The following is a 56543-nucleotide window of genomic DNA, read 5'->3' on the forward strand; positions in this document are numbered from 1 at the left end:
GACCGATGCGGCCTTCGGGGGTGGACGAGCGGGAAGGCTTGTCCGTCGTGTCTCCTCGGAGACGTCCCAGGTCGGTTCGGAGCAGGTTCGCCTTGGTCGCGACGAAACTCCGGCGCCGGGGATAGATGGATCAGGCCAGCAGGCCTGGGCTGAAATCGCCCAGGCGGTCCGGAAGGGTCGTCAACCTTCCGCCCGTCGGGGGCCTCCATCGGAGCGGGTTAAAAATCCGCGATCCGAAGGCTTCCGGATAACGGCTCCACGCGAAGCGCCTGACTTCGTCGAAACGGTACTTACAACTGCAAACCATCCGGGCGAGGCCCGGGCGCTTCGCACCCTCCCCATCCGCTCAGCGAGAGATCGCGTGAGGCGGCGAAGTCGTGTCTCTGAAGGGACCCTAGGCGAACCGCAGATGGCTCAGGGTGTCGCCGCGCAGGCGGGCGCGGATGCGGCGGCCGAACTTGGTGCTCGAGGTCAGCCGGGCCGCCATGCTCGCGTCGCCGGCCCGCTCGAAGGCCCGGACCGCGGCGGTCCACAGGGCGGTGGTGACAGGATGCGGCGCGACGATCCCGGCCGCCAGGCCCAGGGCGAACAGGGTCCAGGCTTCCACGCGGTCGACCGGAACAGCGAGGGACAGGCGGGTCATGGCGGAAACCTTTCGAAGCTCAGGGAGAAGGGCCGCCGCCCGGGGGAAGACGGCGGCCCTTCTCGGGCCGCGAAACGGCGGCAGGGGATCGCCGTTTCGCTGGACGCACCTTGGCCGAGGACGCCTGATCGATCCAATCGATCGTTTTTCGGAGCGAAATCGGAAATCTCTATGTCTGTGGTTCGCCGCGGTTGCGCGAGGCGGGAGCCGGGGGCTAAGCCTTGCCCATGAGTTCGCCCAACACCGCCATCCTGCCCGACGCCGCCGCCGGCAACTGGGTCGACCGCCACGCGCCGCCGGTCCTGCGGCCTTGGCTGAAGCTGGGCCGGTTCGACCGGCCGGCGGGGATCTGGCTGTTGATGCTGCCGGGCTGGCAGGGCATCGCCCTGGCGGCGGCCGCCAAGGGCCAGTGGCCCAATCCCTGGCTGCTGATCGCCTTCTTCGTCGGGGCGGCCCTGATGCGGGCGGCCGGCTGCGCCTTCAACGACATCGTCGACCGCGACTTCGACGCCCAGGTCAGCCGTACGGCGATGCGCCCGATCCCGGCCGGCCTGATCAGCGTCAAACAGGCCTGGGCCTTCCTGATCGGCTGCTGCCTGGTCAGTTTCGGCATCCTGGTCTGCCTGGGCTGGCTGGCCATCGGCCTGGGCGTGGCCTCGCTGGCCCTGGTCGCGGCCTATCCGTTCATGAAGCGCATCACCTGGTGGCCGCAGGCCTGGCTGGGCCTGACCTTCAACTGGGGCGCCCTGCTAGGCTACGCCGCGGCCGCCCATCGGCTGGACTGGTCGGCGGCGCTGCTCTACGCCTCAGGCCTGTTCTGGACCCTGGGCTACGACACGATCTACGCCATCCAGGACATCGAGGACGACGCCCTGGCCGGGGTGAAGTCGTCGACCCGCCGGCTGGGCGCGCATGTCCAGAAGGGGGTCCTGGCCTTCTACGTCGTCTGTTTCGTGCTGGTGATCGCCGCGGCCTGGGTCGGCGGGCTGGGACCGCTGTTCCTGCCGCTCGCGGCGCTGGTCGCCGTCCACCTGTCGCGTCAGGCGGCCCGGGTGCGGATCGACAACCCCGTCGGGGCCCTGGCCCTGTTCAAGTCCAACGCCCAGGTCGGCTTCGTGCTGTTCCTGGCCCTGGCGGCGGGGATGTGGAAGCCGCCGGGGCTGTAGGGGCGCGACCCCTAGAACGGCCCGTTGCGATAGATCCGCTCCAGGCCGCGTTCCAGTTCGCCCAGCCGGCGGTCATAGGCCCGGTTCAGGCAGGCGCGGTTGGCGCCGCAGCTTCGGCGGTCGTGCAGCCACTGCTGCTGGGCGTCGATCAGCACGCCTCGGCCGCCCATGGCCAGGGTGCGCTTGTTGACCTCGTAGAGCACCGACATCTTCACGTCCTTGTCGTTCAAGGCGGTGTTGGCGCAGATCGCCTTCTCGTCGGGAGCCCGGGCGCGATTGCAGTCGAAGCTGGCCGCCCAAGACAGGGTAGGGACGGCCGCGACGGGCAGGGCCAAGGTCAGGGCGAGGGCGGTCAGAACAAGGCGCATGGCGGTCTCCGAAGCGGCGTGACGTCGGGGCATTCTGTAAGCCGGACGCTGAATGTGGCATGATCGCGCCATGGCCGTCGCGTCCCGCATCAAGCCGCAGGAGCTGTTCACGCCGCAGGAATGGGCGCCGCTGGCGGCGCGCTCGTCGTGGCGAGGCCTGGCGATGGTTGCCCACGCCTGGGCGGTGATCGTCGCGGCCGGGGCGATGTTCGTGCTCTGGCCCAACCCGCTGACCTACGTCCTGGCGGTGATGCTGATCGGGGCCCGCCAGCTGGGCCTGGCCATCCTGATGCACGAGGCCGCCCACGGCGGGCTGCACCCCAACCTCAAGGTCAACGACGGGGTCGGCGAATGGCTGTGCGCCGCGCCGACCGGCGCCTCCCTGGCCAAGTACCGGCCCTATCACCTGACCCACCACAAGTACGCCCAGCAGGCCGAGGACCCGGACCTGGTGCTGTCGGCGCCGTTCCCGACCACCCGCGCCAGCCTGCGCCGCAAGATCGTCCGCGACCTGACCGGCCAGACCTTCTTCAAGCAGCGGTTCGGCCCGCTGCTGGGCAAGCTGAAGGGCGCCAGGGGGCAGGGCCAGCCGAAGGGCGCGATCTTCGGCGGCGAGGTCGCGCGGCAACGGCCGTTCCTGCTGTGGAACCTGGGCCTGCTGGTCGCGCTGAGCGCCCTGGGCCTGTGGTGGGCCTGGCTGGCCCTGTGGATCGTGCCGATGGCGACCTGGTTCCCGCTGGTCACCCGCCTGCGCAACATCGCCGAGCACGCCCTGGTGGCCAAGGACGAGCCCGATCCGTTCCGCCACGCCCGCACCACCCACGCCAACTGGCTCGAGCGGGCCCTGATCGCGCCCTACCACGTCAACTTCCACGCCGAGCATCACCTGTTCATGCACATGCCGTGCTGGAACCTGCCCAAGGCCCATCGGCTGCTGGCGGCCAAGGGGCGGACGGAGGGCATGCTGACCGCGCCGGGCTATCTGTCGGTGCTGAAGGCGGCGTCCAGCCGGGTTCCGGCTTAGGCCTCGCGTCCGGGTCCGGCGGGTGCTCTAAGGCACCATGATCGAAGCCTCCCTCGTCGGCCGCCGCGCCTTCATCCTCGAGAACACCCGGCTTCAAGCGCCGCCGCACACGCCGGAACTGCGGCTGCACCTGGCCGACGAGATCACCCCGATCTGGACGCTGACCGAGGAGGCCCTGGCCGAGATCGGCCTGCCGCCGCCGTTCTGGGCCTTCGCCTGGGCCGGCGGCCAGGCGCTGGCTCGTTACATCCTCGACAATCCGGCGATCGTTTCGGGAAAACGCGTCCTGGACTTCGCATCCGGCTCGGGGCTGGTGGCGATCGCGGCGATGAAGGCCGGGGCGGCCAGCGTGCTGGCGGCCGACATCGACGTGTTCTGCGAGGCGGCGATCGGGTTGAACGCCGACGCCAACAGGGTGGAGGTGGCCTTCACCGAAACGAACCTGCTGGACGCCCCGCCGCCGGCGGTTGACGTGCTGCTGGCCGGCGACATCTGCTACGAGCGGCCGATGGCCGAAGCGGTGATGGCCTGGCTGGGCCAGGGCAGGGCGGCGGGGGCCAGCGTGCTGATCGGCGATCCGGGCCGCACCTACTTCCCCAAGGACGGCCTGGCGAAACTGGCCGAATACCAGGTGCCGACCACCCGGGAGCTGGAGGACATGGCCGTCAAGCGCACCAGCGTCTGGACTCTGCCCTGACGGCGGCCTAGAACATAAGAAGAACAACGGAAGGGCCGCGACCATGCGCGAAGACGGCAAGATCGACTATATCGAATGGCCCGCCGGCGACCTGCCGGCCACCAAGGCCTTCTACACCGCCGCCTTCGGCTGGGCCTTCACCGACTACGGTCCCGGCTACGCGGCCTTCGAGGGCCAGGGCGCCGACGGCGGCTTCACCACGCCGCAGGAAGGCGCGACCGACCGGCCGCTGGTGGTGCTGTACGCCCACGACCTCGAGGCCATGCTGGCCAAGGTGACGGCGGCGGGCGGCGTGGTCACCCGGCCGATCTTCGGCTTCCCTGGCGGGCGGCGGTTCCACTTCACCGACCCGTCCGGCAACGAGCTGGCGGTGTGGAGCGAGACTTGAGGTCCGCTCGTCCCGGCGTTTGAAAAGGGGACAGCAAAACCGTCACGAAACCGCGATAGATCCGTCACCGGACGATTACGGGGCGAGCGACGGTGGACCAGGCCAGGACCTGCGGCGACTGCGGGATGTGCTGCAAGCTGATGGGCGTGGCCGCCCTCGCCAAGCCGCCCCATGCCTGGTGCGGCCACTATCGCAAGGGCGCCGGCTGCGGGATCTACGCCGACCGGCCCCAGGCCTGCGCCGACTATGCCTGCTACTGGCTGAACGCGCCCAACCTGGACGACCGCTGGCGGCCGGACCGCGCGCGGTTCGTCCTGCATCGCGAGGACGCGGGCCGGACCCTGGTGGTCGAGGTCGATCCGGCCGCCCCGGACGCCTGGCGCAAGGCCCCGTTCCACGACACCTTCAAGACCTGGGCGGCGCGCGGCGCGGCCCAGGGGCTGACCCTCAACGTCCTGGTCGGCCGGCGCGGCTACACGATCCTCCCCGACCGCGACATCGATCAGGGCTTGGTGCGCGAGATGCCGGCATGAGCGAAGCGATCTCTACCGCCAACCCGTCCAAGTCGTGCGGCGACTGCGGCATGTGCTGCAAGGTCCTGCAGATCAGCGAACTGGACAAGCCGGCCGGCCGGTGGTGCGGCGTGTTCCGCAAGGGCTCGGGCTGCGGCGATTACGAGGCCCGGCCCCAGGCCTGCCGGGGCTTCCACTGCCTGTGGCTGACCTCCGAGAAGCTGGACGCCGCCTGGCGGCCCGACAAGGCCGGCTTCCTGATGTACCCCGACCGCGACGGCAAGCGGCTGAACGTGGTGGTCGACCCGGGCAAGCCGGCGTCCTGGCGGCGCGAGCCCTACTATTCGCGGCTGAAGGCCATGTCGCAGCGGGCCTTGGACGGCTACGAGCTGCTGATCTGCATCGGCGACCGCCGGGTGGTGATGTTCCCCACTGAGGACGTCGACCTGGGCGTGCTGCACCCCGACCACAAGCTGGTCAGCGGCTATGTCGACAAGGATGGGGCCAAGGTCCCGTTCGCCATGGTGCTGAGCGACGCCTGAGGCCTGACGGAACGCCGGGCTTCCGCTAGCCTTCCAATCTTCGGTCGCGTCGGCGTTGGGGGGGGTGATGAGGACGGCGGGTATTCTGGTCGCGGCCGTCGCGGTCCTGGGCGGGCTTTCGGTTCCAGCCCTGGCGGCGGAGGCGCGGGGCGACGCCTGCGCGATCCTGTCGAGCGCCTTCGCCAGAGGGTTCGATACCGGCGGCAGATGGACGGGAGCTGGCCGCGCGAGGTGCGCCCCTCGCGCGCCGGCGGTCCCGACGCCTTCCGCCTGCCGGAAACGCTGGACGCCTATCTCCGCGACACCTCGCTGACCGCCGCGGAGGTCGCTGATCTGAAGCGCCAGGCCGAAAAGCATGTCTTCGCGCCCTATGCGCCCGATTGCCGGACCGGGGGCAAGCCGGCCAGGGTCGTCGAAATGGGCCAGGCGATGACCGCCGAATTCACCCGCCCCCTGCTGTCGTCGGACGGCAAGGTCGCGATCGTGCTGTGGTCCTTGCAATCGAGAGGCCGCTGGGGACACGGCTATTTCTGCGAGGCCCGCAAGGCCGGGAACCGGTGGCGGTCCGTCTGCCGGGAGACCTGGATCGGCTAGGCGCACTAGAACCGCGGCCGGAAATCCCGCGGCGCCCAGGCGAAGTCCCGCCGGGCCGGGGCGTCGTCGAAGGTCAGGTTCTGGGCCATGCGGTCGGCCATGGTCGCCGTCGCGCCCGGATAGAACGGCTTGGCCAGGGTCAGCAGCAGGCGGAACAGCCACGGCGGCAGCGGCAGGATCATCGGCCGGCGGCCCAGGCCCTCGTAGATCCGCTCGGCCATCGTCCGGTAGGTCAGGGTCTCGCCGCCGACCAGGTCGTAAGCCTTGTTCCGGGCGGCGGGGGCCAGGGCGGCGGCGATGGCCCCTGCGGCTAGGTCGTCGGCATGCACCGGCTGGCGCAGGCCCTCGCCCCGGCCCGACAGCGGCAGCGCCTTGAACCGCCGGATCAGCCCGGCCAGGCGGCTGACATTGGCGTCGCGGCCTTCGACATAGATCAAGGTCGGCCGCAGGATCGTCCAGGCCACGCCGTGCTCGACGCAGAACGCCTCGACCTTGGCCTCGGACTCGGCCAGCGACCGGGCCACGGCCCGCTCCGACGGCTCGGCCGAGTCCAGCTTGGTGAAGCGGCTGGTCGAGGAGAACGCCACCAGCCGGGTCATGCCGCGCGCCTTCAGGGCCGGCAGGGCCGCGGGCAGCAGCCAGAGCGGCGACAGCGACAGCACCGTGGCGATCGGCGGCAGCTCCTCGGCCAGGTCCGGGTCGGCCAGGTCGCCGTCCACCCAGCAGACGTCGTCGGTCGGCGGGCGGCGGCTCAGCGAGATCGGCGCGATCCCCAGGGCGTTCAGCCGCGCCAGCATGAACCCGCCGATCAGGCTGGTGGCGCCCAGCATCAGGACGGGCGAGGCCAGGCCCGACGGGGATTGGACCGAAGGGGAGGGGGTGTTTTCAGCGTCCATCTTCTCCCTATAGTCGCGCCGGAAGCGGCGACCCAGGACTTTGACCATGACCTTCGAGGAAGTGCGCGCCTTCGCCCTCAAACTGCCCGGGGTGACCGACGGAACGGCCTACGGCCATCCGTGCCTGAAGGCGCACGGCAAGTTCCTGACCCGGGTGTGGGACGACGGCGACACCCTGGTCTGTCCCGGCGTGGGCTTCGACGAGCGCGAGCTGCTGATCGAGGCCGAGCCCGAGACCTTCTTCGTCACCGACCACTACAGGAACTATCCCTACGTCCTGGCCCGCCTGTCGCGCATCGACGCCGGCACGGTCGAGCGGTTCATCGAGCGTCGGTGGCGGGCGACCGCGCCGAAGAAGCTGCTCAAGGCCTACGACGCGGAGACGGCATGAAGACCTTCTGGCGGAGCGGCGCGGCGGCGGTCGTCTGGGCGGGCGTGCTCCTGCAGTTCTGGCTGATGGTCCACGGCCGGCCGCCGGCCGAGGCCGCCCATGCGGCCGTCAGGTTCCTGAGCTTCTTCACGGTGCTCAGCAACATCGCGGTCGGGACCCTGTTGGCCGCCCCGGTCCTGGCGGCGAACCGGCCGCTGGGGCGGTGGGCGCAGCGGGCCGGAACGCGGGTGGCGGTCGGCGTCTACATCGCGATCACGGCGGGGATCTATCACGCCCTGCTGGCCGGGCTGTGGCGGCCAACCGGCCTGCAGCTGGGCGCCGACGTCCTGCTGCACACCGTCACCCCGGCCCTGTTCCTGGCCGACTTCCTGGCCTTTCCACCGGGCGAGGCGGCCCGGTGGGGCTCGGCCTGGAAGGCGCTGGTCTTCCCGCTGGCCTATGGCGCCTGGTCGCTGGCCCACGGGGCGGTGACGGGCTTCTATCCCTATCCGTTCCTCGACGTGGGCAAGCGCGGCTACGGCGCGGTGCTGGCGACAATGCTGCTGATGGGCGCCGGCTTCTACGCCTTGACCCTGGCGCTGACCGGCCTGCAGCATCTGCAACGGCGGCTGACGCGAAGGCGCCGAACGCCTATATCGGCCTGAGCGCCTTTCCGGAGACCCGCCATGTCCCATTCCATCCCCGACGTCCGCGCGGGCGACGTGGCCATGCCGGTGATCGGCCTGGGCACCTGGCAGCTGGACGGCGGCGCCGCCCAGTCGATGGTCGAGAAGGCCCTGGAGCTGGGCTACCGCCACATCGACACCGCCCAGGCCTATCGCAACGAGCAGGAGGTCGGGGCGGCCCTGGCGGCGACCGGGGTGCCGCGCGACCAGGTCTTCCTGACCACCAAGGTCTGGGTCGACCAGTTCGCCCAGGGAGACCTGCAGCGGTCGGTCGAGGCCAGCCTCAAGCGCCTGAAGGCGCCGCAGGTCGACCTCCTGCTGCTGCACTGGCCCAAGCCGAAGCCGGCCCTGGCCGAGACGATGGCGGCGCTGAACGACGTCCACGCCCGAGGCCTGGCCCGCGCCATCGGCCTGTCGAACTTCCCGTCCGCCATGATGGCCAGGGCCCAGGCGGCCTCGGACGCGCCGATCGCCACCAACCAGGTCGAGTACCACCCTTACCTGTCGCAGAAGACCCTGATCGCCAAGGCCAAGGCGATGGGCTCGACGATCACCGCCTGGTCGCCCCTGGCCCAGGGCAAGGTGGCGGCCGACCCGGTGCTGGTCGAGATCGGCGAGGCCCATGGCAAGACCCCCGGCCAGGTGACCCTGCGCTGGCAGGTCCAGCAGGGCGTGGCGACCATTCCGAGGACCAGGACCCCGGCGCGGCTGGCCGAGAACTTCGACATCTTCGACTTCGCCCTGTCGGACGCCGAGATGGCCCGGATCTTCGCCCTGGCGCGGCCGGACGGGCGGCTGGGGAACTGGCTGGACGCGGCGTTCGAGTGGGATGCGGACTGACCGCCGCAGATCCCCTCCGACCCTTTGGGCCACCTGCCCCGGAGGGGGAAGATCTACGCCGCGCCAGATGCTCCCCCTCTGGGGGAGCTGTCGCGAAGCGACTGAGGGGGCTACTGCGCCAACCTTCCATCCGTCAGCGCCGCCGGCTCGAACTTGAAGATCACCTCCGGGTCCGGCTTGGGGATTCCCTTCAGCAGCTTCTTCGGGGCCGAGACGTGCAGCAGCCAGCGCAGGATGTTCAGCCGCGCGGCCTTCTTATGGTTGGCGCGGACGCAGATCCACGGGACGGGGGTGGAGTGGGTGCGGATCAGCATCTCGTCGCGGGCGGCCGAATAGTCGTCCCACTTGGCCTGGGCCACGGCGTCCAGGTCGCTGACCTTGAAGGCCTTCAGCGGTTCGTCGCGACGCGCCTTCAGCCGTTTGGCCTGCGTCTCCTGGTCGATGTCGAGCCAGAACTTGGCCAGCTTGACCCCGTTCTCGACCAGCATTAGCTCGAAGGCCGGCACGTCGCGCAGGAACTGCTCCTGCTCGTCGGGCCTGGAAAAGCCCATCACCCGCTCGACCCCGGCCCGGTTGTACCAGGAGCGGTTGAAGACCACGGCCTCGCCGGCGGCCGGCAGGTGGCGGACATAGCGCTGGAAGTACCACTCGCTGCGCTCGCGATCGCTGGGGGTGGGCAGCGACATCACGCGGGTGGCGCGGCGATGGGCGTGCTCGGTCAGGCGGGCGATGGCCCCGTCCTTGCCGGCGGCGTCGCGGCCCTCGAACAGGGTGACGGTCTTCCAGCCTTCCTTGATCGCCTGTTTCTGCAGGCCGATCATCGCCAGCTGCAGGGTACGGAGTTCGGCTTCGTAGTCTTCGAGCTTGCTCATGCGGGCGAGCCTACCCCCGGACGGTTCAGTTGCGCTAGAAGGGCCGCATGATCCGTCTCTTCGTTCCCCATCCGCTGAAGGCCGGCGCCGGCGTCGCGCCCACGATCGACCAGTCGCGCTACCTGACCGCGGTGATGCGGCTGTCGGTCGGCGACGAGATCCTGGTGTTCAACGGCCAGGACGGCGAATGGAGCTGCACCTTGACCGAGGCGGGCAAGCGCGGCTGCCTGTTGAAGGCCGAAGAACAGACGCGCCCCCAGGCGTTCGGGCCGGACCTGGACCTGGTGATCGCCATGGTCAAGCGCGGCCGGGTCGAGACCATCGTCGAGAAGGCCGCCGAGCTGGGCGCGCGCCGGGTGCGCCTGACCCAGACCCGGCGGACCAATGTCGACTTCCTCAAGCTGGGCCGCCTGGACGCCATCGCCATCGAGGCCGCCGAGCAGACCGGTCGCCTGGACGTGCCGGCCGTCGACGATCCGCAGAAGCTGGACAAGATCCTCGATGGCTGGGATCCGGCCCGCAAGCTGGTCTTCTGCGACGAGGGCGGCGACGCCCGGCCGATGATCCAGGCGCTGGCCGACACCTCGGCCCCGGCCGCCATCCTGATCGGCCCCGAAGGCGGCTTCGCCCCGGAGGAGCGCGAGCGCCTGCGGTCGCTGCCGTTCGTGATCCCGGTCTCGCTGGGTCCCCGCATCCTGCGCGCCGACACCGCCGCCATCGCGGCCATGGCCCTGTGGCAGGCCGCCGCCGGCGACTGGCGCTAGCCGACACTCACAAAGATCGCCAGGAGATCCCGATGGTTCGTTCCCGCCGCGAAGCGCTGCTTCTGGGCCTGGCTTCCGCGGGCGGCCTCGCCGCGCCGGCCCAGGCCGCGCCGAAGAAGCCGGCCGGCGGGCCGGCCGCGAAAGCGGCGACCTGGCGCGCCGGCGTCGAGGGTCAAAGGCGGGCCGACCTGGGGAACGGCCTCTACCGCAATCCGGTCCTGTCGGGCGACCGGCCCGATCCCAGCCTCCTCAAGGACGGCGACGACTATTACGCGGTCTTCTCCTCGTTTCTCTACTATCCGGGCGCGGTGGTCTGGCGCTCGCGGGACCTGGTCAATTGGACGCCGGTCGGACCGGCCCTGAAGGCGCCGCTGGGCTCGGTCTGGGCCCTGGACATCGCCAAGCACGACGGGCGCTATTTCATCTACATCCCGGTGCTGGTCGCCGGGACGCCGAAAGGCCTGCCATTCAAGATCTATGTCGTCCACGCCAACAGCATGAGCGGTCCGTGGAGCGAGCCCGTCGACATGGACGTCAACGGCTATATCGACCCCGGTCACGCGGTCGGCGAGGACGGCAAGCGCTATCTGTTCCTCAACGACGGCCATCGGGTGAAGATCACCGACGACGGCCTGCGCCGCGACGGCCCGGTGGAGAAGGTCTATGACGGCTGGCCGATTCCGGACGACTGGGTGATCGAGGCCCCCGCCCCGGAAGGCCCCAAGATCCTGCGCCGCGGCGGCTGGTTCTATCTGTTCTCGGGCCAAGGCGGCACGGCCGGTCCGCCGACCAGCCACATGGTGGTGGTCGCCCGGTCCCGCTCGATCCACGGGCCGTGGGAGAACTGCCCGCACAATCCGATCGTCCGCACCACCAGCATCGACGAGCCCTGGTGGTCGCGCGGCCACGCCACGCCGGTCCTGGGCCCGGCTGGCGACTGGTGGTTCGCCTATCACGGCTACGAGAACGGCTTCCGCACCCTGGGGCGGCAGATGCTGCTTGAGCCGTTCGAATGGACCGCCGACGGCTGGCCCAAGGCCCTGGGCGGCGACCTCTCCCGCGCCCTGCCCAAGCCGAAGGGCGCCCCGTCGGGTGAGCACGGCCTGGCGTTGTCGGACGATTTCCGCGCCGACACCCTGGGGACGAAACTGGCCTTCTACGCGCCGAAAGCCGGCTATCTGGACCGGGTCCGCTTCGGAGCGGACGGCCTGGTCCTGCAAGGTCAGGGCAAGGGTCCCGCCGACTCCTCGCCCCTGACCTTCATCGCCGGCGACCGATCCTACGAGATCACCGTCGACCTCGAGGTCCAGGGCGCCGGCCAGGGCGGCCTGCTGCTGTTCTATAACGACAAGCTGTTCTGCGGCGCAGGGGCCGAGGCCGACAAGCTGCGGGCCTACAAGTTCGGGGTCGAGCAGGAGTATCCGCCGCCCGGCGCGATGCAGGGGCGGCGCCTGACGCTGGGCCTGGTAAATGACGAGAACGTGGTCAGCCTCTACCTGCGCCAGGGCGGCGCGGCCTGGCGGCGGATCGTCTCGTACGAGGTGGCCGGCTACAACCACAACATGGCCGACGGCTTCATGAGCCTGCGCCCGGCGATCTTCGCCTCGGGCGAGGGCCAGGTCGTCTTCCGGTCGCTCTCGTACAGGGCCGTGGAGCGCGGAACCCAGGGCCCGCCGCGGCGGGCATGAGGGCGAACAAGACCTCGTCTGTCGCGAAAGGCTGGGCCGGCCCCTTGAGGTTCGCTAGGAAAAAGCCCAACTGCGCAGCACGACAGTTCGCGGCCTGGTCGGAGGGACGTTCCCTCCCTTCTTGAAGCGTGTTTGGGGAGGGTGGCCGATGGCCGAAACCGTGAGCCAGGAGCGTCCGCTGACGCTGGACGATCTGACCGCCTATTTCGCCCAGGGCTCCAAGCCCAAGGACCAGTTCCGCGTGGGCGCCGAGCACGAGAAGTTCGGCTTCTACCTGAAGGACCACGCGCCGGTCCCCTACGAGGGCGACAGGGGCGTGCACGCCCTGCTGACCGGCCTGCAGCGCTTCGGCTGGAAGCCGGTGATGGAAGGGCCGACGATCATCGGGCTGGAGCGCAACGGCGCCAATGTCAGCCTGGAGCCGGGCGGCCAGTTCGAACTGAGCGGCGCGCCGCTGAAGACCATGCACGACATCTGTGAGGAGACCGGCCAGCACCTGGACGAGGTCAAGACCGTGGCCGACGAACTGGGCCTGGGCTTCCTGGGCCTGGGCTTCTCGCCGCTGTGGAAGCGCGAGGACGTGCCGGTGATGCCCAAAGGGCGCTATGTCATCATGCGCAACTACATGCCCAAGGTCGGCGGCCTGGGCCTGGACATGATGCTGCGCACCTGCACGGTGCAGGCCAATCTCGACTTCTCCAGCGAAGCCGACATGGTCGCCAAGTTCCGCATGAGCCTGGCCCTGCAGCCGATCGCCACGGCCCTGTTCGCCAATTCGCCGTTCACCGAAGGCAAGCCCAACGGCTTCCTGTCGGCCCGCGCCAATGTCTGGACCGACACCGACCCCGACCGCACGGGCCTGCTGGACTTCGTGTTCGAGGACGGCTTCGACTTCGAGCGCTACGCCCGCTACGCCCTGGACGTGCCGATGTACTTCGCCAAGCGCGGCGACAAGTACATCGACCTCGCCGGCCGCAGTTTCCGCGACTTCATCGACGGCGGGATCGACGAACTGCCGGGCGAGCGCGCCACGATCAAGGACTGGGCCGACCACACCACGACCCTGTTCCCGGAAGTGCGGCTGAAGACCTATCTGGAGATGCGCGGCGCCGACGCCGGACCGTGGAGCCGCCTCTGCGCCCTGCCGGCCTTGTGGACCGGCGTGTTCTACGACGACGCGGCCCTGGCCGCGGCCTGGGACCTCTGCAAGGATTGGACGGCGGAGGATCGCGCCGGCCTGCGCCGCGACGTGCCGCGTCTGGGCTTGAAAGCCAAGGTGGCCGGCCGCACGGCCCAGGACGTGGCCCGGGACTTCGTGGCCATCGCCAAGTCGGGCCTGAAATCGCGCGCCCACCTGAACGGCGGCTTCCTGGACGAGACGATCTATCTGGGCGACCTGGAAGAGATCGCCGAGACCGGGATCACCCCGGCCGAACGGCTGCTGGCGCTGTACGACGGCGCGTGGAAGGGCGACATCAACCGCGTGTTCGAGGACTTCGCCTACTGAGGTCCAGGCTGGCTCGCGCCGCTAGAAGATCGCGCGGACCGCGGCGATGATCCCGGCCCAGGCCAGGGCGCTGGCCGCCACCAGCCCCAGCCGTTCCCAGGCGAACCGGCTACGGGCGGGGCGCGACCGCGTCTGGCCGGATGGGGGACGCAAACCGGAATCATAACCGATGTAGGCCACGGCGTTTCTCCCAGGGCGCCTCTCTGAGGGAGGCTTCTAGCTTGAGCGTTGCGGTCATTGCAGCGCTTGGAAGGTTAACGAACGCTTTATGCCTCAGGTTCCGCGAGCGCGGGCTCAGATGGATCCGGTCCCCTCATAGGGCCTGGCCACGGAGCGCGGATCGTCCTCGCGGATGTCGTCGCCTTCCCAGGCCTCGTCGTCGGGCATGGAGACGTTGGCGTCCCAGTGCTCGGCCTGGCTGGCGCCGGAACCGCTGTCGGTGTGCCGGACCACCTCGTCGACGTCGACGGCCCGGGTCTCGGCCGGGGTCAGGCCGGCGCGCTTGAAATCGACGTGCTCGGGATAGAAGGCCAGCCGGCCGGCGATCTGGCCGAGGCCGGGCAGCGGGTCCTCGTAGGACCACACCGCGTTCTCGATGATCCGCGCGTCGCGATGGATCGTGTAATAGGAGGCCCGGCCCTTGTGGGGGCAGTGGGTGACCTTGTCGGTCTTCTGCAGGAAGTCCATGGCCACGTCCGAGCGTGGGAAGTAGCGCACCGGGGCGTAGTCGGCCTCCTTGAGCACCAGAACGTCGTCGCTGTCGGCGATCTCGTGGCCTTCGAAAAGCACCTCCACCCGTCCGTCCTCGCGCGAACAGGTGATGGGATGGTCTTGGGTCGGATTGGTCATGGCGAAATCTCCCGCCCGAGAGGGGCGTCGCCTAGGAAACGCGCGGCGAAGGGGCGGGGCTCCACCGCGGCAAGCCATTGCTTGTGAAACGCAAAGCGCCGTGATCTTCTCCCCGCCAATTGGGGAGGGGAGGGCGAAACCACCTGCTGGTCGCCCCACCGCTTGTACGTTTCAAGGTTCGTGAATGAATATCGTTGTCGCCGCTGGCATCCTGGTCACCCTGGTGACCGGCATACCCGTGCTTATCCAGCTGCTGCGGGGCCATCCGCGCGGGTTGATCATCTGCTTCCTGGCCGAGATGTGGGAGCGTTTCTCCTACTACGGCATGCGCGGGCTGCTGATCTTCTACCTGACCCAGCACTTCTTGTTCGATTCCAAGACGGCCGGCGGCCATTACGGCTCCTACACCTCGCTGGTCTATATCGTGCCCCTGCTGGGCGGCTTCCTGGCCGACCGCTATCTGGGCACTCGCAAGGCCGTGGCCTTCGGGGCGATCCTGCTGGTGGCGGGCCACCTGACCATGGCGGTCGAGGGCCGTCCGGCGACCCAGACTCTGCAGTACGCCGGCCAGACCTACGAATTCCAGGTCAAGGGCCGCGGCGAGGAGCGGACGGCCAGGATCGTCGTTGGCGACAAGCCCTACGAGGTGGCGGCCAACGAGAGGGGCGACTTCGAGATCAAGAATCTGCCGGCGCACTCGGCCCTGCCCGCGGTGCTGCCCAAGGGCCAGTACCAGCTGGGCGTGAAGGACCGCGACCCGCTGTATCTCAACATCTTCTGGCTGGCGCTGTCGCTGATCATCGTCGGCGTGGGCTTCATGAAGGCCAATGTCGCCACCCTGGTGGGGCAGCTCTATCCGCAGGGCGATCCGCGCCGCGATCCGGGCTTCACCCTCTACTACTACGGCATCAACCTGGGCTCGTTCTGGGCGGCCATCCTGTGCGGCCTGCTGGGCGTCAACCTCGGCTGGGCCGCGGGCTTCGGCATGGCGGGTCTGGGCATGCTGGCCGGCTTCGTCGTCTTCGTGCTGGGCAAGCCCTGGCTTCTGGGCAAGGGCGAACCGCCGGAGCTGGGCAAGCTGAAGGCCCCGGTGCTGGGTCCGGTCAATCGCGAAGGCCTGATCTACGCCGCCTCGCTGGGCGTGGTCGGGCTGATCTTCTTCCTGGTGCAGTACACTCCGGTGGTCAGCGCCACTCTGGTGGCCGGCATGTTCGGCTCGCTGGGCTACATCCTGTGGTTCGCCTTCGTGAAGTGCCAGAAGGTCGAGCGCGAGCGGCTTCTGCTGGCCACGGTCCTGGTGCTGGGCGCGGTGGTGTTCTGGACCCTGTTCGAACAGGCCGGCTCGTCGCTGAACCTGTTCGCGGCCACCAACGTCAACCTCGTCCTGCTGTCGCATCCGGTGAAGTGGTTCGGCGGCGCGATCGTGCTGGGCTCGCCGGAGCAACTGGCCGCCGCTGGCTGGAGCACGGCCGGCAAGCTGTGGGTCAACACCGCGTTCAACGCGGCCCAGACCCAGGCGATCAACGCCGGCTGGATCCTGATCTTCGCCCCGGTGTTCGCCGCCCTCTGGACGGTGCTGGGCCGGCGGGGCCGCAATCCGGGACCGATGGTCAAGTTCGGCCTGTCGCTGGTCCAGGTCGGCGCCGGCTTCCTCATCCTGCTGGTCGGCGCCCAGTTCGCCGACGGCGCGTTCCGCATGCCGCTGGTCTTCCTGGTCCTGATGTACATGCTGCACACCTCGGGCGAGATGTTCATGTCGCCGGTCGGCCTGTCGCAGATGACCAAGCTGTCGCCGTTGTCGATCGTCTCGTTCGTGATGGCGGTCTGGTACATGGCCCTGGCCATGGCCAACCTGTTCGGCGGCTGGATCGCCGGTATCGCCTCGACCGAGACCATCGGCGGCCAGGTGCTGGACCCCGCCGCGGCCATGGCCCAGTCGCTGCTGGTGTTCAAGGTGATCGGCCTGATCTCGATCGGCATCGGCGTGCTGTTCCTGGCCCTGTCGCCGATCCTCAAGAAATGGTCGCACGGCTCAGACGACACCAATCCCGAACCGGCCGCCGAGCCGGCCTCGATCGCCCCCTGACGGAAAAAGGCCCCGGATCGCTCCGGGGCCTTTTTGCTTGACGGACGTCTCAGACCGTCGGCCGCCATCCCTCCGGCGCCAGTTCGAAGCCCTCGAACCGGAAGCCCGGCGCCACGGTGCAGCCGACCAGGGTCCAGGCGCCAAGGCTGACGGCGGTCTGCCACCAGCCGGTCGGCACGATCAGCTGCGGCCGGCAGCCGGCGCGCAGGTCCGGCCCCAGGGTATGGGCGGTCGCGCCGTGGCCGTCGGGCGGCGACAGGGTCAGGCGGATCGGCGCGCCGGCGTACCAGTGCCAGGTCTCGACCGCGTCGATCCGGTGCCAGGCTGACAGCTCCTGCGCCTGCAGCAGGTAGTAGATGGCGGTGGAGGCGGGGCGGCCGTGGGCGTCGACCGCCGTGTCCTCGAAGGTGCGCCTGTACCAGCCGCCCTCCGGGTGCGGGGCCATGTCCAGCAGGCGGATGATCTCGCGGGCGCCCAGGTCGCCGGCGAGGCCGCGCGGGTCGATGCTCATCCTTTGAAGCCGTCCTTGGCGGCGCGAATCTCGCCGAAGGCGTCGGCCGGGGTCAGATGCGGCCGCAGCAGGGGGGCGCGCAAGAACGGATTGGTCGCCTTTTCCAGGCCGATCGTGGTCGGCACGGTGGGCTCGCCCCGCTCGCGGGCGGCGAACACCGCCTCGGCCCGATCCCTGAGCGCCGGGGCGTCGTCCACCGACAGGGCGAAGCGGGCGTTCGCGGCGGTGTATTCGTGGGCGCAGTAGACGGTGGTGTCGTCAGGCAGGGCGGCCAGTTTCGACAGCGAGCCCCACATCTGCTCGGGCGTGCCCTCGAACAATCGGCCGCAACCCAGGGCGAACAGGGTGTCGCCGACGAAGGCGATGCGGTCGGCGGCGTCGTGATAGGCGATGTGGCCCAGGGTGTGGCCGCCGGTGTCGATCACCGCGAGCGGCGTCTCGCCCAGCATCACCGTGTCGCCCTGGCCGACGCTGCGGTCGAGCGGGGCGATGCGGGTCACCTCCGGCGGTCCGACGATCGTCGCCCCGGTCGCCGCCTGGATCGCGGCGTTGCCGCCGGCGTGGTCGGGGTGCCAGTGGGTGTTGAGGATCAGGTCCAGCGTCCAGCCCAGCCTGTCCAGCTGGGCCAGGATCGCGTCGGCGTCGGGCGTGTCGATCGTCGCCGTCGTGCCGGTGGCCTCGTCGCGCACGAGAAAGCCGTAATTGTCCGACAGGCAGGGAAACTGGTGAACGGTCAGCGACATGGTTTCGACTCCGGACAGGGCCAAGTCCTTTTAGGGGGCGGGGACGTGACGCCAGGGACCCGCCCGCCTACATAGATGAAGCGATCGATCGGGAGACTCAATGCGCCGCGACGTGCTCGATCTCAGAGCCTTCTACGCCAGTCCGCTCGGGCGCGCGGCCCGCGAGATGCTGGGCCGCAAGGTCGAGGAGGCGTGGGGCGACGCGCGCGGGCTGGACGTGATGGGCCTGGGCTACGCCACGCCGTTTCTCGACCAGGCCCGCCCTCAGGCCCGTCGTGTGATCGCGGCCATGCCCGCCGCCCAGGGCGTCGAGGTCTGGCCCAGCGGCGGGGCCAACGCCGCGACCCTGGTCGAGGAGACGGCCCTGCCGTTCCCCAACGCCATGTTCGACCGCATCCTGGCCGTTCATGCCCTGGAGGAGGCCGACGATCCGGCCGCGGTCCTGCGCGAGCTCTGGCGGGTCATGGCGCCGTCCGGCCGCCTGATCGTCGCCGTGGCGTCGCGCGACGGCCTGTGGGCGGGGGCCGAGAGCACGCCCTTCGGTCATGGCCGGCCGTTCAGCCGCCACCAACTGGAGGCCCTGCTGCGCGAGGCGGACCTGGAGCCAGCGGGCTGGACAAGAGCCCTCTACGCCCCGCCCCTGTCGGTGGCCGCGCGCTGGGCCGAGGGGTTCGAGCAGGTCGGGGCCCGCCTGTGGCCACGCTTCGCCGGCCTGATCCTGATGGAGGCCGTCAAGCAGACCTTCGCGGTCAAGCCGCGCGGCAGCCGCGCTCGCGTTCGGGTATTCGCGCCCGGAGTGCTCGCGCCCTCGCCGGGCGGTCCCGCTCCGGTCAGGGCGGCGCCTGTTCGAAAGGCGCCGCGTACTCTAAATGCCGCAAAGCTCTTGGAGCCATCGATTCCCAGGCCTAGCCTGAAGTCATAGAACAAGCCGTCGCCAGCGGGAGCCGCGCCATGAAGATGATCGTCGCCGTTATCAAGCCCAGTCGCCTGGACGCCGTGCTTGAGGCGGTCACCGAGGCGGGCGCCTCGGGCCTGACGGTCACCGAGGTTCGCGGCTACGGCCGACAGAAGGGCAAGACCGAGGTCTATCGCGGCGCGGAGTACGAGGTGAAGCTGCTGCCCAAGGTCAAGCTGGAGATCGCCGTGGCCAACGACGTGGTCGAGCCGGTGGTCGAGGCCCTGCAGCGCACCGCCAACACCGGCAAGATCGGCGACGGCAAGGTGTTCGTCCTGGACCTGGAGCAGGCCCTGCGCATCCGCACCGGCGAACGCGACGCGGCGGCGATCGCGGGGTAGGGTCCTACTTCACGGTCGCCCCCAAGAAGTTGTCATCCCGGAAGCCTCGCAGAGGCAGTCCGGGACCCAGGGCGACCGCACCGCATTGGCCCAGTCCTCTGGATCCCGGCTCTCCGCCGCGCTGCGGCCGGGATGGCAACCCGGATGGGCGACTTGATCGTGAAGGATGCTTTTGCAACCCGTCGGTGGGCCGCACCCTACCCCTCCAGCTCCCGCAGGTCCCGTCCGCGCGTCTCGGTCCCGAACCCGGCGACCAGGATCAGCGCCAGGGCCAGCGGGGCGATGATCATCAGGGCGGCGACCTTCAGCGGCGGCACGGCCGCCAGGATGCCCAACAATTGGGCGATCAGTCCGCCCGACTTGCTGCACGCCGCCACCCAGCCCGTGGCTCGGCCGCGGACCCGCGAGGGAAAGCTCTCGGCCGTGTAGGGCAGCAGGATGGCCAGCAGGCCGTTCGTGCCGATGATCATCAGCGCCACCGGCAGCACCGGGCTGACGCCGGGGCCGATGGTCAGCACGCCGGCCACGCCCAGGGCGCTGACCGCGATCGTCGCCGCCAGCGACCATTTGGTGCTCCAGCGGCTGTAGAGGAAGGCGCAGACGAAGACGGTCGGGAAGGCGATCAGGGCGGACTTGGCCAGCAGCTGGCTGGAGACGCCGACGCTGTGGCCCTCGGCGACCAGCTCGGCCGGCAGCCACAGCAGCAGGCCGAAATTGACCAGGCCCCAGGCCACGGCCGCGATGCTCAGAGCGGCGGTCTTGCCCAGGAAGCGCCGCTCGACCGGCGGCGGGGTCAGGACATGGTGGTGGTCCTCGGGCCGGTCGGCCTTTTCGCGGACCACCGAGCCGAACCGCTTCATCACCGCGTGGGCGGCGTCCAGGCGGCCGATCGCCATCAGGAACTTGGCGGATTCGGGGATCGCGCCGCTGAGGGCGATCAGGATCAGGCCGGTCGGCAGGTTCAGGAACCACATGATCCGCCAGCCGAACTCCGGCTGCAGCCAGGCCGACGAACTGGACGAGGCCAGGTAGCCGCCCACCGCCCCCAGGCCCCCGACCAGCACCAGGGCCCAGCCGCGGTGCTTGGACGGCATGGTCTCGGCCAGCAGGGCGTAGACCACCGGCAGCAGCCCGCCGGCCGCCGCGCCCATCATGAAGCACATGCCGACGTTCCACCAGAAATCGGGCATGGCTCCGCAGATCGAGGTGCCGACGAACATCACCGCCGACAGCAGGATCGACGCCCGCCGCCCGAACACGTCGGCCAGGGCGCCCCAGATGATCGAGCCGGCCACGGTGCCGGTCAGGGCGGCGAACGGCAGCCAGGCGACCATCGCCTTGCTGACCCCGTACTCCTTGATCATGCCGGGCACCACGAAGCCCAGGCTGGCCGGCTTCATGATGTCGATGATCAGGGCCACGACCAGCACCAGCATCAGGCCCCAGTGGGCCAGCGACAGCGGGGCGTCCTCGGGCGGCGTGATCTCGATCGTGTGCTCCAGGTGGTGGTCGACGCCGCGCCGGGGCAGCAGGCCCCAGCCGGCCAGGGCGCAGCCGGGCGGGATCAACAGCATCCCCACGGTCATGCCCAGGTCCATTTTCATGCCGGCCAGCCGGTAGCCGATGTCGGCGCCCATCAGGTACATCGGCACGTGCAGGACCACGCCGGCGGTGACCACCAGGCAGCCCAGCCAGAAGGCCCACAGGCGCTTGCGGTCGGCGAGGACATGATGGGCGGGCGTCTGGGCGGTCATGGGCGTCCAACAAGCATGCGTGAGCGTTCTATCCAAGCGGAGCCATAACATGGGTCCGTGCGTTGACGAATTTCCATGGCACAAGGGGCGATATGGCCGACGACGCATCCGCGCTGACTTCCGCTTCCCTGCTCCGACCGGGCGCCACCTGCTGGCGCGTGGAGCAGGCCGACCGGCTGGCGTTGTTCATCGACAACGACGAGGCGTTCGACGCGCTGAAGTCGATCCTGCTGTCGGCCCGGAAGTCGATCTGGATCCTGGCCTGGGTGTTCGACCCGCTGACGCGTCTCGATCCCGACCGGGTCAGGAAGAGCCGAGACCCCAAGCACGTGGACCGCATCGGCCTGCTGCTGCGCCGGCAGGCCGCGCTGAACCCCGGCCTGGACGTGCGGATCCTGGTCTGGGACATGCCGTTCCCCATCGCCGCCTCGCAGCTGTTCGGACCGCATCGCGGCCAGGTGTTCTTCACCGGATCGCGGGTGAAGTACCATCTCGACAACACCCTGCCGGCCAGCGCCAGCCACCACCAGAAGGTGGTCGTGGTCGATGGCGCGGTGGCCCTGGTCAGCGGCGGCGACATCGGCGTCGATCGCTGGGACACCACCCAGCACCTGGACAACGACCCTCGCCGCCGCCTGCCCACGGGCCATCACTATCCGGCCCGGCACGAGGTGGCGGCCCTGGTCGACGGCAAGGCGGCCGAGGCCCTGGGCGACCTGTTCATCGCCCGATGGGCCCGATCGACGGGCGAGTCGCTTGCGCGCCCGGACAAGCCCGAGGCGGCGCCCTGGCCGGACTATCTGGTCCCCGACCTTCGCAACCTGCCCGTCGGCGTCTGCCGCACGCAGCCGGCCTGGAAGGGCGACCCGGAGATCAACGAGACGATGCTGATGCACCTGGCCAGCATCAAGGCGGCCCGGCGGCTGATCTATCTCGAGAACCAGTACCTGACCTCGCCGATCATCGTCGAAGCCCTAGCCGAGCGCCTGGCCGAGCCGGACGGCCCCGAGGTGGTGACCGTCGGGCCGGCCCACAGCCCCAGCTATTTCGACCAGATGACGATGGACAGCGCCCGCACCTCGGCGATCAACCGCCTGCGCGAGATCGACGTCCACCGCCGCTTCTCGGCCTTCAGCGCCCGCACGCCAAAGGGGGCGGCGATCATCGTCCATTCCAAGGTGGCGATCATGGACGACCGGGTGCTGCGGCTGGGCTCGGCCAACCTCAACAACCGCTCGATCGGGCTGGACACCGAGTGCGACATCGCCTTCGAGGGTACCGACGAGACCAGCCGCGCCGCGATCCGCGCCTTCCTGGGCCGGCTGATCGGTCACTTCCTCGACCACGAGACCGGCTACGTGCTGGAGACCTACGACCGCCTGGGCGGTCTGGCGGCGACGATCAACGCACTGGATCGCAAGGACGGCCAGCCGCGCCGCCTGGCGCCGGCGCCGATCAGGCCGCTGACGGGCGTCCAGCAGTTCATCGCCGACTGGAGCCTGGGCGACGCCATCTCGCCCACCGACGCCTGGCGGCCCTGGGGCCGCCGCAAGCGCCTCAAGCGCGAGCTGCGCCGCCTGACGGACGAAGATCAAAGCCCGGCGCTGCCGGACCACCTGCAGGACTGAATCCTTCTCCGCTCAAAACCGGAGAACGCGCGCGGCGTCAGGCGCCTGTGATCTCCAGGTCGATCACCAGCGGCAGGTGGTCCGAGGCGGTCCGCGCCAGAGCGCCGTAGGGCGAGCGCACCCCTACCGTCTCCAGGCCCTTGGTCAGGAAGACGTGGTCGATGCGCATGAACGGGAAGTGGGACGGGAAGGTCGCGGTCGGGGTCCGCCGCCATGACGCGGTCGGCGCCTGGGCGTCGCGCAGGGCGGCCTTCAGCAGGCGATAGGTCGCCGAATAGGGCGTGGCGTTGAAGTCGCCCAGCAGGATGCCCGGGGCCTTCCAGGCTTCGTGGGTGACCCAGCCCTCGCCCAGCAGCGCGGCGGCCTGGCGCTTCTGCTCCTGGGGCACCAGGCCCAGGTGGGTGTTGATGATCTGCACCGGCGTCCCGCCGACCTCGACGGTGATCCAGATGGCGCCGCGCGGCTCCAGGCCAGGAATGCGAGGATACAGCGGCAGGCCGTCGGCCTTGACCTTCTTTTCGGGCAGGGCGGTCAGGATGGCGTCGCCGTAGAGCTCCTCCTCCACCGCCATGGCCGGATGGAAATGCGAGCGCATCTTCAGCAGTTCGGCCAGGCGATGGGCCTGGTCCACGCCCCTGGTGCGGGCCCGGCGGACGTCCAGTTCCTGAAGCGCCACCACGTCGGCGTTCTCCGCAGCGATGACCTCGGCCACACGCTCGACGTCGAGCTTGCGATCCGTGCCCACGCAGCGGTGGACATTGTAGGTCATGAGACGAAGCTTCATCCGTCGAAGAGATCGCCTGAGGGAGCTGGAGGTTCCGCCATGGCGGGCGGGGGATTGCGGCTGAGCAGGAACAGGCAGCTTTCGGCGCGCCAGTTCTCGATGGCCTTGGTCGGGTCGATCTGCCGGGCCGGGCCGTTCCCCGCGAAGGCGGCGCAGGCGTCGATGCGCACGCCCAGGTCTTCGGTTAGGGCCAGGAAGTCGGCCAGGGTGCACAGGTGGATGTTGGGCGTCGCCCACCAGGGCAGGGGCAGGGCCTCGGTCTCGGGCATGCGGCCCCGGTGCAGCAGCGACCAGCGCACGCGCCAATGGCCGAAGTTCGGGAACGACACCACGGCCCGGTCAGCGATCCGCAGCAGCTCGTCCAGCACGTGCCGCGGCCGCCGCGTGGCCTGCAGGGTCTGGGACAGCACCGCATAATCGAAGGTGCGGTCGGGGAAGTGGTCGAGGTCCTGGTCGGCGTCGCCCTGCACCACCGACAGGCCGCGCGACATGCAGGCGGCCACCCCGGCGGCGCTGATCTCCAGCCCCCGGCCGTCGACCTGCTTTTCCCGGGTCAGCAGGTCCAGCAGCACGCCCTCGCCGCAGCCGACGTCCAGCACGCGCGATCCCGGGCGGACGAGGCGCAGGATCTCCTTGAAGTCTTCGCGGATCATCGGGACAGGCCCCGCTCCCGTTCCACCGAGCCGAGGAAGCCCTGCAGCGCCGCGTCCATCACCGGCTCGTCCAGCAGGAAGGCGTCGTGGCCCTTGTCGCTCTCGATCTCGACGAAGGCGGCCCGGCAGCCGGCGGCGGTCAGGGCGCGGACGATGTGGCGGTTCTCGGCAGTCGGGTAGAGCCAGTCGCTGGTGAACGACAGGACGCAGAAGCGCACGTGGCGCGCTCCGGCGAAGGCCTGGGCCAGCACCCCGCCGTGAGCGGCCGCCAGGTCGAAATAGTCCATCGCCCGGGTGATGTAGAGGTAGGAGTTGGCGTCGAAGCGGTCGACGAAGCTGGCCCCCTGGTGGCGCAGATAGCTCTCCACCTGGAAGTCGGCGTCGAAGCCCCACGACAGGCCGTCGCGCTGCAGTTCGCGGCCGAACTTCCGCTGCAGGGCCGGTTCGGACAGATAGGTGATGTGAGCGGCCATCCGCGCCACGGCCAGGCCCTTCTCGGGCCGCGACTTGCCCTCGGCATAGGCGCCCGCCTTCCAGTCGGGATCGGCCATGATCGCCTGGCGGCCCACCTCGTGGAAGGCGATGTTCTGGGCCGAATGGCGCGAGGCCGAGGCGACGATCACCGCGCTGAACAGCTTGTCCGGATAATCGGCCGCCCATTGCTGGACCTGCATGCCCCCCATCGAGCCGCCGACCACGGCCAGCAGGGTGTCCACGCCCAGCGCCTCGACCAGCATCGCCTGGCCGCGCACCATGTCGGCGATGGTGATCACCGGGAAGGTCAGGCCGTAGGCCTTGCCTGTCGCCGGATTGATCGACGCCGGGCCGGTCGAGCCCATGCAGCCGCCGACCACATTGGAGCAGATGATGAAGTGCTTGGCCGGATCGATCGGTCTGCCGGGGCCGACCAGACGGGTCCACCAGCCGGGCTTGCCGCTGATCGGGTGGGTTCCGGCCACGTGCTGGTCGCCGGTCAGGGCGTGGCAGATCAGGATGGCGTTCGTGCCGTCCGCGTTCAGTTCGCCCCAGGTGCGGTAGGCGATCTCCAGGTTTTCCAGCTGGGCGCCGGAGTCGAGCCGCAGGGGCTGATGGGGCGGGAACCGCCAGGTTCCGCCTTCGGTCAGCACAGGTCCGGCGAAGTCGAGTTCAGCCATGCCCGCCTTGGACCGCTTGGCGCCTTCTATGTCAACCGCGCGCTTCCGATGCGCCGCGGTGAAGGCTATGGAGGATCATGGACCGACTGATCCTCATGCGCCACGGTAAGGCCGAGCAACACGCCGCTTCGGGCGGCGATTTCGAGCGCGCCCTGGCGCCGCGCGGCCACAACGACGCGGCCCTGATGGGCAAGGTGCTGGCCAAGGCCGGCCTGTCGCCGGACCTGGCCCTGGTCTCGTCGGCCCGCCGCACCCGCGAGACCTGGGACGCGGCCGCGCCGGCCTTTCCGAAGGCGCGGGCCGCGACCCGCCGCGACCTCTATCACGCCGAAGCCCAGGACGTGCTGGCGGCGATTCGCGAGGAGTCGCCCGACGGCGGAACCGTCATGGTGGTGGGCCACAATCCCGGCCTGCACGAACTGGCTCTGCGCCTGGCCATGGGCGGCCCGGCCGATCCCGCCCGGCTGGCCCAGCTGCGCGGCAAATTCCCCACCGCGACGGTCGCGGTGTTTTCGATCGATCCCGACGGAGCCCCGACCTTGAGCCACCTGTTCTATGCTTCGGAAAACGGCGGGCACGGCGGCGAATGAGCAAGATCTACAAGATCCTTCCGAAGGCCGAGTGGGACGCCGCCCGCGCCGCCGGGACCTTCGCCGGCTCGGCGGTCGACCTGGCCGACGGGTTCATCCATTTCTCCGGCCACGACACCGCCCAGCGGACCGCCGAGCTCTATTTCAAGGACCAGTCCGACCTGATGCTGCTGACCGTCGAGGCCGACGACCTGGGCGAGGCCCTGAAATGGGAGGCCTCGCGCGGCGGGGCCCTGTTTCCACACCTGTTCCGCGATCTGAGGGTGGACGAGGTGGTCGCCGAGCGGGCGCTGGATCTCGACGCCGACGGCGTGCCGGTCCTGGGCGGGCTGACCGCATGAGCCTTCACGACATCGCCGCCCGCGCCCTGCACGTGCTCGACCCCGAGGACGCCCACGGCTGGGCGATCCGCGGCCTGAAGATGGGCCTGGGCCCGCGCCAGTCCGACGTCGACGACCCGATCCTGGCCTGCACCGTCGCCGGCCTGGCGCTGTCCAACTGCGTGGGCCTGGCCGCCGGCTTCGACAAGAACGCCGAGGTCCCGGCCGCCATGTCCCAGGCCGGCTTCGGCTTCGTGGAGTGCGGCACGGTCACCCCTCTGGCCCAGGCCGGCAATCCGCGGCCGCGCCTGTTCCGGTTGACGCAGGACCAGGCGGTGATCAACCGCATGGGCTTCAACAACGAGGGGCTGGAGCCGTTCGCCGCGCGCCTGTCGGCCTTGAAGGCCCGTCGCGGGGCCGGCGGTCGCCAGCCCGTCGTCGGAGCCAATATCGGGGCCAACAAGGACGCGACCGACCGCGTCGCCGACTATGTCGCCGGCTTGACGCGGCTGTGGGGCCTATCGGACTATTTCACCGTCAACATCTCGTCGCCCAACACGCCCGGCCTGCGCGCCCTGCAGACCAAGGCGGCGCTGGAGGAGCTGCTGGGCCGCATCGCCGAGGCGCGCGGCCTGCTGAAGGCGGCCGGGACGACGGACTATCCGATCTTCCTGAAGGTCGCGCCCGACCTGGAGGACGGCGAGGTCGAGGCCATCGTCGAGACCGTCGCGGCCAACGGCCTGAACGGGATCATCGTCAGCAACACCACCATCGCCCGTTCCGCCGACCTGGCCTCGCCCCAAAAGGCCGAGAGCGGCGGCCTGTCGGGCAGGCCGCTGCTGGCCGCCTCGACCGCCATGCTGGCCCGCTTCCACGCGGCCAACGGCGGCCGCCTGGCGCTGATCGGGGCCGGCGGGATCGCCAGCGGCGCCGACGCCCTGGCCAAGATCCGCGCCGGGGCCTGCGCCGTGCAGCTCTATTCGGCCCTGGTCTATGGCGGGCCGGGCCTGGTCCAGCGCATCAAGCGCGAGCTGGCCGCCCGGCTGCGCGCCGAGGGCTTCGCCTCGGTGACCGACGCGGTCGGCGCGGGATGACGCCCGACGCCACCCTGGCCTGGCTGCGCCGGTTCGGGCCGCTGGGCGCCTTGCTGATCCTGCTGGTCGCGGCTCTGGCCAGCGGCCTGGCCGGCAAGCTCAATCTCGAGACCCTGCAGGCCCAGGGCCAAGCCCTGCAGGCCTACGCCGCGGCCAATCCGCTGAAGACGGCGGCGATCTATGTCGTGGTCTACGTGGCCACGGTGTCGGTCTCGCTGCCGGGGGCCCTGATCCTGTCCCTGACCGGCGGCTTCCTGTTCGGGCCGATCGGCGGCGGGGCGGCGGCGGTGACCGGCGCGACCGGCGGCTCGACCGTGGTCTATCTCGTCTGCCGCACGGCCTTCGGCGACTTCCTGCGCCGGAAGCCCGGCGCTCTGCTGAGCCGGGTCGAGGAAGGCTTCAAGGCCGACGCCTTCTCCTACCTGCTGACCCTGCGCCTGATCCCGGCCTTCCCGCTGCTGCTGGTCAATGTGGCCTCGGGCCTGATGAACATTCCGGTGCGCACCTATCTGCTGGCCTCGTTCCTAGGGATGATCCCCAGCTCGTTCGTCTATGCCGGGATCGGCGCGGGCCTGGGCCACATCTTCGCCAGCGGCGAGCCGGTGACCATGCACACCCTGTTCTCGCCGCGCATCTATCTGCCGATCGCGGCGATGGGCGGCCTGGCCCTGTTGCCGCCGCTGTGGCGCTATTGGCGACGCCGACGCGTTGCCGAAGCCCCTGACCTGAAGTAACCCAGACAGATGACCGAGCCGGTCACGCCGTCCGTTCCGGAAAATGCCAGGCCAGGGCGTCGCTTCCCGTGGCCCGGAGGCCTGTCGGCGCGGCTGCTGCTGCTGACCGCCCTGTTCGTGGCCATCGCCGGCGCGGTCATCCTGCCGCCCGCCCTGGCCTATTTCGAGGAGCAGTGGCTGCTGGACCGGGTGCGGGCCGCCGAACTGGCCTCGACCATCGCCGACGCCGATCCCGAGCGCCGGGTCACCGACCGGGTGTCGCAGCAGCTGCTCGACCAGGCCGGGGTGGTGATCGTGGCGCTGGAGGTCGACGGCGCCCGTCGCCTGGTCCTGCCCACCGAGCCGCGGGGCCTGAAGATCAAGCCGCCCTATCTGGTCGACCTGCGCCGCCAGAACCCCGGTTCGTGGCTGGCCGCCCCGTTCTTCACTCTCAAGAGCGCGCCGGGCAGCATGGTGCGGGTGATGGCCGAGCCGCGCTTCCGCCAGGAGGCCGAATTCGTCGAGATCGTGCTGCCCGACGCAAAGCTGAAGGCCGATCTGGTGGCCACCCTGGGCCGCCTGGCCGGGGTGACGATCTTCGTGGCGGCCCTGGCGGGGGGGCTGATCTATCTGTCGCTGAACTTCCTGCTGGTGCGGCCGATGCAGCGCATCACCCAGGCCATGGAGCGGTTCCGCGCCAATCCCGAGGATCCGGCCGCCCGGGTGGTGGTCTCGCGTCGCCGCGACGAGATCGGCCGGGCCGAGCGCGAGCTCGACATGATGCAGTCCGACCTGATCACCGCCCTGCAGGCCAAGGCCCGCCTGGCCGCCCTGGGCGAAGCGGTGGCCAAGATCAATCACGACCTGCGCAACATGCTGACCAGCGCCCAGATGGCCTCCGACCGCCTGGCCGCCCTGGGCGATCCCAAGGTGGCCCAGGCCCTGCCGCGGCTGGAACGCGCCCTCGACCGGGCCATCACCCTGGCCAGCGACGTGATGGCCTACGGCAAATCCAAGGAGCCGGCCCCGGCCCTGCGCACCACGCCGCTGCGCGCCGCCCTCGACATGGCCGCCGAGGACGCCGGCCTGCTGCCGTCCGGCGTCGCCCTGGAGACCGTGATCGACGGTCGCGAGCAGGTGGTCGCCGATCCGGATCAGCTGCATCGCATTCTCACCAACCTGCTGCGCAACGCCCGCGAGGCCATCGAGGGGGCGCCCGACCGTGGCGGCAAGGGCCGGGTGTTCGTCGAGCTGCGCCGCGCCGAGGGCATGAGCATCCTGCGGCTGTCCGACGACGGTCCCGGCGTGCCGGAAAAGGCGCGCAACAACCTTTTCCAGCCGTTCGTGGGCTCGGTGCGACGCGGCGGCACCGGCCTGGGCCTGGCCATCGCCCGCGAACTGGCCCAGGGCCATGGCGGCGACCTAGCCCTGGTCGAGACCGGGCCGGGCGGTTCGGTGTTCGATCTGACGCTGGCGGGCGTCCCGGAACCGCTGCCGGAAGCGCCGCCCGAGCCGGCGAAGCCGAAGGCGAAGTCGAAGCCTTAGGTCGGAGGGGGCGTCCCGTCCCAGCCCGATCCTACAGCCCCTTCGCCACCCCTTCGCGTCGGGGATCGGCTCCGCCCTCCAGCACGCCGCCCGGCCGTACGATCACGCCGTGCAGGCCCGAGGTCTCGTTCTGGCCGGTGCGGACCGCCACGCCTCGGGCCTGCAGGGCCGCCGTCATCGCCGGTCCGAACTTCTCGACGTCGGCCGAGAAGCTGTCGCCGCGCGCCACCAGGTTGGGCAGGCTGATCGCCTGCTGCATGGTCAGGCCCCAGTCGAACACCCCGACCATGGCCTTGAGATTGTAGGACAGGATCGCCGAGCCGCCCGGCGAGCCCACGGCGGCCAGGAACTTGCCGTCCTTGTCCAGCACCACGATCGGGACCATCGACGAGCGCGGCCGCTTGCCGCCGGCCACGGCGTTGGCGCCCGGCGCGCCGTCGCCGTCATGCGGATCGAAGTTGAAGTCGGTCAGCTGGTTGTTGAGGAAGAACCCCCCGACCATCCGGCCCGAGCCGAACACGCTTTCGACCGTGGTGGTCATCGACACCACGTTGCCCATCGGATCGACGATGACCATGTGGGTGGTGCCGGCCGGCTCCTGGGTGCTATCGGGGCCGATGACCGGCGCGCCTTTCGGCAGGCCGAAGCTCGGGGCCGGACCGGCGGTCTCGCCGATCAGCTTGGCCCGCTCGGCGACATAGGCCGGGTCCAGCAGGCCTTCGATCGGCACCTTCACGAACGACGGATCGCCGACATAGCGGTCGCGGTCGGCGTACATGACGCGTTCGGCCTGCGCCAGCTGGGTCCAGGCCACGGGATCGGTCGGCCCGCGCTGGGCGATGTCGGTGTGCTCCAGCATCATCAGGGCCTGAAGCACCGACACGCCGCTCGAAGACGGATTGGGCACGCAGACGGTGTAGACCTTCCACGGCCGGCACAGGGCGTCGGCCGAGCGCGGCCTGTAGGCCTTCAGGTCCGCCAGGGTCATGCTGGAGGCCAGGTCGCCTTGGTGCAGGCGGTCGACGATCTTCTGGGCCAGCGGCCCCTCGTAGAGCGCGCTGGGCCCCTTGGCGGCCAGGGCGCGCAGGGTGGCGGCGTAGGCGGGGTTCTTCAGGGTGTCGCCGGCCTGGTAGCGCTGGCCGTTCGGCTTGGTGAAATAGGCGATCACGTCCGGCGCGGCGTTTTGCGGCACGCGGGGGCTGTTGATCATGCCGGCCAGGCGCGGGCTGACGGTGAAGCCGCGGTCGGCCAGGCCCTCGGCGTCTTTGAACAATGTGCCCCAGGCGGCCTTGCCGTGCTCCTTCTGGGCCTGGGCCAGCATGCCCACCGCGCCCGGCACGCCCGTCGAGCGACCCGAAAGGACTGCGGTCACGAAGTTCAGCGGCTTGCCGTCCGGACCCATGAACAGCTGCGGCGTGGCCGCCAAGGGGGCCTTTTCGCGGCCGTCATAGGCGGTGACCTTGCCGGTCCTGGCGTCGTAGAACACCAGGAACGCGCCGCCGCCCAGGCCCGAACTCTGCGGCTCGACCAGGCCCAGCACCGCCTGCACCGCCACCGCTGCGTCCACCGCCGTGCCGCCGTCGCGCAACACCCTCAGGCCGGCCTCCACCGCCAGCGGATTGGCCGCCGCCACCATGCCGCTCGGCTTGTAGGCGGGCGCCGCGGCCGTCGCTTGGACTGGGGCTGGCGGCCCGGCCTCGGCCGAAAGGGGCGCGCAGCCGGCGATCAGAGTGGCGAGCAGGGGGGCGATCAGACGCATGGCGAACTTTCTCGAAGACCCCGGCCACGGAAACGAGGAGCGCGCCGTTGCGATCCCCGCGCGGCCAAGGTCGTTCCCCTCAAGAAGGGAGCGCAGCCTTGCGGGTCAAGGCTTGGGAGGCCTTCTCCACAAACTTCGCGCATTCTGCATCAAAAGGCGCTTGCGTCCCCGGATCGTCCGGGCTATCTCCCCCGCCTCGCCGAAAGGCAGTGCGCGCCCGTAGCTCAGCTGGATAGAGCATCAGACTACGAATCTGAGGGTCGGACGTTCGAATCGTTCCGGGCGCGCCATTTCGGTTTGAAACTGCGAACTTCCAGAATCGCTGTGTTTTCGCCCGTTGAGGCGACCAGGGTTCGAAGCAAGTCAGTTCGATTTCCCATAATCTGGATCTCTTTCGTCGAGAGCACCTCGATGCGCTGAGCCACGGCGCGGACGCCGTCCTCGGCGCGAAGGCGCGCTTCGGCGGCCTGGGCGAAGGTTTGCAGCTTCTCGGGCGTGAGGCTTGGCCCCAGGCGTTCAATGGCCGCCTCGGCCCTGTCAGCGTCCGCACGGGCCTCGTCCCGCATGGAGGCCAGTTCCTTCATGCGATCCTTGAAATCTTGGTCGGCGGTATCGGTCACACCGTCCTCGATCGCCGGGTAAAGCCGCGAGAGCTTGGCGGCGGCGGTGGCCGCCCGTTGACGAAGCTCGGTGATGTGAGCGTGGCGGCGATCGATCCACTCGGCCCGGCGGTCGAGCACGTTCCCCAGCAGCACCTCCAAGCGCTCGCTATGGAGTCCGTTGCGCGCGGCCATCTGCAAGGCCTGGGCGGATGGGCCAGATCACTTCAGGTCCGATCCGGTCCACTTGGCCTCGGGACTGGGCGTTAGGGCGCGCCGCTCAGTTCGGCGACCACGTCATAGGCGTCGCCCCGATAGTAGGATTGGGAGAACTCCGCCGCGCGACCGTCCGACAGGAAACCGCGTCGCTCGATCAGCAGGCCGGCGTCTCGCGGCGACACGGCCAGAGCCTCGGCCTGGCTCTTGGTGAACACGATCGCGCGCAGGCGCTGCAAGGCCCGCACCGGACGATAGCCGGCCTTTTCGAGCGCTTCGTAGAGCGAGTCGCCCACCGCCTCGAGCGAGGGCAGGCAATAGGCTGGAACCGTCGCGTACTCCAACGCCATGGGCGCGTCGTCGGCGTAGCGGACGCGATGAAAGCGGTAGACGGCCGCGCCAGGAGAAAGCCCGAGCGAGAGGGATTCCTCGGGGGTCACGGCGCCGAGCGATCGATTGACCCACACGCTGTGGGGGCGCCGGCCGCGCGAAAGCATGTCTTCGGAAAACGACGACAGTTTCGAAAAGCTTTTCTCGACCCGGCTGGCCACGAAGGTGCCCGCGCCGCGGCGGCGGCTCAGAAGCCCCTCGTCGACCAGGCCGCTTAAGGCCTTGCGCACCGTAATGCGGGACACCGCATACTCCTCGGCCAGCTCCCGTTCGGGCGGAATGGCCGCATCCTGCGACAGGACGCGGCTCTGGATGGCGCTCCTGAGCACGCGCTGCAGTTGCATGTAGAGCGGCAAGGCGTCATCGGCTTCGAGCCGGCCCACGCGGTCTGAGAAGGACATCGGACTACTCGACGATTTCATGAAGATGCGCCCTTTGTCCCGATACGGTCCGGCGGGCGCGCCATGGGCCGGTCGCCAGGCTTGGCGGCCCGCCGCGCCAAGGTCGCCCAGGCGGGGTCGGAGAGTCCGCCAAAAGACCTCCATATGAGGTGGATAGGACCACCTGCGGTCCAGGCTTTATTTCATTAAATTTCCTGAATTTATGTATGAATCGTTTCGACGCGTGTGCTGCCCCCGCGTGACAATCAAGGGTGGCCGCCTTTCGCGATGCCCATAAACCTAAGATATATTTATCTTTTTTCATTACCCCAGGGAGCCTCCAGGAATCGCGGCGTCGGCGGAGCCCGAGCAGTTGGGTGACAATTCTACACGCCGGAAAAAATTTATATATGAAATTTGATTTATTAATTGACGACAAAGCGAGCCCGGCCCTAGGGTCAAATCCGCATCAGGTATCTCAATGGTTCTAGATTGGTATCTAGGGGCCTTCGGGAGCTTCGAGCGGCTGTCGTGGCGACGGTCTGGCGAGGGAGGGGCTTCGGCGCCCCAAGGGGAGGGGACTCAACAAATGAGCCTCAAAGCACATATTCTGCTGACGACCGCTCTGGCGGGCGTGTTCATGGCTGGCGCGGCGTCGGCCCAGACGACCAGCAGCGCGACGACCGTCGACGAAGTCGTCGTCACCGGCATTCGCGAGAGCCTGAAGAAATCCATCCAGCTCAAGCGTGAAACCAACGCCATCGTCGAAGTGATCACGGCCGAGGCCGTCGGCAAGTTCCCCGACACCAACGTCGCCGAGTCGCTGTCGCGTCTCCCCGGCGTCACGGTCGATCACCAGTTCGGCCAAGGCGAGCAGGTTTCCATCGCCGGCACCGAGCCGTCGCTGAACCGCATCTATGTCGATGGCCACGCCATCGCCTCGGCCGACTGGGGCGGCAACCCGTCGGACCGTTCGAGCCGGACCTTCAACTATTCGCTGCTGTCGCCGGACATCATCGGCCGCGCGGAACTCTACAAGACGCCGGAAGCCCGCCTCGACGAAGGCAGCCTGGGCGCCACCGTCATCATCCGCACGCGCAAGCCGCTGGACCTGGATCCCAACACCCTGAGCCTGTCGGGCGGCTACGCCTATAACGACCGCTCGGAAAAGGGCAACGGCAAGCTCTCCGGCCTCTACAGCTGGCGGAACGAGTCGGGCACCTTCGGCATCCTCGGCGCCGTGACCTATGACCGGGAAAACCTCAGCCGGGCCGGCGTGGCCGTCTATGGCTACGGTTCGGGCGGCGATTTCCTCAACAAGGACGCCAACGGCAACATCACCGGCATGAAGTCGGCCAGCGCCACCATCAACGGCGCGGCTCCCACCACGGCCAGCATGGCGGCGCTCAACGCCGCCCGCTATCCGGCTTTCCTGGCTCACGAATACTTCCAACAGGTCCGCAAGCGCGTCGGCCTGTCCGGCGCGATCCAATGGAAGCCGGTCGACAGCGTCGAGCTGACCCTGACCGGCCTTTCGATCCGCGGCCAGTACAACAACCTCAGCCAGTCGGAATTCAGCTACGACGTCCGGGGCGATCGTCTCCAGAACGCCACCGTGGCCGACGGCCTGGTCACGGCCGCCAGCTATGGCGCAGGGACCGGCGGTTCATGGAACGGCGAACTCGACACCAACTACCGCAAGACCCAGGTCAAGAACGACAGCATCAACCTGGCCGGCAAGTGGACGGGCGACCTGTGGACCGTGTCGGGCAACACCGGCTACACCAAGGCCAGCGGCGGCAAGAACCCGGAATACTTGCTGAGCTTCCGCACGCTGCAGGGCTTCTCCTACGGCTTCGACGGCAAGAACACTGTCCTGAACTGGGCCAACCCGGGCACGGACGCGACCCAGTGGGTGGGCACCGCCCCGGCCGAGAACAGCCTGCGGGATGATCCGCGCGTGCTCGCCGCCAACGGCGGGCAACCGTTCAACGGCGCCCAGATCGGCGGCGTCACCTATGCCGAAAAGACCATCGACGAAGAGAAGTACGGCCAGGTCGACTTCACGCGCGACCTGTCGTTCGGTCCGTTCACCAAGCTGCTGTTCGGCGCCAAGTACAGCGACCACGACAACAGCCAGACCACGATGGGCGGCGCGACCTTCACCAATCGCGCCTTCACCCTGGCCGACCTGGGCTCGTTCTCGACGCCGGACGGCCTGTTCGACGGCCTGAACACCACCGGCAACGGCGTACCGTTCGCCACCCTGTCCAAGGAAACGGTGATCAAGACCCTGGCCTCGGTCCCCGGCCAGACGATCAACGTCAACTGGGGCCTGGACACCGGTTCGTTCTTCCAGGTGAACGAGAAGAACACCGCCGCCTACGTCCAGGGCGACTTCAAGGGCGAGAAGTATCGCGGCAATATCGGCGGCCGTCTGGTCAAGACCGAGGACACCTCGACCTTCTACCTCACCGAAACCACGTCGGGGGCGACGACCACCAACCTGACGACGGTCAAGAACAGCAACACCAAGTTCCTGCCCGCCTTCAACTTCGCCTATGACGCCGGTGACACCGTGGTGCTGCGCGCCGCCGCCGCCAAGGTCATCGCCCGGGCTCGCTATTCGGACCTGGCCGGCGCCTTCAGCCGCGACGACGTCCGCCTGACGGCCGGCGGCGGCAACCCCGACCTGAAGCCCTACGAGGCGACCAATTTCGGCCTATCGGCCGAATGGTACTTCGCCCCGGGCGGCCTGTTGTCGGGCGAGGTCTTCTATCGCGACATCACCAACTATGTCGGCAACGAGACGTCGCGGCAGCAACTGGCCGACTCGACCGGCCAGGTCCGGACCTACGACGTCTCCACGCCGGTGAACGGCGGCAAGGCCAAGGTCACGGGCTTCGCGCTCTCCTACCAGGCAGACCTGGGCTACGGCTTCGGCATCCAGTCGAACTACACCTTCACCTCGTCCGAGACCGGCAATGGCCTCGGCATTCCCTTCCTGTCGCGCGACACCATCAACCTGGTGCCGTACTACGAGCATGGCCCCTGGCAGGCTCGCCTCAGCTACAACTACCGTTCCAAGTACTTCAACCGGTTCGGTCGTCTTCAATCGGCTGACTACAGCGACGCCTATACCCAGCTGGACTTCCAGGGCGCTTACAAGTTCAACGACCGCATGACCTTGACCTTGAACGCGTCGAACCTCCTGGACGAAACCTACTTCCAATACAGCTCGGTCAAGAGCGCGCCCACCGCGCTCTACAAGAACGGCCGCGTGGTCTCCCTGAACTTCAGCTACAAGATGTAGCTCTACTTTCTCCCCGACTGGGCTGCCGCCGCGACTGCAAGGCGGCGGCAGCCCTCCTTTTTTGGGGAAAGTGGAAATTCCGACGTCGTCGACGTCGGGAGAACGACTATTTCAGGCGAGTGCGGACCTGGGCGGAAGCCCAGGCTTTTGACTATCGGCCTCCAAGGCCGAAGCGGCGGGAGCGGGGATGAGGAAGATCGGCAAGTTTCTGCGCCTCCTGATCTTCGCCTTGACCCTGGGCGGCCATGCCGCCACCGCCGCCACGCGGCTCGATCTCAACGGCGACTGGCGCTTCCGACCCGACCCGAACGGGGAGGGGATGTCCGCCGGCTGGCGCGCCGCGCCGCCCGAGGGCGCCAGGGCGGTCACCGTGCCCCATACCTGGAATCTGGGCCAGGACCAGGCGTTCGACGGCGTCGGCTGGTACTTCAAGAGCGTCGTCCTGCCCGAAGGCCTGGCGGGCCGGCATGTCGAGCTCAATTTCGGCGGCACGTTCTACAAGAGCCGGGTGTTCGTGAACGGCGTCGAGGCCGGCGGCCACGAGGGCGGCTTCACGGCCTATCACCTGGACGTCAGCAAGCTGGTCCGGCCCGGCGAAAACCGGATCGCGGTGGCCATCGACAACCGGCCGGGCTTCGCCACCATCCCCGGCTACGCCATGCGGCTGCAGGCGTCGGGCAACGTCTGGTATGACTGGTGGCGCAACGGCGGGATCCTGCGCGACGTCTGGCTGAGCGTCGCCGACAAGGGATTGATCCGCCAGCAGACGATCACCCAGAGTTTGTCGGCCGACCGTGCGACCGCGGTGACCCGGGTGCGGGTCGAGAACCTCGACGCGGCGCCGCGCGCCTATCGCCTGACGACTGCGATCGAGGATCCCGACGGCCGCGTCGTGGCCCGCGCCGACCAGACCGTGCGCGTAGCGGCGGGCGGCGCGGCCGAACCGTCGCTGAGCGTCGAGGTCCAGCGGCCCCAGCTGTGGAACGTCGGCGCGGCCAGGCTCTATCGCCTGTCGACGCAGTTGTGCGACGAAGACGGACGGCTGCTCGACGAGCGCACCGACACGGTCGGTTTCCGCAAGATCGAGATCAAGGGCCGCCGGCTCTATGTGAACGGCCAGGCGGTGCGCCTGACCGGCATGACCCGTCACCAGGATTCGCCTTGGGAGGGCCAGGCCGAGAGCGTCGGCACCATCCGCCAGGACTGGAACGACCTGGCGGCGCTGCACGTCACCCTGACCCGGCCGGTGCACTACCCGCAGCCGCAGGCCGTGCTGGACGAAGCCGACCGCCAGGGCGTGCTGCTGATCCCGGAGATCCCGATCTGGCAGATGACCGAGGCGCAACTGGCCGATCCGCGTCTTCTGCCCTTGGCCAAGCGCCAGATTGGCGAGATGATCGCCGAGGCCGGCAACCATCCCAGCGTCCTGGCCTGGAGCGTGATGAACGAGAGCGACGCCTCCAAGCCCGGCGGCCTGGCGTTCTTCCGGGCGATGAAGGCGCACATCAACGCCCTGGATCCCGGCCGCTTCGTGACCTTCGCCGACTCCGACGTGTCGATCGCCCCGTGGAAGCCGGCCCAGGCGCTGCGCGAGGCCGACTTCATCATGGCCAACGCCTATTTCGGCACCTGGAGCGGCGGCGCCGAGTCCGTGGAGCCGTGGCTGGACTTCTTCGACAAGACCTATCCCGACAAGATGCTGGTGATCTCGGAGTTCGGCTGGCCGGGCCCGTTCTCGACCGATCCCAAGGCCGCCGACATCGCGCGGGTCGAGAACCTGCTGGGCCAGATGGCGGCGTTCGAGAAGCGGCCCTTCGTGGGCGGCGCGATCTTCTGGACCTATCAGGACTACCACTCCAACCGGAACCTCTACGCCGGGTCGGTGGACGGTTATGTCGATCACGGCGTCGTCGACGAGAACCGCCAGCGCAAGCCGTCCTACGCGGCCTGGGAGCAGCGCAACCGCGCGATCGACGTCTCGGTGGCCTGGACGGTGGGCGAGGGCGGCCTCAGGGGCTTCACCGCCAAGGTCGCGCCGCGCGCGGCCGGCGCCCTGCCGTCCTATCCGTTGATCGGCCAGCGTGTCCGCTGGAAGGCGCTGGACCAGAACGGAGCGGTGATCGCCGAAAGTCCGGCCACTGAACTTGATCTCTCGGCCCCGGCGGTCGTCACGGGCGGTTGGAACAGGCCGGTCGACGGCATCGTTCGCCTGACCTTCGACGTGTTGACCCCGACCGGCGTCCGCTCGGGCGGGCAGGCGGCGGAATATCGACCCTTCAAGCTGGGCTCGGCGCCGTTCCCGCCCGATCCCGCGCAGCTCTCCAGCAATCCGGCGGTGCGTTGATGTCCAAGACCGATCTGAACAGCCTCGACCGCCGCGCCTTCCTGGCCGTGGCCGCGGCCGGCGCCACGGCGGTCGTCGCCACGCCCGGTTCGGCCGCCGAGCCGACGGTCTCGCCGACCGCGCCGACGGCGGAGATCCTGAGCCCGGAAAAGATCGACCAGGCCTGGCGGCGGGCGGCGGCCAAGTTCGACGCGCCGCGCGCCGCGGTGCTCAAGCGGGCCCGCGTCATGACGGAGCATGGCCCGTTCCGCGCCGACTGGCCGTCGCTGAAGACCTATGAGCCGCCGCTCTGGTATCAGGACGCCAAGTTCGGGATCTTCATCCACTGGGGCGTCTACTCGGTGCCAGCCTTCGGCGGCGAGTGGTACTCGCGGCTGATGTACCAGCAGGGCTCGAAGGAATACGAGCACCACCGGGCGACCTATGGACCGCAGGACCGCTTCGGCTACAAGGACTTCATCCCGCAGTTCACCGCCAAGGCCTACGACCCGGCGGGCTGGGCCAAGCTCTTCAAAGAGGCCGGCGCCCGCTATGTCGTGCCGGTGGCCGAGCACCACGACGGCTATGCTATGTACGACAGCCGCCTGTCGGACTGGACGGCGGTCAAGACCGGGCCCAAGCGCGACCTGATCGGCGCCTTCGCCAAGGCGGCCCGGGCAGAAGGCCTGCATTTCGGCCTCTCCAGCCACCGCGCCGAGCACGACTGGTTCTTCGACGAGGGCCGCAAGATCCCGTCGGACGTCAACGATCCGCGCTATCTGGAGCTCTACGGTCCGGCCCAGCTGCGTCTGTCGGGCAAGGACGACGCCGACCTGTTCGGCGATTTCACCGCCGTCTCCCAGGCCTGGGTCGACGATTGGCTGGCGCGCACCGCCGAGCTGGTCGAGCTCTATGATCCCGAGCTGATCTATTTCGACTGGTGGATCGGCAAGGCCGAGTTCCGCGCCGCCCTGCCAGCCATGCTGGCCCAGTACTACAACACCAAGGCCGCCCAGGGCCGCCAGGGCGTGGTCAACTACAAGCTGGGCTCCATGCCCGTCGGAGCCGGGGTGCTGGACATCGAGCGCGGCCAGGCGCCGGGCATCCAGCCGACCGCGTGGCAGACCTGCACCTCGATCAGCGACAAGGCCTGGGGCTTCATCGAGAACGACACCTACAAGAGCGCCGGCCAGCTGATCCACCTGCTGGTCGACGTGGTCTCAAAGAACGGCAACCTGCTGCTCAATGTCGGGCCGCACGCCGACGGCAGCATCCCGCCGGCCGCCCGCGACACCCTGCTGGCCATGGGCCAGTGGCTGACCCTGAACGGCGAGGCGATCTACGGCTCGCGGCCCTGGCGGGTGTTCGGCGAGGGGCCGACTGAGATCGCCGACGGTTCGTTCCAGGAAACCAAGACCAAGCCCTACACGGCCAAGGACTTCCGCTTCACCACCCGGGAGGGCCGGCTCTACGTCCTGCAGCTGAACGCGCCGGAAGGCGACGAAGCCCTGATCGCTTCGATCAAGCCGACGGACCAGGTCCGCGCCGTCACCGCGCTCAGCACCGGCCGGCCCGTGGCCTTCAGCCAGACGGCCGAGGGGCTGCGGCTGGCGGTCGGCGGACAGCCCGCCGGACACGCCGCCTATGTCTACCGTATCGACCTCGCTTAAGTGAAAGGGCCATCATGCGCCGCATCCTGACCCGCGCGTTTCTCGCCGCCGCTTTCGGTCTCGCCCTTGCGGGCGGGGCCCAGGCCCAAGCCAAGCCCGCCCAGCCCGTCGCGCTGTTCTACCTGATGGAGACGCCCAAATCGACGCGCTCCTTCGAGCAGCACATCGACAAGATCGGCCTGCTGGTCCCCACCTGGTACGGAGTGTCCAAGGACGGCCTGGTCACCGGCGCGCCCAATCCGGGGATCCTGGCCAAGGCCAAGGCGGCCCGCCTGCCGGTGATGCCGATCATCTCGCTGACCGACCGCGCCGGCCTGCACCAGCTGATGCAAAGCGAGCCGGCCAAGAAGGCCATGGCCGACGCCCTGGTCCGCGAGGCGAAGGCCAACGGTTATGTCGGCTTTCACTTCGACTTCGAGAACATCAGCTATCTGGACCGCGACGCCTTCACCCTGATGGCCAAGCAGACCGCCGACGCCCTGCACGCCAACGGCTTCACCATGGGCGTCGCCGTCGTGCCCAACGCGCCCGGCCATCCTGGCAAGGGCGCCTATTCCAAGTGGATGTGGGAGTACTGGCGCGGCGCCTACGACATCGAGGCCCTGGGCAAGATCGCCGACGAGGTCAGCCTGATGACCTACGACCAGCACACCCGCTGGACCCCGCCGGGTCCGGTCGGCGGCATGCCGTGGGTGATGGAGAACCTCGACTACGCGCTGAAGGTCATCCCGCGCGAGAAAATCTCGCTGGGCATCCCGCTCTACGGTTACCGCTGGTTCGCCGACAATCCGGTGCGGGCCGACGGGACCGAGGCGGTCAACATCAACGGCGTCTATTTCGACGGCGACGAGTCCATCCCCATGGCCCGCGAGTACGGCGTCAAGGTCCAGTGGGACGACGTCCAGAAGGAGAGCTGGTACGTGCTCTATCGCGACCAGATGAACGAGTGGGTGTCGATGCCCGACGCCCGCAGCTTCAAGGCCCGCTACGATGTCGTCAAGCAACAGGGCCTGGGCGGGTTCAGCGCCTGGGTGCTGGGGTCCGAGGATCCCGCGATCTGGGACGTCCTGCCCGTCGTCAAGCGCTAAGGATTGCCGATGCGACCCGCTCACCGTTTCGCGACCGCCAGCCTGGCGGCTCTTTCCCTGGCCCTGGCGGCCGGCACGGCCCTGGCCGCCGCGTCGCCGGCGCCGATCATTCCGGTCCCGGCCGAGCTGACCCCCGGCAAGGGCGCGCTGGTCGTCCGCTCGGGGGCGGTGATCTCGGCTCCGGCCGGCGATGTCGCCGCCCTGTCGGCCGCCCGCCTGCTGGCCGGCCAGGTCAAGCAGACCCGGGGCCTGGACCTCGTGGCGCAAGAGGGCGGGGCGGGGGCGATCGTCCTGGTTCGCGACCCGTCGGTGAGCGCGGCCGAGGGCTACGTGCTGACCGTGACGCCGAAGGGCGCGCGCATCGCCGCCAAGGATGACGCTGGCCTGCTGTATGGCGCCATGACCCTGGCCCAACTGCTCAGCCCGGACGCGGCGTTCGGCCGGCCGGTCAAGGTTCCGGCCCTGACCGTCCGCGACCAGCCGCGCTTCGCCTGGCGCGGGATCATGGTCGACGTCGCCCGCCACTTCCAGCCGGCGGAGTCGCTGAAGCCGCTGATCGACGCCATGGCGGCGCACAAGATGAATGTGCTGCACCTGCACCTGACCGACGACCAGGGCTGGCGGGTGGAGATCAAGCGCTATCCGAAGCTGACCGAAATCGGCGCCTGGCGCACCCCGCCGACGGCGGGCGAGGCGCCCTCGGGCCAGCCCTATGGCGGCTTCTACACCCAGGACCAGATCCGCGACCTGGTCGCCTATGCCCGCGAGCGGTCGGTGACCATCGTGCCGGAGATCGACCTGCCGGGCCATGCCCAGGCCGCCGTCGCCGCCTATCCCGAGATCGGCGTGTTCGGCGACCGGCCGCCCGTCGCCGTCGACTGGGGCGTCAACCCGTACCTGTTCAATGTCGACCAGCCCAGCCTGACCTTCATCGAGGGCGTGCTGGACGAGGTGATGGACCTGTTCCCCTCGACCTACATTCATGTCGGCGGCGACGAGGCGATCAAGGACCAGTGGCAAAGCTCGCCCGCCATCCAGGCCCGCATGCGCGAGCTGGGCCTGAAGAACGAGCACGAGATGCAGAGCTGGTTCATTGAGCATCTGGGCCAGTACCTGGCGTCGCACGGTCGCCGGCTGATCGGCTGGGACGAGATCCTCGAAGGCGGCCTGCCGGCCTCGGCCTCGGTGATGTCGTGGCGGGGCGAGCAAGGGGCGATCGACGCCGCCAACGCCGGTCACGACGTCGTGCTGTCACCGGCTCCGATCCTCTATCTGGACAGCCTGCAGAGCGACCGCGCCGACGAGCCGCCGGGCCGGCTGTCGATCATGACCCTGAAGGACGTCTACGGCTACGAGCCGATGCCCAAGGGCATCGCGGCCGACAAGGCCGGCCACGTGCTGGGCGCCCAGGCCAACGCCTGGACCGAATATCTGGTGACGCCCGCCCAGGTGCGCCACGCCATCTTCCCGCGCCTGGACGCCGTCTCGGAAATCACCTGGTCGCCGAAGAACCGGCGCGACTGGACGGGGTTCCTCGACCGCCTGGACGTCCAGCGCCTGCGCTACGCTCGCCAGGGGATCAACGCCGCCGACGGGGCCTTCGCGGTGAATTTCGCCCTGGACGGCGGCCGCGGCGCGACGCTGCGGTCAGGTCAGGCGACCCTGGCCCTGTCGACCCAGTCCGGCTTCGGCCAGATCCGCTACACTCTGGACGGCAAGACGCCGACGGCGCGTTCGCCGCTCTACGCCAAGCCGCTCAAGGTTCCGGTGGGGACCACGGTCCGCGCCGCGGCCTTCGCCGCCGACGGCCGACCGACGGCGGAGCCGCGCGCCTACGACCTCGGCCGGACCGCCCTGCTGACCCGCGGCAACACCGAGCTGACCGCCTGTCCGAAGGGAGCGCTGGGCCTGCGCGTGCCGCTGACCTCCGAGGCCCAGGCCGATGCGCCGGCCTTCAACGTCAACCTGTTCGACACCTGCGCGATGTACCCCGCCGCGCCGCTCGACCTGGCCGGCGGGTTCGAGGTCAAGGTCGTGCGCGTGCCGCGCCACTACGGCCTGGCCGCCGACACCGACAAGGTTCGCTGGCACTACAACGCCACGCGGTTCGGCGAACTGGTGGTCCGCGCGGGCGGCTGCGAGGGGCCGGTGACGGCGACCTTCCCGTTGCCCGATCCGGCTACGGCCGACAACCGGCTGAAGTTCAAGGGCGCCTTGCCGCAGGGCGCGGGCGATTCCGATCTGTGCCTGTTGTTCACCGCGCCGCTGTCCGGGCCCTTCTACGCCGTCGAGGCCCTGACCCTGACGCCCCGTTCCTCCAACTGACCCAGGTTAGGCGAGACGTGACCATGCTTCGATCCGCGCTGTTTTCCGCCTTCGCCCTGGCCGCCATGGGCTCCACCGCCCTGGCCGGACAGGTCGAGACCCGGAGCCTCGACCAGGGCTGGACCTTCCGGCTCGACCCGGCCGACGCCGCGGCCAAGACCCACGCGGCCGAGGCGGCGCAATGGCGTCCGGCCACCGTCCCGGGCACGGTGCAGACCGACCTGCTGGCCGCCGGCCGGATCCCCGATCCGTTCGTCGGGACCAACGAGGCGCAGCTGCAGTGGATTGGCCTGGCCGACTGGCAGTACCAGCGCACCCTGGACGCCGATGCGGCCCTGCTGGCCCGCGACCATGTCGACCTGGTCTTCGACGGGCTGGACACCTTCGCCGAGGTGTTCGTCAACGGCGTCAAGCTGCTGTCGGCCGACAACCAGCACCGCCGCTGGCGCGTGCCGGTCAAGTCGATCCTGAAGCCGGGCGCCAACCTGATCACCATCGACTTCAAGTCGCCGATCAAGAAGCTGCAGCCGGACCTGCTCAAGCAGCCCTACGTGCTGCCCGGCGCCTACGACTCCGCATTCGGCGACGAGCCGCCCGCCAAGCACACCTCCACCTATGTGCGCAAATCGCCCTACCACTATGGCTGGGACTGGGGTCCGCGCTACGTCACCGAAGGCATCTGGCGCGAGGTGCGGCTGGAGGCCTGGGACGAGGCCCGGATCGACGGTTTCCGCATCCGCCAGGACCAGGTGACGGCCGATCACGCCCGGCTGTCCGCCGAGTTCGAGATCGAATCCGACGCGACGCGCACGGTCGAACTGGCCGTCACCCCCACCGCGCCCGACGGCGCCGCCCTGCCGGTGGTCCGCCAGACGGTGACCCTGGCGCCTGGCCTGAACCGCGTTTCCGTGCCCGTGCCGATCGCCGCGCCCAGGCTGTGGTGGCCAGTGGGCTATGGCCGCCAGGATCTCTATCGCTTCGACGCCTCGCTCGCCCTGGACGGGGCGGTCCTGGCCAAGGTCGAGCGCCGCTCGGGCCTGCGCACGGTCGAGCTGCGCCGCGAGGCCGACGCCTGGGGCAAGAGCATGGGCTTCGTGATCAACGGCGTGCCGGTGTTCGCCAAGGGCGCCAACCTGATCCCGTTCGACAGCTTCTCGCCGCGGGTCAGTGACGAAAAGATGCGGGAGATCCTGACCTCGGCCCGCGACGCCAACATGAACATGCTGCGCATGTGGGGCGGGGGCCACTACCAGAGCGACGCCTTCTACGCGATGGCCGACGAACTGGGCCTGATGATCTGGCAGGACTTCATGTTCGGCGGCGCCATTCCGCCCTACGACGTGGCGTTCCGCGAAAACACCCGGGTCGAGGCCGTCGAGCAGGTCAAGCGCCTGGGCGACCATCCCAGCATCGTGCTGTGGAGCGGCAACAACGAGGTGCAGGCCGGCTGGGAGACCTGGGGCGACCGGATCAAGTTCAAGACCTCGATCCCGACCGAGGAACGCGAGCGCATCGTCATCGGCATGACCACCCTGTTCGGTCAGGTGTTGCGCGGCGCGGTCGCCGAGAATGACCCTGACACGCCCTATTGGGCCGGCTCGCCCACCACCGACTATGACGGCGCCGCCGACCAGCTGACAGACGGCGATCGCCACTATTGGGACGTCTGGGGCGGCTCAAAACCGGTCGAGGAGTACCTGCACGTCACCCCGCGCTTCATGTCGGAATACGGTCTGCAGTCGCAGCCGGAGATGCGGACGCTCAGGACGATCGCCAAGCCGCAGGACATGTCGGTCAACTCCACCGTCATGCGGGCCCACCAGAAGTACGCCAAGGGCGAGGGCAACGAGCGGATCCTGTTCTACATCCGCCGCAACTACGGCGAGCCGAAGACCTTCGAGGACTTCGTCTATCTGAGCCAGGTGATGCAGGCCGAGGGCATCGAGCTGGCGGCGCTGCACCACCGGTCCTCGCGACCCCAGACCATGGGCTCGATGTACTGGCAGCTCAACGATGTCTGGCCGGGCGCCTCGTGGTCCAGCGTCGACTATTACGGCCGCTGGAAGGCGCTGCAGTATCACGCCCGCCGCTTCTATGCCCCGGTCGCCCTGGCGGCCGTGCACGACAAGGGCGCGACGACGATCACCCTGCTCTCCGACCGCACCGCCCCCGCGCCGGTCCGCTGGCGGGTGCGGGTGATGGACGTCGACGGCAAGGTGCTGTCCGACAGCACCTCGGATGCGGAGCTCAAGCCTCTGGCGGGGACGCGGGTCGCCGACCTGCCGGACGCGACCTTGTTCAAGGGCGCCGATCCGGCCCGGACCTTCGCGGTGGTGGAGCTGATCGAGGACGGCAAGACGATCTCGCGCAACGTCGTCACACAGGTTCCCGCCAAGGCCATGGCCTTGCCCGATCCGGGTCTCCAGGCCACATGGTCGAAGACGGCGGACGGCTACGCCGTGACCGTCAAGGCCGCCAAGCTGGCCCGGGCGGTCTGGCTGGGCTTCGGCGACCTGGACGCCGCCCTGTCGGACAACGCCTTCGACCTGCCGCCGGGCGAGGCCGTCACCGTCCAGGTGAAATCCAAGGCCTCGCTGGCCCAGCTGAAGCGGGCCCTGACCCTGCGCAGCCTCTACGGCGCCACCAAGCCCGTGACGCCCTAGGAGTCGATGATGGTTCGACCTCACGCCCTGGCCGCGTCGCTGCTGTTGTTCGCCACCGCCGCCCAGGCCGCCGAGACCCCGGCGGCCCTGGTCTCGCGCCTGAGCCTCGAGGAGAAGGCCGCCCAACTGCAGAGCGCCGCGCCGCCGATCCCGCGGCTGGGGATCCGCGGCTACGAATGGTGGAACGAGGGCCTGCACGGCCTGGCCCGCAACGGCCCGGCCACGGTGTTCCCCCAGGCCATCGGCCTGGCCGCCACCTGGGACGAGGGCCTGATGGGCCGGGTCGGCGAGGCGGTGTCGGTCGAGGCGCGGGCCAAGTTCAACGCCGTCGGCGATCGCGATCCGGGCCGCTACGAGGGCCTGACCATCTGGTCGCCGAACATCAACATCTATCGCGACCCGCGCTGGGGCCGGGGCCAGGAGACCTATGGCGAGGACCCGCACCTGACCGGGACCCTGGCCAGCGCCTTCGTGCGCGGGATCCAGGGGCCCGATCCCGAGCATCCCCGCGCCATCGCCACGCCCAAGCACTTCGCGGTCCATTCCGGGCCCGAGGCCGGCCGGCACGGCTTCGACGTCGACGTCTCTCCCCAGGACCTGGAGGCCACCTACCTGCCGGCCTTCCGCCAAGCGGTGACCGAGGGCGGGGCGCGGTCGGTGATGTGCGCCTATAACGCCATCCACGGCTTCCCGGCCTGCGCCTCGCCGCTGCTGCTGGACGAGACCCTGCGCCGCGACTGGGGGTTCAAGGGCTTCGTCGTCTCCGACTGCGACGCGGTCGACGACATGACCCAGTTCCACTATTTCCGCCTCGACAACGCCGCGTCCTCGGCGGCGGCCCTGGCGGCGGGCGACGACCTCAACTGCGGCAACGCCTACGCCCAATTGCCGGCGGCCGTGCGCCGGGGCGATCTCGACGAGGCGGTGCTCGACCGCGCCGTCAGCCGTCTGTTCGAGGCCCGCGCGGCGCTGGGCGCCCTGTTCGCGCCCGATCCGGCCAATCCCTACGCTAAGCTGGGCGCCGACGCCGTGAACTCGCCTGCTCACCGGGTCTTGGCGCTGGAGGCCGCGCGCAAGTCGATCGTGCTGCTGAAGAACGACCAGAATCGCCTGCCGCTGGCCCCGACCACCAAGATCGCGGTGATCGGGCCGGACGCCGACGCCCTGGAGGTGCTGGAGGCCAACTATCATGGCACGGCCGTCGACCCGGTGACGCCGCTGCAAGGCCTGCGCGCCCAGTGGGGCAAGGGCGCCATCCGCTACGCCCAGGGTTCGGTCGTGGCCGAGGGCGTGCCGGTCGCCGTGCCGGAGACCGCGCTGCGCACCGGCCTCGGCCCCGACGCCGTCCAGGGCCTGACCGGCGCCTATTTCGACGATCCCGCCCTGAGCGGCGCCCCGCGCGTGACCCGCACCGATCGCGTCGTCAATTTCGACTGGGACCGCGCCGCGCCGGCTCCGGGCCTGGATCCGGCCCGCTACGGCGTGCGCTGGACCGGGGCCCTGGTTCCGCCGGGACCGGGCCAGTACGCCCTGGTCGTCGGCGTCGCCCGTTGCTTCGACTGCAAAGGCCACGATCCCGTCCGCCTCTGGGTCGACGACAAGCTGGTGGTCGACGACGGCGGTTCGGGCAAAGCGGTCGAGGCCGTGCTGAACTTCACCGACGCACGCCCGCGCCGCATCCGCCTGGAGCTGTCGCACACCGGCGAAGACCAGGGCGTGCGCCTGCAATGGCGCGCCCCGGCCGCGCCGCAGTTGGCCGAGGCGGTCAAGGCCGCGGGCCAGGCCGACGTGGTGGTCGCGGTCGTCGGCCTCTCGCCCGACGTCGAGGGCGAGGCGCTGCAGGTGACCGTGCCGGGCTTCGACGGCGGCGACCGCACCGACATCGCGCTGCCCGCGCCGCAACGCCGCCTGCTGGAGGCTCTGGCCGCCACTGGCAAGCCGCTGGTCGTCGTGCTGACCTCCGGCGGCGCGGTCGAGCTGGACTGGGCCAAGACCCATGCCGACGCCATCCTGGCCGCCTGGTATCCGGGCCAGTCGGGCGGCGTCGCCCTCGCCGAGACCCTGGCCGGCCTGAACAATCCCTCCGGCCGCCTGCCGGTGACCTTCTACAAGTCGGCCCGCGACCTGCCGCCCTTGGTCGAATATGCGATGAAGGGGCGGACCTATCGCTATTTCGAGGGCGAGCCGACCTATCCGTTCGGCTACGGCCTCAGCTACACCCGCTTCGACTACGGCGCGCCCAGCCTGTCGGCGACGACGCTGAAGGCCGGTGAAGCGCTGGTGGTCGAGGCCGAGGTGGCCAATGTCGGCGACCGGGCCGGCGACGAGGTGGCCCAGGCCTATCTGATCCCACCCAAGCCCGCGGACTATCGCGGACGGCAGGCCGACCGGCTGCTGCTGCGCACCCTGGTCGGCTTCGACCGGCTGACGCTGAAGCCCGGCGAGCGGCGCAAGGTCCGGTTCACGCTGTCGCCCCGCGACCTGTCGCAGGTGGGGCGGAACGGCGCGCGGGCCGTGGTCCCGGGCCGTTACACCCTGTTCGTCGGCGGCGGCCAGCCCGGCCAGGCGCCCGGACGCGAGGTGAGCTTCACGATCGAGGGCCAGCAGGAGCTTTCGCGATGAGCGTCCGTCTCTCCCGCCGCCAAGCCCTGCTGACCGGCGCGGCGGCGGCCCTGGCCGCGACGCCGGCGGCCGGCGCCGCGCCGTTCGTCTCACGTCGCCCGCCGCCCGCCGCCCGGCGCTTCACCAGCCCGGCCGTCGAGGCCCTGATCAAGCGGGTGAAGGCCAAGGTCGCCGATCCCGAACTGGCCTGGCTGTTCGAGAATTGCTTCCCCAATACCCTGGACACCACGGTCTTTCTCACGGAGACCGGCGGCACACCGGACGCCTTCGTGATCACCGGCGACATCGACTGCATGTGGCTGCGGGATTCCTCGGCCCAGGTCTGGCCCTACCTGCCGCTGGCCGCCAAGGCGCCCGAGCTGCGGACCCTGTTCCGCGGCGTGATCGGCCGCCAGGCCCGCTGCATCCTGATCGACCCCTACGCCAACGCCTACATGCATGACTCGACGGCGCGGACGAACCTGAAGTGGTCGCAGCAGGACGTCACCGAGATGCGGCCCGGCGTCGGCGAACGGAAGTGGGAGGTCGACAGCCTCTGCTACCCGATCCGCCTGGCCCACGGCTATTGGCGGGCGACCCGCGATCCGGCCCCGTTCGACGCCGAATGGCGCCAGGCCATGGCGGTGGTGGTGCGCACCTTCCGCGAGCAGCAGCGCAAGACCGGCCCCGGGCCCTACAGCTTCCAGCGGCCCAGCACCCTGGCGACCGAGACCCTGATGCTGGAGGGCAGGGGGGCGCCGACCCGCAAGGTGGGGCTGATCCATTCGATGTTCCGTCCCTCGGATGACGCTTGCGTCTATCCCTTCCTGATCCCGTCCAACCTGTTCGCCGCCGCCAGCCTGCGGCAGTTGGCGGAACTGGCGACCGAGGTGATGAACGACGCGGCCTTCGCCGCCGAGTGCACGGCCTTCGCCGACGAGGTGACGGCGGCGTTGCAGGCCCATGGCCTGACCCGCGACCCCGACGGCCAGCCCGTCTGGGCCTTCGAGGTCGACGGCTTCGGCAACGCGGTGTTCATGGACGACGCCAACGCGCCGGGTCTGCTGAGCCTGGCCTATCTGGGCTGCGTCCCGCACGACGACCCGGTCTTCCGCCGCACGGCGCGCCTGGCCTGGAGCGAGCGCAACCCGTACTTCTTCAAGGGCCGGGCGGCGGAGGGGATCGGCGGTCCCCACGCGGGCCTCGACCTGATCTGGCCGATGTCGATCATCATGCGGGCGCTGAACGCCCTGGTCGACGGCGACGACGCCACGGTCCTGGCCTCCTTGCGGACCCTGAAGGCGACCCACGCCGGCAAAGGCTTCATGCACGAGGCCTTCCACAAGGACGACCCGACCAAGTTCACCCGCGACTGGTTCGCCTGGGCCAACACCCTGTTCGGCGAGCTGATCGTCGAGATCGCCGACCGCCGGCCCGCCCTGCTGGCCCGCCCCCTGGAAACGACCGCATGACCCAAGTTCCCACGATCGACCGCCGCGGCCTGATGGCCGGCGTGGGCCTGGCCGGGCTCGCCGCCGCCACCCCGGCCGGTTCTGCCCCGCGCCGGGCGCTGTGCGATTTCGTCGACCCGTTCATCGGCACCGGCGGCCATGGCCATACCTATCCGGGCGCGACCCTGCCGTTCGGCATGGTCCAGCTGAGCCCCGACACCAGCAACAACGGTTGGGATTCCTGCTCGGGCTATCATCAGCAGGACGGCTCGATCATGGGCTTCTCGCACACCCATCTCAGCGGCACCGGCTGCGCCGACCTGCTGGACGTGCTGGTGGTCCCGGCCACCGGCCCGGTGCTGCTGACCCCGGGCGAGCCGGGCAAGCCGGACGACGGCTATCGCTCGCGCTACGACCGGGCCAGCGAGCACGCCTCGCCCGGCTACTACAAGGTCCGCCTGACCGACACGCGGATCGACGCCGAGCTGACCGTCACCGAGCGCGTGGGTCTGCATCGCTACACCTTTCCCAAGGGCGAGCCGGGCCACCTGCTGATCGACCTGCAGCACGGCCAGAAGGACTGGTGGGAAAAGTCGCCGGCGACCCGGATCAAGAACGCCAGCCTGCGCCTGCTCGGCGATGACACTCTGGTCGGGGCCCGCCAGGTGTTCCAATGGGCGCCGGGGCGCTGGATCTATTTCGCGATGAAGCTGTCGCGCCCGTTCAAGAGCGCCCAGCTCTACGCCGACGATCAGCCGCTGGCGACCGAAGTCCGCGAGGCCAAGGGCGAGAACCTGAAGTGCGCCTTGCACTATCCCGACGCCGGCAAGGCGCCGCTGGTGGTCAAGGTCGGCCTGTCGGGCGTCGACATCGAGGGCGCGCTGGCCAACCTGCAGGCCGAGGCGCCCGGCTGGGACTTCGACGGCGCGCGGCGCTCGGCCCGCGCGGCCTGGGAAAAGGCCCTATCGTCGATCCGCATCGACGGCGCGTCCGAGACCGACGCGAAGATCTTCTACACCGGCCTCTATCACAGCCTGCTGGCCCCGACCCTGTTCAGCGACGTCGACGGCCGCTACCGCGGCATGGACCAGAAGGACCACAAGGTTCCCACCGGCCGTCGCAACTACAGCACCTATTCGCTGTGGGACACCTACCGGACCCTGCACCCGTTGCTGACCCTGGCCCAGCCGGCCCGGGCGGCCGACGTGGTCGCCGGCTTGGTGCCGATGGCCGAGGAGAGCCCCAAGGGGCCGTCGGTCTGGCCGCTGCAGGGCATCGAGACCGGCACCATGAACGGCTGGCACGCCGCCGTCGTCCTGGCCGAGGCGCAGGGCAAGGGGCTGGGCGGGCTGGACGCGGTCCGCACCTGGAAGGCGTTCCGCAAGCGGGCCTTCGACGACGACGTGCTGGGCCTGGACTGGTACAAGCGCCTGGGCTTCATCCCGGTCGACGAGGTGATGGAGGGCGCCAGCCGCACGCTGGAATACGCCTATGACGACTGGGCCATGGCGCACCTGGCCGCCGCCGCGGGCGCCCACGACGACGCCAAGGCCCTGCTGGTCCGCTCGCGCAACTATCGCAACCAGTTCGACGCCTCGACCCAGTTCATGCGGCCGCGCAACGCCGACGGCTCCTGGGTGACGCCGTTCGAGCCGCGCGCCATCGGCCACATGGAAAAGTGGCGCGACTTCACCGAGGCCAACGCCTGGCAGGCGACCTTCCTGACCCAGCACGACCTCTACGCCTACATGGAGCTGTTCGGCGGCGAGAAGGGCCTGGAGGCCAGGCTCGACGCGCTGTTCACCGCCAGCTCGGAAATGCCGCCGGGCTCGCCGCCCGATATCGCCGGCCTGGTCGGCCAGTACGCCCACGGCAACGAGCCGTGCCACCACGTGGCCTATCTCTACGCCTATTGCGGCGCGCACCATAAGACCCAGGCCCAAGTCCGGATGCTGCTCAAGAGCCAGTACCAGGCCAAGCCCGACGGCCTGTCGGGCAACGAGGACTGCGGCCAGATGAGCGCCTGGTACGTGATGAGCGCCCTGGGCCTCTATCCCGTCGATCCGGTCATGGGCGCCTATGTGTTCGGCTCGCCGCTGTTCCCGCGCGCCGAGATCGCGGTGGGGGAGGGGCGCAAGCTGGTGATCGAGGCGCAGGGCGTCGCGCCGGACCGCTTCTACATCCAGTCGGCGACCTGGAACGGCGCGGCGCACGATCGCTGCTGGATCGGCCACGACGAGCTGGCCAAGGGCGGCCGGCTGGTGTTTCGGATGGGCGAGCGGCCGAACCCCGCGTTCGGGGCGGTGCGGTCGTCGCGCCCGCCCTCGGCGCCGAAGTTCGCGTGAGGCCGCGCCGCCGCCTCGCGCTCGGGCTGGCGGTCCTTGCCGCCAGCGTGGCCGCGGCGGCGCGCGCCGAAGACCTGACGCACGCGCGGCTGGTCGAAACCGAGGCGGAGTCGGCGATGGCCGCGCGCTTCCTGGCCGAGGAGATCGCCGCGCGCGTCGGCGGCCCCTGGGGCGCGGGTTCGAACGCGGATGCGCCCCTGATCGTGGTCGCGCGTCCAGAAGCGGTCGAAGGGCGGTTGCCCCTATCCTTGCGGGCGGCCTGGCGCATCCGCCCCGCCGGGGACGCGGCCCGGACGCCGGAAGGGTTCTCGGTGCGCACCCTGCGCGCGGGATCCCGGACGGCGTTGGTCGTGACGGCCCAGACCCCGCGCGGCCGGCTGTTCGGCGTCGGCTGGCTGCTGCGCAAGCTGGAGATCGAGCCGGGCCGGGTGGCCGCGCCCGACGGCCTAGCGATCGACACCGCCCCGGCCCAGGCCGTGCGCGGCGTGCAGATTGGCTATCGCTACAAGAACAACAGCTACGACGCCTGGACGCTGGCGATGTTCGAACGCCGCGTGCGCGACATCGCCATCTTCGGCGGCAACACCATCCAGGTGATCGCGCCGGCGTCGGACGACGCGGCGACCAGCCCGTTGTTTCCGGCCCCGCCGCTGGAGACCCTCATCGGCCTGTCGGCCCTGGCCGACCGCTATGGCCTGGACTTCGCGCTCTACTATCCGCAACTGGCCAAGGACTATGGCGACCCGGCCGCCGTGGCGACGGAGTTGAAGGCCTTCGAGGATCTGGTCCGCCGGCTGCCACGTGTCGACGCCCTCTACGTGCCGGGCGGCGATCCCGGGCACACCCGTCCGGACCTGCTGTTTCCGCTGGTGGAGCAGGAGGCGCGCGTCCTGGCGCGGATCCATCCCGGGGCCAAGGTCTGGCTGTCCGCCCAAGGGTTCGACCAGGCGCAAAGCGAGGCCTTCTACGCCCAGCTGGCGCGGGAGCCCGCCTGGCTGACGGGGGTGTTCTTCGGGCCGCAGACTCGCGATCCCATGGCCGTGCAGCGCCGACGGGTTCCGGCGCGCTATCCGATCCAGTTCTATCCGGACATCGGCCACACGCTGCACGCCCAGTTCCCGGTTCCGCAGTGGGATCCCGCCTTCGCGATCACCGAGGGACGCGAGCCGATCAATCCGCGCCCCCTGGGCCAGGCCGCGATCTTCCGCCACTTCGCGGCGCTGAACACCGGAGCGGTGACCTATTCCGAAGGGGTCAATGACGACGTCAACATGACGCTCTGGTTCCAGTTGGGGTGGTCGGCGCAGGTCGAGCCCCGCGAGGTCCTGCGCGATTACGCGCGGGTCTTCCTCGGGGCGCGGATCGGCGACGCGCCCAGCGACCGGTTCGTGGACGGGGTGATGGCGCTGGAGCGAAATTGGACCGGCAAGGCGGCCGACAACGCTGGGATCGACACCACGCTGGCCCTGTTCGACGACCTGGAGCGGCGCGCTTCGCCTGCCCAGCGCGCCAACTGGCGGTTCGAGTCCGCGCTCTACCGGGCGGTCTATGACGCCTGGGTGCGGTCGCGGTCGCGGGCCGAGGCGGCGCGCCAGGCGGCGGCCATGGCGGCGCTGGCGCAAGCCTCCGCGACCGGGGCCGAAGCGGCCATGGCGCGAGCCGAGCAGGCCCTCGCGGGGCCCGACGTGCCGGAGGCCCTGGCCCTGCGCGCCCGGCTGTTCGATTTGGCCGGACGGCTCTACGCCCATGCGGGCCTGCAGCTCAGCGTCCAGCGCTACGGCGCCTCGGCGATCGAGCGCGGCGCCAATCTCGACCGGGTCGACGCCTCGCTGAACGACCGGGTCTGGCTGAAGCGCCGGTTCGCCGAGATCCGGGCCTTGCCCGACGAAGCCGGGCGTCGGGCGCGGCTGGCCGAAATCGCGGATGCGCCGATGACCGGGCGAGGCGCGCTGTACGACGACCTGGGCGATCCCGATCGTGAACCGCATCTGGCGCGCGGCTTCGGCTTCGACCGTGATCCCCAGCTGCTGGAAAGCGCCATCGACGGCGTCGCCGACAAGATCCCGGACGACGGTTGGCGCGGGGCTTGGACGACCTATGCCGAGACGCTCTACGACCGTCCGATCACCCTGGTCTATCGCGATCTCGACCCGAAGCGGACCTGGCGGCTGCGCGCGACCTATGCCGGCGAGGATTATCAGCTGCCCATGCGCCTGACCGCCAACGGCGTCGAACTGCATCCGCCGCTGCCGCGCGCCACCAATCCGATGACTGTCGACCTGGCCGTGCCGCCCGAGGCCACGCGGTCGGGCCAACTGCGCCTGGATTGGACGCGGCCGCCCGGCGTCGGCGGCGGCGGCCGCGGCCACCAGGTGGCCGAGGTCTGGCTGATCCCCGATCCCGTTTCTTCCCCCGTTTCCCCCTGACCGGAGCCGATCGATGCGCCCCGAACTTCATCTGTCCCGCCGCCTGCTGCTGGCCGGCGCCGCCGCTTCGGCCCTGCCCGGCATGGCCTTCGCGGCCGCCCTGTCGCCCTACGGCGCGACGCCCTCGGCCCGGCAGCTGGCCTGGCACGAGTTGGAGACCTATGGTTTCGTCCACTTCTCGATCAACACCTTCACCGATCGCGAGTGGGGCTATGGCGACGAGTCGCCGGCCCTGTTCAATCCGACCGACTTCAGCGCCGACCAGATCGTCGCCGCGGCCAAGGCGGGCGGGCTGAAGGCGCTGATCCTGACGGCCAAACACCACGACGGCTTCTGCCTGTGGCCCAGCCGCTTCACCGAGCACAGCATCAAGAATAGCCCCTACAAGGACGGCAAGGGCGACATCGTCCGGGAACTGTCCGAGGCCTGCGCGCGCGGCGGGCTGAAGTTCGGCCTCTACCTGTCGCCGTGGGATCGCAACCACGCCGACTACGGTCGATCCGAATACGTCACCTATTACCGCAACCAGCTGCGCGAGCTGCTGACCCAGTACGGGACGCTGTTCGAGGTGTGGTTCGACGGGGCCAACGGCGGCGACGGCTACTATGGCGGCGCCCGCGAGGTGCGGAAGATAGGACCCAACTACTACAACTGGCCGTCGATCATCGCCTTCGTCCACGAACTGCAGCCGATGGCCGTGACCTTCGACCCCAAGGGCGCGGACCTGCGCTGGGTCGGCAACGAGCGCGGCTTCGCTGGCGATCCCTGCTGGGCGACCATGGACGACGGCCCCTATACCGAGGCCAAGGGCACGAGCGGCGTGCGCGGCGGTTCGGTCTGGTGGCCGGCCGAGGTGGACGTGTCGATCCGTCCGGGCTGGTTCTGGCACGCCTACGAGGACGCCGAGGTGAAGTCGCCGGGCCGGCTGCAGAAGATCTATTTCGAGTCCGTCGGACGGGGGACCAACCTGCTGCTCAACCTGCCGCCCGACCGGCGCGGTCGCATTCCCGACGAGGATGTCGCGGCCCTGAAGGCGTGGGGCGAGGCCCGCCGCGCCCTGTTCGCCCGCAACCTGGCCGCCGGCGCCCGGGCCCAGGCAAGCGCCGCCCGGCCCGGCCACGCCGCCACGGCCGTGCTGGACGGCGCGCGCGACACCTATTGGGCCTGCGACGCCGGCGCCGCGGCTCCGGAGTTGACCCTGACCTTGCCCGAGGCGCGGACCTTTGACGTTGTGCGGCTGCGCGAGCATCTGCCGCTGGGCCTGCGGGTCACGGAATTCGCGCTGGATGTCTGGGACGGCGGCTGGCGCGAAATCGCCCGGCATCAGGGGATCGGCGCCCAGCGCCTGGTGCGGCTGGCCGCTCCGGTCGCCACGCGCAAGCTGCGCCTGCGGGTGCTCGACGCCCCGGCCGGTCCGGCGATCAGCGAGGTCAGCCTGTTCCGCCAGCCCGTGCTGGTCGATCCGCCAGCCATCCAGCGCGATCGCCAGGGCCTGGTGTCGATCATCGGCGACGCGCCGGGGCTGGAGCTGCGCTACACGGTGGACGGCGCCGCGCCGACCCGCGACGCCCTCCGGTTCACCGAGCCCTTCGCCCTGCCCGAGGGCGGGGAGGTGAAGGCCGTCGCCATAGAGCCCGCCAGCGGCGTGGCCAGCGCGCCCGCGCGACGGCTCTTCGACGTGCGCAAGTCCGACTGGCGCATCGCCGAAGCCAGCGCG

At 69.7% G+C, this 56543-nt stretch carries 47 protein-coding genes and 1 tRNA gene (1 of these 48 running past the window's edge); 34 read left to right on the forward strand and 14 right to left on the reverse strand.

Features of this window, described 5'->3' with window-relative positions:
• Positions 1–394: 394 nt before the first annotated feature.
• Entirely contained in the window at positions 395–643 is a 249-nt protein-coding gene (locus BM066_RS11040) for a hypothetical protein (protein ID WP_089927564.1), read from the reverse strand.
• A 227-nt stretch (positions 644–870) separates the two neighbouring features.
• On the opposite strand from BM066_RS11040, the gene ubiA reads away from it, so the two are divergent.
• Complete coding sequence (gene ubiA / locus BM066_RS11045; protein WP_089927570.1) at positions 871–1809, forward strand: 4-hydroxybenzoate octaprenyltransferase; 939 nt, start codon at positions 871–873, stop codon at positions 1807–1809.
• Positions 1810–1820: 11 nt separating this feature from the next.
• Here ubiA and BM066_RS11050 read toward each other — a convergent pair whose 3' ends face one another.
• Positions 1821–2177 carry a lysozyme inhibitor LprI family protein gene (locus BM066_RS11050; protein WP_089927573.1) on the reverse strand — a complete coding sequence of 119 codons (357 nt, stop codon included), beginning with the start codon at positions 2175–2177 and terminating at the stop codon, positions 1821–1823.
• Between the two features lie 70 nt (positions 2178–2247).
• On the opposite strand from BM066_RS11050, the gene BM066_RS11055 reads away from it, so the two are divergent.
• The 6 genes from BM066_RS11055 to BM066_RS11080 all read left to right on the forward strand — a co-directional run bounded on the left by BM066_RS11055 (position 2248) and on the right by BM066_RS11080 (position 5934).
• Positions 2248–3201, forward strand: coding sequence for a fatty acid desaturase family protein (locus BM066_RS11055; RefSeq protein WP_089927576.1), 954 nt, complete (start codon positions 2248–2250; stop codon positions 3199–3201).
• A 37-nt stretch (positions 3202–3238) separates the two neighbouring features.
• Positions 3239–3898 carry a class I SAM-dependent methyltransferase gene (locus BM066_RS11060; protein WP_089927579.1) on the forward strand — a complete coding sequence of 220 codons (660 nt, stop codon included), beginning with the start codon at positions 3239–3241 and terminating at the stop codon, positions 3896–3898.
• A gap of 43 nt (positions 3899–3941) precedes the next feature.
• The gene (locus BM066_RS11065; protein ID WP_089927582.1) at positions 3942–4286 is read left to right on the forward strand and encodes a VOC family protein; all 345 of its coding nucleotides are present in this window, start codon (positions 3942–3944) and stop codon (positions 4284–4286) included.
• A gap of 92 nt (positions 4287–4378) precedes the next feature.
• Positions 4379–4819 (forward strand): YkgJ family cysteine cluster protein, encoded by a 441-nt coding sequence (locus tag BM066_RS11070; protein WP_255367554.1) that lies wholly within the window; start codon positions 4379–4381, stop codon positions 4817–4819.
• Entirely contained in the window at positions 4816–5340 is a 525-nt protein-coding gene (locus BM066_RS11075) for a zinc/iron-chelating domain-containing protein (RefSeq protein WP_089927588.1), read from the forward strand. The genes BM066_RS11070 and BM066_RS11075 overlap by 4 nt, the downstream gene beginning before the upstream one ends.
• A gap of 207 nt (positions 5341–5547) precedes the next feature.
• The gene (locus BM066_RS11080) at positions 5548–5934 is read left to right on the forward strand and encodes a hypothetical protein (protein ID WP_089927591.1); all 387 of its coding nucleotides are present in this window, start codon (positions 5548–5550) and stop codon (positions 5932–5934) included.
• 5 nt (positions 5935–5939) lie between these two features.
• Here the strand turns inward: BM066_RS11080 and BM066_RS11085 are convergent, their stop codons facing one another.
• A complete protein-coding gene (locus BM066_RS11085) occupies positions 5940–6830 on the reverse strand; it encodes an NAD-dependent epimerase/dehydratase family protein (protein WP_089927832.1) in 891 nt (296 codons plus the stop codon).
• Between the two features lie 46 nt (positions 6831–6876).
• On the opposite strand from BM066_RS11085, the gene BM066_RS11090 reads away from it, so the two are divergent.
• Genes BM066_RS11090 through BM066_RS11100 form a run of 3 tightly spaced genes read left to right on the forward strand, consistent with a single transcriptional unit; the run spans position 6877 to position 8726 of the window.
• Positions 6877–7221: an MmcQ/YjbR family DNA-binding protein gene (locus tag BM066_RS11090; protein ID WP_089927594.1), complete on the forward strand. Its 345-nt coding sequence runs from the start codon at positions 6877–6879 to the stop codon at positions 7219–7221.
• Positions 7218–7865, forward strand: coding sequence for a Pr6Pr family membrane protein (locus tag BM066_RS11095; RefSeq protein WP_089927599.1), 648 nt, complete (start codon positions 7218–7220; stop codon positions 7863–7865). Before BM066_RS11090 ends, BM066_RS11095 begins: the two co-directional genes overlap by 4 nt.
• A gap of 21 nt (positions 7866–7886) precedes the next feature.
• Positions 7887–8726, forward strand: a complete 840-nt coding sequence (locus BM066_RS11100) for an aldo/keto reductase (protein WP_089927601.1) — start codon at positions 7887–7889, stop codon at positions 8724–8726.
• A gap of 110 nt (positions 8727–8836) precedes the next feature.
• On the opposite strand, the gene ppk2 is transcribed toward BM066_RS11100, so the two are convergent.
• Entirely contained in the window at positions 8837–9598 is a 762-nt protein-coding gene (gene ppk2 / locus BM066_RS11105) for a polyphosphate kinase 2 (protein WP_089927605.1), read from the reverse strand.
• A gap of 47 nt (positions 9599–9645) precedes the next feature.
• Here ppk2 and BM066_RS11110 point away from each other — a divergent pair, with 47 nt between their 5' ends.
• The 3 genes from BM066_RS11110 (at position 9646) to BM066_RS11120 (ending at position 13557) form a co-directional block, all read left to right on the forward strand.
• Positions 9646–10362, forward strand: coding sequence for a 16S rRNA (uracil(1498)-N(3))-methyltransferase (locus tag BM066_RS11110; RefSeq protein WP_089927606.1), 717 nt, complete (start codon positions 9646–9648; stop codon positions 10360–10362).
• Between the two features lie 32 nt (positions 10363–10394).
• Positions 10395–12050: a family 43 glycosylhydrolase gene (locus BM066_RS11115; RefSeq protein ID WP_218150905.1), complete on the forward strand. Its 1656-nt coding sequence runs from the start codon at positions 10395–10397 to the stop codon at positions 12048–12050.
• Between the two features lie 148 nt (positions 12051–12198).
• Complete coding sequence (locus BM066_RS11120; protein ID WP_089927609.1) at positions 12199–13557, forward strand: glutamate--cysteine ligase; 1359 nt, start codon at positions 12199–12201, stop codon at positions 13555–13557.
• 21 nt (positions 13558–13578) lie between these two features.
• Here BM066_RS11120 and BM066_RS26420 read toward each other — a convergent pair whose 3' ends face one another.
• Together BM066_RS26420 and BM066_RS11125 are read right to left on the reverse strand one after the other, a co-directional pair.
• A complete protein-coding gene (locus BM066_RS26420; protein WP_177218436.1) occupies positions 13579–13737 on the reverse strand; it encodes a hypothetical protein in 159 nt (52 codons plus the stop codon).
• Between the two features lie 114 nt (positions 13738–13851).
• The gene (locus BM066_RS11125) at positions 13852–14406 is read right to left on the reverse strand and encodes a DUF427 domain-containing protein (RefSeq protein ID WP_089927611.1); all 555 of its coding nucleotides are present in this window, start codon (positions 14404–14406) and stop codon (positions 13852–13854) included.
• A 184-nt stretch (positions 14407–14590) separates the two neighbouring features.
• Here BM066_RS11125 and BM066_RS11130 point away from each other — a divergent pair, with 184 nt between their 5' ends.
• Positions 14591–16492 carry a peptide MFS transporter gene (locus BM066_RS11130; RefSeq protein ID WP_089927612.1) on the forward strand — a complete coding sequence of 634 codons (1902 nt, stop codon included), beginning with the start codon at positions 14591–14593 and terminating at the stop codon, positions 16490–16492.
• A gap of 49 nt (positions 16493–16541) precedes the next feature.
• On the opposite strand, the gene BM066_RS11135 is transcribed toward BM066_RS11130, so the two are convergent.
• Together BM066_RS11135 and gloB are read right to left on the reverse strand one after the other, a co-directional pair.
• The gene (locus BM066_RS11135; protein WP_089927613.1) at positions 16542–17003 is read right to left on the reverse strand and encodes a cupin domain-containing protein; all 462 of its coding nucleotides are present in this window, start codon (positions 17001–17003) and stop codon (positions 16542–16544) included.
• Positions 17000–17746, reverse strand: a complete 747-nt coding sequence (gene gloB, locus BM066_RS11140) for a hydroxyacylglutathione hydrolase (protein WP_089927614.1) — start codon at positions 17744–17746, stop codon at positions 17000–17002. Before gloB ends, BM066_RS11135 begins: the two co-directional genes overlap by 4 nt.
• 100 nt (positions 17747–17846) lie before the next feature.
• On the opposite strand from gloB, the gene BM066_RS11145 reads away from it, so the two are divergent.
• The gene (locus tag BM066_RS11145; RefSeq protein WP_089927615.1) at positions 17847–18668 is read left to right on the forward strand and encodes a class I SAM-dependent methyltransferase; all 822 of its coding nucleotides are present in this window, start codon (positions 17847–17849) and stop codon (positions 18666–18668) included.
• A gap of 29 nt (positions 18669–18697) precedes the next feature.
• Entirely contained in the window at positions 18698–19042 is a 345-nt protein-coding gene (locus tag BM066_RS11150) for a P-II family nitrogen regulator (RefSeq protein ID WP_028038154.1), read from the forward strand.
• A 197-nt stretch (positions 19043–19239) separates the two neighbouring features.
• Here BM066_RS11150 and BM066_RS11155 read toward each other — a convergent pair whose 3' ends face one another.
• A complete protein-coding gene (locus BM066_RS11155) occupies positions 19240–20796 on the reverse strand; it encodes an MFS transporter (RefSeq protein WP_089927637.1) in 1557 nt (518 codons plus the stop codon).
• Positions 20797–20888: 92 nt separating this feature from the next.
• On the opposite strand from BM066_RS11155, the gene BM066_RS11160 reads away from it, so the two are divergent.
• Positions 20889–22424 carry a phospholipase D-like domain-containing protein gene (locus BM066_RS11160; RefSeq protein ID WP_089927640.1) on the forward strand — a complete coding sequence of 512 codons (1536 nt, stop codon included), beginning with the start codon at positions 20889–20891 and terminating at the stop codon, positions 22422–22424.
• Between the two features lie 37 nt (positions 22425–22461).
• On the opposite strand, the gene BM066_RS11165 is transcribed toward BM066_RS11160, so the two are convergent.
• The 3 genes from BM066_RS11165 to BM066_RS11175 are packed head-to-tail and all read right to left on the reverse strand — an operon-like array spanning position 22462 to position 25015.
• Positions 22462–23208, reverse strand: a complete 747-nt coding sequence (locus BM066_RS11165) for an endonuclease/exonuclease/phosphatase family protein (RefSeq protein ID WP_089927643.1) — start codon at positions 23206–23208, stop codon at positions 22462–22464.
• On the reverse strand, positions 23205–23861 hold the full coding sequence (gene metW, locus BM066_RS11170) for a methionine biosynthesis protein MetW (RefSeq protein WP_089927646.1): 657 nt from the start codon (positions 23859–23861) through the stop codon (positions 23205–23207). The genes BM066_RS11165 and metW overlap by 4 nt, the downstream gene beginning before the upstream one ends.
• Positions 23858–25015: a homoserine O-acetyltransferase MetX gene (locus BM066_RS11175; RefSeq protein WP_089927650.1), complete on the reverse strand. Its 1158-nt coding sequence runs from the start codon at positions 25013–25015 to the stop codon at positions 23858–23860. Before BM066_RS11175 ends, metW begins: the two co-directional genes overlap by 4 nt.
• Positions 25016–25092: 77 nt before the next feature.
• Between BM066_RS11175 and BM066_RS11180 the strand changes: the two genes are divergently transcribed.
• The 5 genes from BM066_RS11180 to BM066_RS11200 are packed head-to-tail and all read left to right on the forward strand — an operon-like array spanning position 25093 to position 29277.
• Positions 25093–25605 (forward strand): SixA phosphatase family protein, encoded by a 513-nt coding sequence (locus BM066_RS11180; protein WP_089927654.1) that lies wholly within the window; start codon positions 25093–25095, stop codon positions 25603–25605.
• The gene (locus BM066_RS11185) at positions 25602–25946 is read left to right on the forward strand and encodes a DUF952 domain-containing protein (RefSeq protein WP_089927657.1); all 345 of its coding nucleotides are present in this window, start codon (positions 25602–25604) and stop codon (positions 25944–25946) included. The genes BM066_RS11180 and BM066_RS11185 overlap by 4 nt, the downstream gene beginning before the upstream one ends.
• The gene (locus BM066_RS11190; protein WP_089927660.1) at positions 25943–27019 is read left to right on the forward strand and encodes a quinone-dependent dihydroorotate dehydrogenase; all 1077 of its coding nucleotides are present in this window, start codon (positions 25943–25945) and stop codon (positions 27017–27019) included. The genes BM066_RS11185 and BM066_RS11190 overlap by 4 nt, the downstream gene beginning before the upstream one ends.
• Positions 27016–27753: a TVP38/TMEM64 family protein gene (locus BM066_RS11195; protein ID WP_089927663.1), complete on the forward strand. Its 738-nt coding sequence runs from the start codon at positions 27016–27018 to the stop codon at positions 27751–27753. Before BM066_RS11190 ends, BM066_RS11195 begins: the two co-directional genes overlap by 4 nt.
• 9 nt (positions 27754–27762) lie before the next feature.
• Positions 27763–29277 (forward strand): sensor histidine kinase, encoded by a 1515-nt coding sequence (locus tag BM066_RS11200; RefSeq protein WP_089927666.1) that lies wholly within the window; start codon positions 27763–27765, stop codon positions 29275–29277.
• 31 nt (positions 29278–29308) lie between these two features.
• Here BM066_RS11200 and ggt read toward each other — a convergent pair whose 3' ends face one another.
• Positions 29309–31036: a gamma-glutamyltransferase gene (ggt, locus tag BM066_RS11205; protein WP_089927669.1), complete on the reverse strand. Its 1728-nt coding sequence runs from the start codon at positions 31034–31036 to the stop codon at positions 29309–29311.
• A 213-nt stretch (positions 31037–31249) separates the two neighbouring features.
• Between ggt and BM066_RS11210 the strand changes: the two genes are divergently transcribed.
• Positions 31250–31326, forward strand: a tRNA-Arg gene (locus BM066_RS11210).
• A gap of 575 nt (positions 31327–31901) precedes the next feature.
• On the opposite strand, the gene BM066_RS11215 is transcribed toward BM066_RS11210, so the two are convergent.
• A complete protein-coding gene (locus BM066_RS11215; RefSeq protein WP_089927671.1) occupies positions 31902–32642 on the reverse strand; it encodes a GntR family transcriptional regulator in 741 nt (246 codons plus the stop codon).
• Positions 32643–33210: 568 nt separating this feature from the next.
• Between BM066_RS11215 and BM066_RS11220 the strand changes: the two genes are divergently transcribed.
• From BM066_RS11220 to BM066_RS11270, 11 genes are all read left to right on the forward strand, one after another.
• Positions 33211–35934 carry a TonB-dependent receptor gene (locus BM066_RS11220; protein WP_089927675.1) on the forward strand — a complete coding sequence of 908 codons (2724 nt, stop codon included), beginning with the start codon at positions 33211–33213 and terminating at the stop codon, positions 35932–35934.
• Between the two features lie 187 nt (positions 35935–36121).
• On the forward strand, positions 36122–38278 hold the full coding sequence (locus BM066_RS11225) for a glycoside hydrolase family 2 protein (protein ID WP_089927678.1): 2157 nt from the start codon (positions 36122–36124) through the stop codon (positions 38276–38278).
• Complete coding sequence (locus BM066_RS11230; RefSeq protein WP_089927681.1) at positions 38278–39927, forward strand: alpha-L-fucosidase; 1650 nt, start codon at positions 38278–38280, stop codon at positions 39925–39927. Before BM066_RS11225 ends, BM066_RS11230 begins: the two co-directional genes overlap by 1 nt.
• 14 nt (positions 39928–39941) lie before the next feature.
• A complete protein-coding gene (locus BM066_RS11235) occupies positions 39942–41015 on the forward strand; it encodes a glycosyl hydrolase family 18 protein (protein ID WP_089927686.1) in 1074 nt (357 codons plus the stop codon).
• Positions 41016–41024: 9 nt separating this feature from the next.
• Positions 41025–43340, forward strand: coding sequence for a beta-N-acetylhexosaminidase (locus BM066_RS11240; protein WP_089927689.1), 2316 nt, complete (start codon positions 41025–41027; stop codon positions 43338–43340).
• A gap of 23 nt (positions 43341–43363) precedes the next feature.
• On the forward strand, positions 43364–46003 hold the full coding sequence (locus BM066_RS11245) for a beta-mannosidase (RefSeq protein ID WP_089927694.1): 2640 nt from the start codon (positions 43364–43366) through the stop codon (positions 46001–46003).
• 9 nt (positions 46004–46012) lie between these two features.
• Complete coding sequence (locus BM066_RS11250; RefSeq protein ID WP_089927698.1) at positions 46013–48625, forward strand: glycoside hydrolase family 3 C-terminal domain-containing protein; 2613 nt, start codon at positions 46013–46015, stop codon at positions 48623–48625.
• Complete coding sequence (locus BM066_RS11255; protein WP_089927701.1) at positions 48622–50076, forward strand: glycoside hydrolase family 125 protein; 1455 nt, start codon at positions 48622–48624, stop codon at positions 50074–50076. The genes BM066_RS11250 and BM066_RS11255 overlap by 4 nt, the downstream gene beginning before the upstream one ends.
• Positions 50073–52400 carry a GH92 family glycosyl hydrolase gene (locus BM066_RS11260; RefSeq protein WP_255367555.1) on the forward strand — a complete coding sequence of 776 codons (2328 nt, stop codon included), beginning with the start codon at positions 50073–50075 and terminating at the stop codon, positions 52398–52400. The genes BM066_RS11255 and BM066_RS11260 overlap by 4 nt, the downstream gene beginning before the upstream one ends.
• A complete protein-coding gene (locus BM066_RS11265; RefSeq protein ID WP_255367556.1) occupies positions 52397–54826 on the forward strand; it encodes a beta-N-acetylhexosaminidase family protein in 2430 nt (809 codons plus the stop codon). The genes BM066_RS11260 and BM066_RS11265 overlap by 4 nt, the downstream gene beginning before the upstream one ends.
• 13 nt (positions 54827–54839) lie before the next feature.
• Positions 54840–56543: the 5' portion of an alpha-L-fucosidase gene (locus BM066_RS11270; protein WP_089927705.1), read on the forward strand. It continues 366 nt past the right edge of the window; 1704 of the gene's 2070 nt are visible here — the first part of the coding sequence; its start codon is at positions 54840–54842; its stop codon lies off the right edge, out of view.

This window comes from Caulobacter sp. UNC279MFTsu5.1 (assembly GCF_900114015.1).
Classification (GTDB): Bacteria; Pseudomonadota; Alphaproteobacteria; order Caulobacterales; family Caulobacteraceae; genus Caulobacter.

What these genes read in the sequence shown, in the direction of transcription:
- BM066_RS11130 (WP_089927612.1), top strand. Translation starts at nt 14,591, where the DNA reads ATGAATATCGTTGTCGCCGCTGGCATCCTGGTCACCCTGGTGACCGGC.
- BM066_RS11230 (WP_089927681.1), top strand. Translation starts at nt 38,278, where the DNA reads ATGTCCAAGACCGATCTGAACAGCCTCGACCGCCGCGCCTTCCTGGCC.
- BM066_RS11135 (WP_089927613.1), bottom strand. Translation starts at nt 17,003, where the DNA reads ATGAGCATCGACCCGCGCGGCCTCGCCGGCGACCTGGGCGCCCGCGAG.
- BM066_RS11145 (WP_089927615.1), top strand. Translation starts at nt 17,847, where the DNA reads ATGCGCCGCGACGTGCTCGATCTCAGAGCCTTCTACGCCAGTCCGCTC.
- BM066_RS11095 (WP_089927599.1), top strand. Translation starts at nt 7,218, where the DNA reads ATGAAGACCTTCTGGCGGAGCGGCGCGGCGGCGGTCGTCTGGGCGGGC.
- BM066_RS11090 (WP_089927594.1), top strand. Translation starts at nt 6,877, where the DNA reads ATGACCTTCGAGGAAGTGCGCGCCTTCGCCCTCAAACTGCCCGGGGTG.
- BM066_RS11060 (WP_089927579.1), top strand. Translation starts at nt 3,239, where the DNA reads ATGATCGAAGCCTCCCTCGTCGGCCGCCGCGCCTTCATCCTCGAGAAC.
- gloB (WP_089927614.1), bottom strand. Translation starts at nt 17,746, where the DNA reads ATGTCGCTGACCGTTCACCAGTTTCCCTGCCTGTCGGACAATTACGGC.
- BM066_RS11180 (WP_089927654.1), top strand. Translation starts at nt 25,093, where the DNA reads ATGGACCGACTGATCCTCATGCGCCACGGTAAGGCCGAGCAACACGCC.
- BM066_RS11220 (WP_089927675.1), top strand. Translation starts at nt 33,211, where the DNA reads ATGAGCCTCAAAGCACATATTCTGCTGACGACCGCTCTGGCGGGCGTG.
- metW (WP_089927646.1), bottom strand. Translation starts at nt 23,861, where the DNA reads ATGATCCGCGAAGACTTCAAGGAGATCCTGCGCCTCGTCCGCCCGGGA.
- BM066_RS11150 (WP_028038154.1), top strand. Translation starts at nt 18,698, where the DNA reads ATGAAGATGATCGTCGCCGTTATCAAGCCCAGTCGCCTGGACGCCGTG.
- BM066_RS11075 (WP_089927588.1), top strand. Translation starts at nt 4,816, where the DNA reads ATGAGCGAAGCGATCTCTACCGCCAACCCGTCCAAGTCGTGCGGCGAC.
- BM066_RS11125 (WP_089927611.1), bottom strand. Translation starts at nt 14,406, where the DNA reads ATGACCAATCCGACCCAAGACCATCCCATCACCTGTTCGCGCGAGGAC.
- ggt (WP_089927669.1), bottom strand. Translation starts at nt 31,036, where the DNA reads ATGCGTCTGATCGCCCCCCTGCTCGCCACTCTGATCGCCGGCTGCGCG.
- BM066_RS11115 (WP_218150905.1), top strand. Translation starts at nt 10,395, where the DNA reads ATGGTTCGTTCCCGCCGCGAAGCGCTGCTTCTGGGCCTGGCTTCCGCG.
- BM066_RS11155 (WP_089927637.1), bottom strand. Translation starts at nt 20,796, where the DNA reads ATGACCGCCCAGACGCCCGCCCATCATGTCCTCGCCGACCGCAAGCGC.
- BM066_RS11185 (WP_089927657.1), top strand. Translation starts at nt 25,602, where the DNA reads ATGAGCAAGATCTACAAGATCCTTCCGAAGGCCGAGTGGGACGCCGCC.
- BM066_RS11215 (WP_089927671.1), bottom strand. Translation starts at nt 32,642, where the DNA reads ATGTCCTTCTCAGACCGCGTGGGCCGGCTCGAAGCCGATGACGCCTTG.
- BM066_RS11085 (WP_089927832.1), bottom strand. Translation starts at nt 6,830, where the DNA reads ATGGACGCTGAAAACACCCCCTCCCCTTCGGTCCAATCCCCGTCGGGC.
- ubiA (WP_089927570.1), top strand. Translation starts at nt 871, where the DNA reads ATGAGTTCGCCCAACACCGCCATCCTGCCCGACGCCGCCGCCGGCAAC.
- ppk2 (WP_089927605.1), bottom strand. Translation starts at nt 9,598, where the DNA reads ATGAGCAAGCTCGAAGACTACGAAGCCGAACTCCGTACCCTGCAGCTG.
- BM066_RS11195 (WP_089927663.1), top strand. Translation starts at nt 27,016, where the DNA reads ATGACGCCCGACGCCACCCTGGCCTGGCTGCGCCGGTTCGGGCCGCTG.
- BM066_RS11175 (WP_089927650.1), bottom strand. Translation starts at nt 25,015, where the DNA reads ATGGCTGAACTCGACTTCGCCGGACCTGTGCTGACCGAAGGCGGAACC.
- BM066_RS11055 (WP_089927576.1), top strand. Translation starts at nt 2,248, where the DNA reads ATGGCCGTCGCGTCCCGCATCAAGCCGCAGGAGCTGTTCACGCCGCAG.
- BM066_RS11110 (WP_089927606.1), top strand. Translation starts at nt 9,646, where the DNA reads ATGATCCGTCTCTTCGTTCCCCATCCGCTGAAGGCCGGCGCCGGCGTC.
- BM066_RS11190 (WP_089927660.1), top strand. Translation starts at nt 25,943, where the DNA reads ATGAGCCTTCACGACATCGCCGCCCGCGCCCTGCACGTGCTCGACCCC.
- BM066_RS11160 (WP_089927640.1), top strand. Translation starts at nt 20,889, where the DNA reads ATGGCCGACGACGCATCCGCGCTGACTTCCGCTTCCCTGCTCCGACCG.
- BM066_RS11200 (WP_089927666.1), top strand. Translation starts at nt 27,763, where the DNA reads ATGACCGAGCCGGTCACGCCGTCCGTTCCGGAAAATGCCAGGCCAGGG.
- BM066_RS11250 (WP_089927698.1), top strand. Translation starts at nt 46,013, where the DNA reads ATGGTTCGACCTCACGCCCTGGCCGCGTCGCTGCTGTTGTTCGCCACC.
- BM066_RS11245 (WP_089927694.1), top strand. Translation starts at nt 43,364, where the DNA reads ATGCTTCGATCCGCGCTGTTTTCCGCCTTCGCCCTGGCCGCCATGGGC.
- BM066_RS11100 (WP_089927601.1), top strand. Translation starts at nt 7,887, where the DNA reads ATGTCCCATTCCATCCCCGACGTCCGCGCGGGCGACGTGGCCATGCCG.
- BM066_RS11260 (WP_255367555.1), top strand. Translation starts at nt 50,073, where the DNA reads ATGACCCAAGTTCCCACGATCGACCGCCGCGGCCTGATGGCCGGCGTG.
- BM066_RS11235 (WP_089927686.1), top strand. Translation starts at nt 39,942, where the DNA reads ATGCGCCGCATCCTGACCCGCGCGTTTCTCGCCGCCGCTTTCGGTCTC.
- BM066_RS11080 (WP_089927591.1), top strand. Translation starts at nt 5,548, where the DNA reads ATGGACGGGAGCTGGCCGCGCGAGGTGCGCCCCTCGCGCGCCGGCGGT.
- BM066_RS11225 (WP_089927678.1), top strand. Translation starts at nt 36,122, where the DNA reads ATGAGGAAGATCGGCAAGTTTCTGCGCCTCCTGATCTTCGCCTTGACC.
- BM066_RS11065 (WP_089927582.1), top strand. Translation starts at nt 3,942, where the DNA reads ATGCGCGAAGACGGCAAGATCGACTATATCGAATGGCCCGCCGGCGAC.
- BM066_RS11040 (WP_089927564.1), bottom strand. Translation starts at nt 643, where the DNA reads ATGACCCGCCTGTCCCTCGCTGTTCCGGTCGACCGCGTGGAAGCCTGG.
- BM066_RS11255 (WP_089927701.1), top strand. Translation starts at nt 48,622, where the DNA reads ATGAGCGTCCGTCTCTCCCGCCGCCAAGCCCTGCTGACCGGCGCGGCG.
- BM066_RS11120 (WP_089927609.1), top strand. Translation starts at nt 12,199, where the DNA reads ATGGCCGAAACCGTGAGCCAGGAGCGTCCGCTGACGCTGGACGATCTG.
- BM066_RS11050 (WP_089927573.1), bottom strand. Translation starts at nt 2,177, where the DNA reads ATGCGCCTTGTTCTGACCGCCCTCGCCCTGACCTTGGCCCTGCCCGTC.
- BM066_RS11165 (WP_089927643.1), bottom strand. Translation starts at nt 23,208, where the DNA reads ATGAAGCTTCGTCTCATGACCTACAATGTCCACCGCTGCGTGGGCACG.
- BM066_RS11240 (WP_089927689.1), top strand. Translation starts at nt 41,025, where the DNA reads ATGCGACCCGCTCACCGTTTCGCGACCGCCAGCCTGGCGGCTCTTTCC.